Source organism: Marinomonas foliarum (genome assembly GCF_016906065.1).
Lineage (GTDB): Bacteria > Pseudomonadota > Gammaproteobacteria > Pseudomonadales > Marinomonadaceae > Marinomonas > Marinomonas foliarum.
Genome location: NZ_CP070273.1, coordinates 2,908,299 through 2,965,969 on the forward strand (window position 1 = coordinate 2,908,299; position 57,671 = coordinate 2,965,969).

54 protein-coding genes, 1 tRNA gene and 2 pseudogenes (2 of these 57 cut by a window edge) are annotated in these 57,671 nt (G+C 42.5%); 36 read left to right on the forward strand and 21 right to left on the reverse strand.

Features of this window, described 5'->3' with window-relative positions; translation table 11 throughout:
• The 3 genes in view from glk to JSY38_RS13485 are tightly spaced (at most 37 nt apart) and all read left to right on the forward strand, a layout consistent with a single transcriptional unit that may run on beyond the window.
• Positions 1–272, forward strand: partial view of a glucokinase gene (glk, locus tag JSY38_RS13475; protein WP_205113605.1) — the end only. Its footprint begins 703 nt before the window's first position; 272 of the gene's 975 nt are visible here — the last part of the coding sequence; its start codon lies beyond the left edge, outside the window; its stop codon occupies positions 270–272.
• 20 nt (positions 273–292) lie between these two features.
• The gene (gene zwf, locus JSY38_RS13480; protein ID WP_114410969.1) at positions 293–1,768 is read left to right on the forward strand and encodes a glucose-6-phosphate dehydrogenase; all 1,476 of its coding nucleotides are present in this window, start codon (positions 293–295) and stop codon (positions 1,766–1,768) included.
• Positions 1,769–1,805: 37 nt separating this feature from the next.
• A complete protein-coding gene (locus tag JSY38_RS13485) occupies positions 1,806–2,432 on the forward strand; it encodes a bifunctional 4-hydroxy-2-oxoglutarate aldolase/2-dehydro-3-deoxy-phosphogluconate aldolase (protein WP_205113606.1) in 627 nt (208 codons plus the stop codon).
• A gap of 94 nt (positions 2,433–2,526) precedes the next feature.
• On the opposite strand, the gene JSY38_RS13490 is transcribed toward JSY38_RS13485, so the two are convergent.
• The 5 genes from JSY38_RS13490 to rpsU form a co-directional block, all read right to left on the reverse strand.
• Positions 2,527–3,933 (reverse strand): PhoH family protein, encoded by a 1,407-nt coding sequence (locus JSY38_RS13490; RefSeq protein WP_205113607.1) that lies wholly within the window; start codon positions 3,931–3,933, stop codon positions 2,527–2,529.
• 348 nt (positions 3,934–4,281) lie between these two features.
• Positions 4,282–6,120 carry an RNA polymerase sigma factor RpoD gene (gene rpoD / locus JSY38_RS13495; protein ID WP_114410972.1) on the reverse strand — a complete coding sequence of 613 codons (1,839 nt, stop codon included), beginning with the start codon at positions 6,118–6,120 and terminating at the stop codon, positions 4,282–4,284.
• A gap of 115 nt (positions 6,121–6,235) precedes the next feature.
• Complete coding sequence (dnaG, locus tag JSY38_RS13500) at positions 6,236–8,239, reverse strand: DNA primase (RefSeq protein ID WP_205113608.1); 2,004 nt, start codon at positions 8,237–8,239, stop codon at positions 6,236–6,238.
• 4 nt (positions 8,240–8,243) lie between these two features.
• Complete coding sequence (locus JSY38_RS13505) at positions 8,244–8,690, reverse strand: GatB/YqeY domain-containing protein (RefSeq protein WP_114410974.1); 447 nt, start codon at positions 8,688–8,690, stop codon at positions 8,244–8,246.
• Positions 8,691–8,875: 185 nt separating this feature from the next.
• Complete coding sequence (gene rpsU / locus JSY38_RS13510; RefSeq protein WP_009835737.1) at positions 8,876–9,091, reverse strand: 30S ribosomal protein S21; 216 nt, start codon at positions 9,089–9,091, stop codon at positions 8,876–8,878.
• A 419-nt stretch (positions 9,092–9,510) separates the two neighbouring features.
• Here rpsU and tsaD point away from each other — a divergent pair, with 419 nt between their 5' ends.
• Both tsaD and folB read left to right on the forward strand, forming a co-directional pair.
• Entirely contained in the window at positions 9,511–10,545 is a 1,035-nt protein-coding gene (gene tsaD, locus JSY38_RS13515) for a tRNA (adenosine(37)-N6)-threonylcarbamoyltransferase complex transferase subunit TsaD (RefSeq protein WP_205113609.1), read from the forward strand.
• A gap of 4 nt (positions 10,546–10,549) precedes the next feature.
• Positions 10,550–10,915 carry a dihydroneopterin aldolase gene (gene folB / locus JSY38_RS13520; protein WP_205113610.1) on the forward strand — a complete coding sequence of 122 codons (366 nt, stop codon included), beginning with the start codon at positions 10,550–10,552 and terminating at the stop codon, positions 10,913–10,915.
• A gap of 14 nt (positions 10,916–10,929) precedes the next feature.
• Here the strand turns inward: folB and JSY38_RS13525 are convergent, their stop codons facing one another.
• From JSY38_RS13525 to JSY38_RS13560, 8 genes are read right to left on the reverse strand one after another with little or no spacing between them, the layout of a single operon-like run.
• Positions 10,930–12,027: a tRNA nucleotidyltransferase/poly(A) polymerase-related protein gene (locus JSY38_RS13525; RefSeq protein ID WP_205113611.1), complete on the reverse strand. Its 1,098-nt coding sequence runs from the start codon at positions 12,025–12,027 to the stop codon at positions 10,930–10,932.
• A 6-nt stretch (positions 12,028–12,033) separates the two neighbouring features.
• Positions 12,034–12,354 carry a thiosulfate sulfurtransferase GlpE gene (gene glpE / locus JSY38_RS13530; RefSeq protein WP_114410977.1) on the reverse strand — a complete coding sequence of 107 codons (321 nt, stop codon included), beginning with the start codon at positions 12,352–12,354 and terminating at the stop codon, positions 12,034–12,036.
• Positions 12,351–13,178: a symmetrical bis(5'-nucleosyl)-tetraphosphatase gene (locus JSY38_RS13535; RefSeq protein WP_114410978.1), complete on the reverse strand. Its 828-nt coding sequence runs from the start codon at positions 13,176–13,178 to the stop codon at positions 12,351–12,353. Before JSY38_RS13535 ends, glpE begins: the two co-directional genes overlap by 4 nt.
• 7 nt (positions 13,179–13,185) lie before the next feature.
• On the reverse strand, positions 13,186–13,560 hold the full coding sequence (gene apaG, locus JSY38_RS13540) for a Co2+/Mg2+ efflux protein ApaG (protein ID WP_114410979.1): 375 nt from the start codon (positions 13,558–13,560) through the stop codon (positions 13,186–13,188).
• A complete protein-coding gene (gene rsmA, locus JSY38_RS13545) occupies positions 13,561–14,361 on the reverse strand; it encodes a 16S rRNA (adenine(1518)-N(6)/adenine(1519)-N(6))-dimethyltransferase RsmA (RefSeq protein ID WP_114410980.1) in 801 nt (266 codons plus the stop codon). It abuts the gene before it with no gap.
• Positions 14,358–15,377 (reverse strand): 4-hydroxythreonine-4-phosphate dehydrogenase PdxA, encoded by a 1,020-nt coding sequence (gene pdxA / locus JSY38_RS13550; protein ID WP_205113612.1) that lies wholly within the window; start codon positions 15,375–15,377, stop codon positions 14,358–14,360. Before pdxA ends, rsmA begins: the two co-directional genes overlap by 4 nt.
• Positions 15,378–15,387: 10 nt before the next feature.
• Entirely contained in the window at positions 15,388–16,635 is a 1,248-nt protein-coding gene (locus tag JSY38_RS13555; RefSeq protein ID WP_205113613.1) for a peptidylprolyl isomerase, read from the reverse strand.
• Between the two features lie 2 nt (positions 16,636–16,637).
• Complete coding sequence (locus JSY38_RS13560; RefSeq protein ID WP_205113614.1) at positions 16,638–18,890, reverse strand: LPS-assembly protein LptD; 2,253 nt, start codon at positions 18,888–18,890, stop codon at positions 16,638–16,640.
• 127 nt (positions 18,891–19,017) lie between these two features.
• On the opposite strand from JSY38_RS13560, the gene djlA reads away from it, so the two are divergent.
• Positions 19,018–19,809 carry a co-chaperone DjlA gene (gene djlA, locus JSY38_RS13565; protein WP_114410984.1) on the forward strand — a complete coding sequence of 264 codons (792 nt, stop codon included), beginning with the start codon at positions 19,018–19,020 and terminating at the stop codon, positions 19,807–19,809.
• 20 nt (positions 19,810–19,829) lie between these two features.
• Here djlA and JSY38_RS13570 read toward each other — a convergent pair whose 3' ends face one another.
• Positions 19,830–20,804 (reverse strand): DUF3530 family protein, encoded by a 975-nt coding sequence (locus JSY38_RS13570; protein WP_205113615.1) that lies wholly within the window; start codon positions 20,802–20,804, stop codon positions 19,830–19,832.
• A 90-nt stretch (positions 20,805–20,894) separates the two neighbouring features.
• Here JSY38_RS13570 and rpe point away from each other — a divergent pair, with 90 nt between their 5' ends.
• Positions 20,895–21,566, forward strand: a complete 672-nt coding sequence (gene rpe, locus JSY38_RS13575; RefSeq protein WP_205113616.1) for a ribulose-phosphate 3-epimerase — start codon at positions 20,895–20,897, stop codon at positions 21,564–21,566.
• A complete protein-coding gene (locus tag JSY38_RS13580; protein ID WP_205113617.1) occupies positions 21,566–22,246 on the forward strand; it encodes a phosphoglycolate phosphatase in 681 nt (226 codons plus the stop codon). Before rpe ends, JSY38_RS13580 begins: the two co-directional genes overlap by 1 nt.
• 85 nt (positions 22,247–22,331) lie before the next feature.
• On the opposite strand, the gene JSY38_RS13585 is transcribed toward JSY38_RS13580, so the two are convergent.
• Positions 22,332–23,522 carry a mechanosensitive ion channel family protein gene (locus JSY38_RS13585; RefSeq protein WP_205113618.1) on the reverse strand — a complete coding sequence of 397 codons (1,191 nt, stop codon included), beginning with the start codon at positions 23,520–23,522 and terminating at the stop codon, positions 22,332–22,334.
• Positions 23,523–23,584: 62 nt separating this feature from the next.
• Positions 23,585–24,916, reverse strand: coding sequence for a magnesium transporter (locus JSY38_RS13590; RefSeq protein ID WP_205113619.1), 1,332 nt, complete (start codon positions 24,914–24,916; stop codon positions 23,585–23,587).
• 353 nt (positions 24,917–25,269) lie between these two features.
• Between JSY38_RS13590 and JSY38_RS13595 the strand changes: the two genes are divergently transcribed.
• From JSY38_RS13595 to JSY38_RS13610, 4 genes are read left to right on the forward strand one after another with little or no spacing between them, the layout of a single operon-like run.
• Positions 25,270–25,848, forward strand: a complete 579-nt coding sequence (locus JSY38_RS13595; protein ID WP_114410988.1) for an anthranilate synthase component II — start codon at positions 25,270–25,272, stop codon at positions 25,846–25,848.
• Between the two features lie 23 nt (positions 25,849–25,871).
• Positions 25,872–26,912, forward strand: a complete 1,041-nt coding sequence (gene trpD / locus JSY38_RS13600) for an anthranilate phosphoribosyltransferase (protein WP_114410989.1) — start codon at positions 25,872–25,874, stop codon at positions 26,910–26,912.
• Positions 26,913–26,932: 20 nt separating this feature from the next.
• On the forward strand, positions 26,933–27,748 hold the full coding sequence (trpC, locus tag JSY38_RS13605; RefSeq protein ID WP_205113620.1) for an indole-3-glycerol phosphate synthase TrpC: 816 nt from the start codon (positions 26,933–26,935) through the stop codon (positions 27,746–27,748).
• Positions 27,749–27,791: 43 nt separating this feature from the next.
• On the forward strand, positions 27,792–28,199 hold the full coding sequence (locus JSY38_RS13610; protein ID WP_110575287.1) for an OsmC family protein: 408 nt from the start codon (positions 27,792–27,794) through the stop codon (positions 28,197–28,199).
• A gap of 70 nt (positions 28,200–28,269) precedes the next feature.
• Here the strand turns inward: JSY38_RS13610 and JSY38_RS13615 are convergent.
• From JSY38_RS13615 to flgA, 4 genes are all read right to left on the reverse strand, one after another.
• Positions 28,270–28,345: transfer RNA gene (locus tag JSY38_RS13615), tRNA-Arg, on the reverse strand.
• 81 nt (positions 28,346–28,426) lie between these two features.
• On the reverse strand, positions 28,427–28,906 hold the full coding sequence (locus tag JSY38_RS13620) for a flagella synthesis protein FlgN (RefSeq protein ID WP_114410991.1): 480 nt from the start codon (positions 28,904–28,906) through the stop codon (positions 28,427–28,429).
• 37 nt (positions 28,907–28,943) lie between these two features.
• Positions 28,944–29,258: a flagellar biosynthesis anti-sigma factor FlgM gene (gene flgM / locus JSY38_RS13625; RefSeq protein WP_205113621.1), complete on the reverse strand. Its 315-nt coding sequence runs from the start codon at positions 29,256–29,258 to the stop codon at positions 28,944–28,946.
• Between the two features lie 116 nt (positions 29,259–29,374).
• Positions 29,375–30,067, reverse strand: a complete 693-nt coding sequence (flgA, locus tag JSY38_RS13630) for a flagellar basal body P-ring formation chaperone FlgA (RefSeq protein WP_114410993.1) — start codon at positions 30,065–30,067, stop codon at positions 29,375–29,377.
• Between the two features lie 139 nt (positions 30,068–30,206).
• On the opposite strand from flgA, the gene JSY38_RS13635 reads away from it, so the two are divergent.
• The 24 genes and pseudogenes from JSY38_RS13635 (at position 30,207) to pseG (ending at position 57,372) form a co-directional block, all read left to right on the forward strand.
• Positions 30,207–31,136, forward strand: a complete 930-nt coding sequence (locus tag JSY38_RS13635) for a chemotaxis protein CheV (RefSeq protein ID WP_114410994.1) — start codon at positions 30,207–30,209, stop codon at positions 31,134–31,136.
• 58 nt (positions 31,137–31,194) lie between these two features.
• On the forward strand, positions 31,195–32,031 hold the full coding sequence (locus JSY38_RS13640; protein ID WP_114410995.1) for a CheR family methyltransferase: 837 nt from the start codon (positions 31,195–31,197) through the stop codon (positions 32,029–32,031).
• Positions 32,032–32,239: 208 nt separating this feature from the next.
• On the forward strand, positions 32,240–32,632 hold the full coding sequence (gene flgB / locus JSY38_RS13645) for a flagellar basal body rod protein FlgB (RefSeq protein ID WP_114410996.1): 393 nt from the start codon (positions 32,240–32,242) through the stop codon (positions 32,630–32,632).
• 5 nt (positions 32,633–32,637) lie between these two features.
• Positions 32,638–33,087 carry a flagellar basal body rod protein FlgC gene (flgC, locus tag JSY38_RS13650; RefSeq protein ID WP_205113622.1) on the forward strand — a complete coding sequence of 150 codons (450 nt, stop codon included), beginning with the start codon at positions 32,638–32,640 and terminating at the stop codon, positions 33,085–33,087.
• A 10-nt stretch (positions 33,088–33,097) separates the two neighbouring features.
• The gene (locus JSY38_RS13655) at positions 33,098–33,802 is read left to right on the forward strand and encodes a flagellar hook assembly protein FlgD (RefSeq protein ID WP_114410998.1); all 705 of its coding nucleotides are present in this window, start codon (positions 33,098–33,100) and stop codon (positions 33,800–33,802) included.
• A 12-nt stretch (positions 33,803–33,814) separates the two neighbouring features.
• Entirely contained in the window at positions 33,815–35,512 is a 1,698-nt protein-coding gene (locus JSY38_RS13660) for a flagellar hook-basal body complex protein (protein WP_114410999.1), read from the forward strand.
• A gap of 152 nt (positions 35,513–35,664) precedes the next feature.
• Positions 35,665–36,408, forward strand: a complete 744-nt coding sequence (gene flgF, locus JSY38_RS13665) for a flagellar basal-body rod protein FlgF (RefSeq protein WP_114411000.1) — start codon at positions 35,665–35,667, stop codon at positions 36,406–36,408.
• 41 nt (positions 36,409–36,449) lie between these two features.
• Positions 36,450–37,235, forward strand: a complete 786-nt coding sequence (gene flgG, locus JSY38_RS13670) for a flagellar basal-body rod protein FlgG (RefSeq protein ID WP_114411001.1) — start codon at positions 36,450–36,452, stop codon at positions 37,233–37,235.
• Between the two features lie 13 nt (positions 37,236–37,248).
• The gene (locus JSY38_RS13675; RefSeq protein WP_114411002.1) at positions 37,249–38,094 is read left to right on the forward strand and encodes a flagellar basal body L-ring protein FlgH; all 846 of its coding nucleotides are present in this window, start codon (positions 37,249–37,251) and stop codon (positions 38,092–38,094) included.
• 49 nt (positions 38,095–38,143) lie between these two features.
• Positions 38,144–39,223 carry a flagellar basal body P-ring protein FlgI gene (locus JSY38_RS13680; protein ID WP_114411003.1) on the forward strand — a complete coding sequence of 360 codons (1,080 nt, stop codon included), beginning with the start codon at positions 38,144–38,146 and terminating at the stop codon, positions 39,221–39,223.
• Positions 39,224–39,231: 8 nt separating this feature from the next.
• Positions 39,232–40,212, forward strand: a complete 981-nt coding sequence (gene flgJ / locus JSY38_RS13685) for a flagellar assembly peptidoglycan hydrolase FlgJ (RefSeq protein ID WP_205116828.1) — start codon at positions 39,232–39,234, stop codon at positions 40,210–40,212.
• Positions 40,213–40,452: 240 nt separating this feature from the next.
• Positions 40,453–42,429, forward strand: a complete 1,977-nt coding sequence (flgK, locus tag JSY38_RS13690) for a flagellar hook-associated protein FlgK (protein ID WP_205113623.1) — start codon at positions 40,453–40,455, stop codon at positions 42,427–42,429.
• A gap of 4 nt (positions 42,430–42,433) precedes the next feature.
• A complete protein-coding gene (flgL, locus tag JSY38_RS13695) occupies positions 42,434–43,741 on the forward strand; it encodes a flagellar hook-associated protein FlgL (protein ID WP_114411005.1) in 1,308 nt (435 codons plus the stop codon).
• Between the two features lie 23 nt (positions 43,742–43,764).
• Entirely contained in the window at positions 43,765–45,303 is a 1,539-nt protein-coding gene (locus JSY38_RS13700) for an HD-GYP domain-containing protein (protein WP_205113624.1), read from the forward strand.
• Positions 45,304–45,646: 343 nt separating this feature from the next.
• Positions 45,647–46,127 (forward strand): annotated as a pseudogene (locus JSY38_RS13705) (flagellin N-terminal helical domain-containing protein); the annotation flags it as partial.
• A 581-nt stretch (positions 46,128–46,708) separates the two neighbouring features.
• A pseudogene (locus tag JSY38_RS18520) lies at positions 46,709–46,984 on the forward strand (flagellin); the annotation flags it as partial.
• A 2,513-nt stretch (positions 46,985–49,497) separates the two neighbouring features.
• Complete coding sequence (locus JSY38_RS18625; protein ID WP_205113626.1) at positions 49,498–50,598, forward strand: flagellin N-terminal helical domain-containing protein; 1,101 nt, start codon at positions 49,498–49,500, stop codon at positions 50,596–50,598.
• Positions 50,599–50,665: 67 nt separating this feature from the next.
• Positions 50,666–51,091, forward strand: coding sequence for a flagellar protein FlaG (locus JSY38_RS13720; protein WP_114411009.1), 426 nt, complete (start codon positions 50,666–50,668; stop codon positions 51,089–51,091).
• Between the two features lie 40 nt (positions 51,092–51,131).
• A complete protein-coding gene (gene fliD, locus JSY38_RS13725; RefSeq protein WP_114411010.1) occupies positions 51,132–52,487 on the forward strand; it encodes a flagellar filament capping protein FliD in 1,356 nt (451 codons plus the stop codon).
• Between the two features lie 40 nt (positions 52,488–52,527).
• Positions 52,528–52,968 (forward strand): flagellar export chaperone FliS, encoded by a 441-nt coding sequence (fliS, locus tag JSY38_RS13730; RefSeq protein WP_114411011.1) that lies wholly within the window; start codon positions 52,528–52,530, stop codon positions 52,966–52,968.
• Positions 52,961–53,257, forward strand: coding sequence for a hypothetical protein (locus JSY38_RS13735; RefSeq protein WP_114411012.1), 297 nt, complete (start codon positions 52,961–52,963; stop codon positions 53,255–53,257). The genes fliS and JSY38_RS13735 overlap by 8 nt, the downstream gene beginning before the upstream one ends.
• A complete protein-coding gene (locus tag JSY38_RS13740; protein WP_205113628.1) occupies positions 53,247–55,355 on the forward strand; it encodes a motility associated factor glycosyltransferase family protein in 2,109 nt (702 codons plus the stop codon). Before JSY38_RS13735 ends, JSY38_RS13740 begins: the two co-directional genes overlap by 11 nt.
• Positions 55,356–55,357: 2 nt before the next feature.
• A complete protein-coding gene (gene pseI, locus JSY38_RS13745; RefSeq protein ID WP_205113630.1) occupies positions 55,358–56,377 on the forward strand; it encodes a pseudaminic acid synthase in 1,020 nt (339 codons plus the stop codon).
• Positions 56,374–57,372, forward strand: coding sequence for a UDP-2,4-diacetamido-2,4,6-trideoxy-beta-L-altropyranose hydrolase (gene pseG, locus JSY38_RS13750; protein WP_205113632.1), 999 nt, complete (start codon positions 56,374–56,376; stop codon positions 57,370–57,372). The genes pseI and pseG overlap by 4 nt, the downstream gene beginning before the upstream one ends.
• Here the strand turns inward: pseG and pseF are convergent.
• Positions 57,347–57,671 carry the 3' end of a pseudaminic acid cytidylyltransferase gene (gene pseF / locus JSY38_RS13755; RefSeq protein WP_205113634.1) on the reverse strand. The gene runs 407 nt beyond the window's last position, so the window shows 325 of its 732 coding nt (coding positions 408–732); its start codon lies off the right edge, out of view; it ends in the stop codon at positions 57,347–57,349. The two genes, pseG and pseF, sit on opposite strands and share 26 nt — an antisense overlap.

The window sequence follows — 57,671 nt, forward strand, 5'->3', positions numbered from 1 at the left end:
CCGCTGCTTTAGAACAGTTTTTTGTGTTTTTAGGTCGAGTGATCGGTGACCTTGTGTTATCTGTTGAATCTCGCGGTGGTGTATATATTGCCGGTGGTATTGTGCCTCGCTATTTAAATTCGATTCTTAAAAGTGGTTTCCGTGATGCGATGCAAGATAAAGGTCGCATGAAAGATTTTGTTTCCCCTATTCCGACTTTTGTTGTGATGTCTGAATACCCAGGGCTGATGGGCTGTGCATGTTACGCGTCTCATCTTGTGTCGAAAGCCTAGATTTAGTTGGAGAGTAAAGAATGAAGGCCAGTTTGAAAGCCTGTGATGTTGTGATTTTTGGTGGTGGTGGCGATCTTGCAATGCGTAAGTTGTTACCAGCTTTATACCATTTAGATATGGATGGTTTGCTTGCTCCAACAACACGAATTATTGGTGCTTCTAGAAGAGAAGTAGCAACGGAAGATTATCAAGCCAAAATTCGTACGGCACTTGATGAATTTGTGCCTTCAAGTATAGGTGACAGCAAAACATGGGAGCGTTTTAAAAAGCGTTTGAGTTATGTTTCTGTTGATGCACAGCAAGAAGCTGACTTCGCTCGATTGAATGAGCACCAAGTAGGAGGTGATGATCGTGATGTTGTATTTTATCTTGCGACTTCTCCTGATCTATTTGGTTCTATTTGTTCTTCATTGGCGACGCATGGCTTAAACGCAGATCGTATGCGTGTGGTTCTAGAAAAACCACTTGGTCGTGATCTTGTTTCTTCTCGTGCCATTAATGATGAGGTGATGAAAAACTTTACGGAGCAGCAAGCGTTTCGTATCGATCACTATCTAGGCAAAGAAACGGTACAAAACCTGTTGGCGATCCGTTTTGGTAACACACTTTTCGAACCACTATGGGATAGTGCTCATATAGATAACGTACAGATTACTGTATCTGAAACGGTCGGAGTGGAAGGTCGCTGGGGGTACTATGATAATGCTGGCGCCATGCGTGATATGGTGCAAAATCATTTGATCCAGCTGTTATGTTTGGTGGCAATGGAGCCTCCAGGTCGAATGGATGCTGACTCCGTACGTGATGAAAAAATCAAAGTGTTAAAGGCGCTGCGTCCAATCGCGGGTGCAAATGCTTATACCAAGACTGTTCGTGGTCAATATGCCAAAGGCATGATTAAAGGTAAGGATGTTCAAGGTTACTTTGATGAAGAAGGTAGTAATCCGAATTCAAGAACGGAAACCTTTGTTGCTTTGCGTGCAGATATTGATAACTGGCGTTGGGCTGGTGTGCCATTTTACTTGAGAACGGGTAAGCGTCTTGGTCAGCGTTATTCTGAGATTGTTATCCAGTATAAAGCGGTGCCACATAGTATTTTTAGTGACGAGAGCAATCGTCAGCTCCAGCGCAATCAGTTGATTATTCGTCTTCAGCCAGAAGAAAAAATATCTTTGACTGTTATGAATAAAGTGCCTGGCGCTAGTGAAGGGATGAACCTTCAGCCTGTCGATTTAAACTTGAGTTTGACAGAAGCCTTTAATGATAAGCGAAGCCCAGAAGCGTATGAGCGTTTATTGTTGGATGTGATGCGCAATGATGCAACCTTGTTTATGCGCTACGATGAAGTAGAGGCTGCTTGGAAGTGGGTAGATGGTATTATGTCTGCTTGGAGCCAAACTAGTGAGCGTCCAAAAGAGTACGCTTCTGGTTCATGGGGGCCTGCAGCATCCATGGCTCTGCCTATAAAAGACGGCCGTAATTGGCACGACTATTAGTCCTTAAACAAAGAAGTCTTAAAAAAGGAAAATCTCAATGACCACTTCTTATACTGCTGAGCAGGTAATGACTGCTACTCCGGTTGTTCCTGTTATTGTTGTTGATGACGTAGAGCAAGCTGTTGCTTTAGGTAAGGCGCTTGTGGCTGGCGGAGTGCCTGTTTTAGAGGTTACTTTGCGCACGCCTGCTGCCTTGGAAGCGATTACAGCGCTTCGCAAGGAAGTGCCTGATGCGATTGTTGGAGCTGGAACGGTTTGTTCTCGTGCACAATATATTCAAGCAATTGAAGCTGGCTCACAATTTATTATCAGCCCAGGAATGACAGCTGACCTATTGGCTGTTGGTAAAGAGTACGATGTGCCTTACTTGCCTGCTGTTGCGACTATTTCTGATATTTTGCTGGGAATGGAGCACGGTTATGATCGCTTCAAGTTTTTCCCGGCAGAAGTGAATGGTGGTGTTAAAGCGCTGAAAGCATTTGGCGGTCCATTACCACAAATCAAATTCTGCCCAACAGGTGGGATTGGTGCTGATAACTTCCGTGAATATTTGGCTTTGCCTAACGTGCTTTGTGTGGGTGGTTCGTGGATTGTCCCAACAGATTTGGTTCGTGCGGGTAAGTGGGACGAAATTACTGAATTGGCAAAATCTGTAAGTCAGTAGTGGATATAATTTGCTCCCTTGATTGAGTAAATTAAAAAAGGGAAATAGCGTATATGCTATTTCCCTTTTTTGTGCCTGTTTCATTTTGTACTACTTAGAGATTTTCTTCTGCAAATTCTGCAAGTCGGCTACGTTCAATGCCATTGACATGCATTATGCTTGAGTATTTGAAAGATTTTGTTTTTTCAACCAAATAGGTTAACCCCGATGTGAGAGGGGTGATGTACTTGTTGTCTATCTGTGCCAAATTGCCTAAGACGATAATTTTTGAATTGCTGCCAACCCTTGTTACGATGGATTTAAGTTGAAATTGTGTTAACCCTTGAGCCTCATCGATAATAATAAGAGCGTTGTTGAAAGATCGGCCACGCATAAAATTCAATGATTTAAACTGAATGTTGGCTTTTTGTTTGACGTAGTCAATACTGCTAAAAGAGTGTTCGTCAGCACCGTGCAATATTTCTAGGTTATCATCAAATGCCGCTAACCAAGGTGCCATTTTTTCTTCTTCTGTGCCCGGCAAGAAACCAATGTCTTCAGCCATTGGTGGTGTTGATCTTGCTACAATGATCTTGTTAAAGCGTTTTTCTTCCATGGTAACTTGCAGGCCATAAGCTAGAGCCAGCAGGGTCTTACCAGAGCCTGCTGGGCCTGTCATTACCATTAAGTCTGAGTTGTCATGGCGTAGTAAGTAAAACGCCATAGCTTGCTCTAGATTGCGTGGGTGAATGCCCCAAAAGTTTTGATTCATCAAATGTTGCTTGTTTACATCAAGTAAATAGACAAACTCTTGATCAAGGTTTACCACAAAGCCAATGAAATCCTCATCATCAATGACGAACATATTGAAGTGTAGGTTGGGAAGTCGGCTTTTGTTAATGACATGCACGGTATGGCGACCGTGGGCTTCAGTTTTAACGCTATCGATGGTCGACCAAAAGCTTCCTGTAAATTGAATATAGCCTTTGGTCATTAGGTCTAAATCATCTAAAACCCGGTCTTTTCGGTAGTCCTCTACTCGCTCTAGGCCTGAGCCTTTTGCTTTGATTCTCATATTAATGTCTTTAGTTACTAAACAAACCGAAGAGCGTGGGTGCGTTGCTTGTAAGCTTAAGCCAACATTAATGATGCGATTGTCGTTTGCGTGGTCATGGTTTCCGTTTAGGAAAGGGATATTGTCAGTAAGTGTAATTTGTTGGTCTGGATAGATCGCTAGAGAGCCTTCGGAACGTTTGTTTTCATCTTTTGCTGTATCATTACTAACGACTCGGATTGGGACGCCTGCTTGTAACTCACGAGGGGAGGCGTCGCCTACTATTTTATCGATGGTGTTAATGGCCACTCGCGCCTCACGGCTGACGTCTTTGTCTCTTCTGTCTTTAATGACATCCAGTTCTTCAAGAACAGTCATTGGGATAACGACTTTGTGTTCAGCAAAAGCGTAAATTGCCAAGGGGTCGTGCAATAGCACGTTGGTGTCAAGAACGTATATTTTTTCCATAGAGTATTACTCCTGTAATGAACATGAAGTTTTCTTTTGAAAGTGTGTTTAAACGTACAAAACAATCGGTGCTTAGCGTTTTTTGTGATGCTGAACTTTTATAGGGGGTGGATATTGGAGTTGTGTGGGGTGTCTGACTAGAGTGGTGATCTGTCAGTGAGGTAGGGGGTGTTTTATGATCTGGATTATGGTTTTGTAGCAAGCTAAACCTCACTGTCTTTATCCATACTCTAATTAGAGTGTATGACAGTTTTGTTGCGTATGCTTGTTCTAATTGGTTTTTTTTACATTTTTTGGTTATAAAAAAACCGCTGTTTATGGCAGCGGTTTTTTTTATAGCCAATCGTATCATTCGTCCAAGAAGCTTCTTAGGTGCTCTGAACGGCTAGGGTGACGCAGTTTACGTAATGCTTTTGCTTCGATTTGACGAATACGTTCACGAGTAACGTCAAATTGCTTACCGACCTCTTCAAGGGTGTGGTCAGTGTTCATGTCAATTCCGAAGCGCATACGTAGAACTTTGGCTTCGCGGGCAGTTAAGCCAGCAAGTACCATTGTTGTGGATTCACGCAAGCCCTCGATAGTCGCTATATCAATAGGAGATTCAGCGCCATCGTCTTCAATGAAATCGCCTAGGTGAGAATCTTCATCATCACCAATTGGTGTTTCCATTGAGATTGGTTCTTTAGCAATCTTCAGTACTTTGCGAATTTTGTCTTCTGGCATATCCATGCGAGCAGCCAATTCTTCTGGCGTTGCTTCGCGTCCCATTTCCTGAAGCATCTGACGAGAGATACGATTAAGTTTATTAATCGTTTCAATCATATGCACAGGAATTCGGATGGTACGAGCCTGATCGGCAATCGAGCGAGTGATTGCCTGACGAATCCACCATGTAGCGTAAGTTGAGAACTTATAACCACGACGGTATTCAAATTTATCAACCGCTTTCATTAGGCCAATGTTACCTTCCTGGATCAAATCCAAGAATTGTAGGCCGCGGTTAGTGTATTTCTTCGCTATAGAGATAACCAAGCGTAAGTTGGCTTCAACCATTTCTTTTTTCGCACGACGAGCACGAGTCTCGCCAATAGAAATGCGACGGTTAATTTCTTTTAGCTCGGCAATAGTTAACCCTGTTTCTTTAGTCACTGCGCGAAGTTTGCGTTGGCTGCGCATAAACTCAGCTTCGTTTTCTTCTAGAGTGGCAGCGTAATCTGCACCCGTTGCAATTTGTTCTTTAAGCCAATCTGGATTGGTTTCATTGCTTGGGAAGCGTTTCAAGAATTCTGTTCTTGGCATACCTGCTTTACGGACACACACTTGCATGATTAAGCGTTCTTGGTCGCGTACTTTTTCCATACGCGAACGAACACGATCAATTAAATCATCAAACAGCTTAGGTACAAGCTTGATAGGAGCAAAGCTGATGCTTAATTCTTCTTGCTTGCTCTTTACCGCTGGATCTTGTCTATTGCTATTTTCTAGCAAGACTTTTAGCTCTTCGTAAATGCGTGAAATATCATTGAAGCGCAGTGCTGTTTCTTCAGGATCAGGACCGTTATCGGTTTCTTCTTCGCTGTCTTCGGAATCGTCATCATCGTCATCAGTGTCAACCGAATCCTCTTCGACCGCAGGTTCTTCCGTTACGACTTCCTCGAAAACAGGCTCTTCACCATCACCGTCAATAAAGCCGCTGAATATATCGCTTAGACGGCCTTCTTCTTCCTGTACTTTTGTGTAAGCATCTAGTAGTACGTCTACCGCACCAGGGAAGTAAGAGATAGCCGCCATGACTTCGCGGGTACCTTCTTCGATACGCTTTGCAATGGCTATTTCGCCTGCGCGTGTCAATAGCTCAACGGTGCCCATTTCACGCATATACATACGCACTGGGTCGGTTGTTCTGGTGATATCACCTTCTACTGCCGCTAACGCTGCCGCAGCTTCTTCAGCTGCTGCTTCGTCTGTAGCGTCACCTTCTTCCATAAGAAGGTTATCTTTATCGGGAGCAACTTCAGAAACCGTAATGCCCATGTCGTTGATCATGGCAATAATTTCTTCTACTTGCTCCGGGTCTGAAAGGTCATCAGGTAGGTGGTCGTTAACTTCTGAGAAAGTTAGGTAACCTTGTTCTTTACCCTTGGAGATCAGCTCTTTGAGACGTGACTGTTGAGTGTCTGGCATTCGACAACCTATCGTTAGAAATTCATTTGGGAGTTTAGCAAGCCGCGGATTATAACAAAATCAATCACTTTTATCCACCAAATCCTTCTTTTTTTGAATGAAAAGTAAGCAACCTTTAAGATTTTTTTTGCCTAATCAGATCCATCAAATTTCGCAGTTCTTGCTGACTGTTAATATCCTTTATGGATTCATTCCCCCTATTTTTCAACCGTGCAATGCTGCTATTTAATCCAAGATTTTTTTCCAGTGCAAGGATCATATCAAGCACTTCTTGCTTTGCGTTGGTTATTTTTTGCTTTGTAGTGGCGTCTTTGTGGTTTAATAGTGCGTAAATAGAAGAAATAGTGAATGAATCTGTCATTTCACCCAAAAGATTTCCGGTGTTTTTTGTTGGATGTTTAGTGAAAAAACGCCAAATTTTACAAAAAACTTGTAACTCTTCGTTTGCTTGGTTGATTAAGGGGTCTGGTACATCAATTTCTTTGGCAATGTGCGGGTGCAACAAAAGGCACAGAGTAGCTTGTTTAATTTGACTTAAACTAGGTGCTGCTGGCGGTAATGCGGGCTCATCATTATAAAACTTACCTTTGGAAAAAGGCTTTTTACTAAATGGTTTTTTGAACGAGCCTTTAGGATTTGATTGAGCTGGTGGCGTGGGGTGATCCATGTGGCGGTAGTCATCATACCCACTATGAGGTGGCTCATAGTCGTAATGGCTTAAATCAGGGAGATCTTCATTGTAGCTTTGAGTTGGCGGCGTATGACTCTGTTGCGTAGTCTCATGAGCTTCTGGTGCGGCGGTATACTGGCGTCGAGCTTTAAAAACAGTATTGCTCAATGTTTCGCTGTCGATGCCAGATTGATCACTTAATTGGCGAATCAATACTGAGCGAAAGGTTAGCTCTTTCGGGATATCTCTAATCATTTCCATGGCGTTGCGGGCAAATTGTGCTTCGCCTTCTTCGTCGCCAAGGGTTACCTGATTTCGGGCGTGATCAAATAGAACATGAGAAAGAGAGGATGCGTCTTCTAGGCGGTGGTTGAAGGCTTCTTTGCCCTCCTTTCTGACAAGCGAATCGGGATCTTCACCTTCAGGTAAGAATAAAAATCGTACTTGTTTTTCATCTTGCATCACTGGAAGGGAGGCTTCTAAACCGCGAATCGCTGCGGCACGACCCGCTTTATCGCCGTCAAAGCAAAGTACAACTTTGCTGACCAGTTTAAACAGTTTGCGTATGTGTTGGCTGTTGACAGATGTGCCTAGTGTGGCGACCGCATTGGTAATGCCGTGTTGGGCTAGAACGATGACATCCATATAGCCTTCGACCACAATAATTTGGTCTAGTACAGGTGTGTTTTGCTTTGCTTCAAACAAACCGTAAAGTTCTTGGCTTTTTTGAAAAACGGGTGTTTCTGGAGAGTTTAGGTATTTGGGTTTTTCGTCGCCAAATGCGCGTCCACCAAAAGCGATCACTCGACCTCGTGAGTCGCGTATAGGGAAAATGATGCGGTCCCGAAATCGATCATAGTAATGGCCAGGCTGATCCTTTTTCTCGATTAGCATGCCGCCCAAAAATAGTTGTTCTTGGCTTTCAGCGCGGGTGCCGACCTTTTTAAAGAGGTTGTCCCATCCCGGTGGTGCGTACCCTAATCCAAATACTTTGGCGATTTGGCCTGAGAGTCCTCGGTCTTTTGATAAATAGTCGGTGGCCTTTTTCTTGTCAGGGTGCTGAGTTAATTGTTGCTGATAAAACTGTGAGCTTTCAGAAAGGCGTTTAAGTAGCTCTGCGTTTTGCTCATATCTATCTGGTGCGCCTTGTTCTCTCGGAACTTCCATACCAGCGTCTTTGGCGAGGGTTTCTATCGCATCGACAAAGTCCACATGATCGTGTTCCATCACAAATGAAATGGCGTTACCGCCGGCGCCACAGCCAAAGCAGTAATAAAATTGCTTGTTGGGGTTTAAGCTAAAAGAAGGGCTTTTTTCATTATGAAAGGGGCAGAGGGCACTGTAATTTTGCCCAGTTTTTTTTAAGCTAATACGAGACGCAACCACGTCGGTTAAGTCGGTTCGAGCGAGTAGCTCATCTATAAACTGATCAGGAATGCGTCCCGCCATTATATTAGCCTAGTTGTGCTTTTACTTGTTTGCTGATCTGCGCCATGTCGGCACGGCCTTGTACTTGAGGTTTTACGATGGCCATAACCGCGCCCATTTGTTGCATGGAGCTGGCACCCGTTTCTGCGATTGCAGCTTTAACAATCTCACCGACTTCTTCATCAGTCAATGGCGTTGGTAAAAATTCGCTAATGATTTCCATCTCTTCTTTTTCGACTACAGCTAGATCTTCGCGACCACCGTCAATGAACTGTTGGTAGGAGTCTTTGCGCTGCTTGTTCATTTTATCTAATACGGCCAATACGCGCGCATCATCTAGCTCAATGCGTTCATCGACTTCAATTTTTTTACATTCAGCTAGGATGGTACGAATTACGGTTACACGCTGTTTTTCTTTGGCGCGCATCGCTGTTTTTAGGGTGTCTGAGATGTGTTTTTTTAATTCTGACATGGGATCCTCTTTAAATTCATGGTGCTTTAATTTATTGAGACGGTTGCTCGCGGTGTCATGCAAGGGTCTCTTTGGAAACAAAAAAAACGGCTAGTTGCATAACTAGCCGTTTTTTATAAGCCTAAATGTTAGAAACGTCTAGGCAAACCTTTGTTCTTTAGCAAATTGCCAAACGGCAGATTGGCCTAGTACAAACGTTGGAATTTCTTCTGCTCGCGAGAAACTTTCTTAGCGTGACGTTTAACAGCAGCGGCTGCAGCACGTTTGCGAAGAGTAGTTGGTTTTTCGTAGCATTCACGACGACGAACTTCAGCCAAAACACCTGCTTTTTCACAAGAGCGTTTGAAGCGACGTAGAGCGATATCAAATGGTTCGTTATCTTTTACTTTTACAGCTGGCATGTTATTACCTTCAATAATATTTTTTTAAAGTTTAAGTATTCACAAAAACGGCGTGAATCATACCCGTATTTATTGGGCTTTCAAAGCGCGCTTTTGTTGAACAGAGTGTGATCCGCTATGGATCGATTTTTCTAGGCTAAAAAAGCCCAACCCTGAACAGACTATTGTCGCGTCTGTAACTGTATTCATTCTTTAAGAGGGTGTTTGGATCGCCATTGCGCTTACATCAGAAGCTATGTGCCAAACTAGAAAAATCACCTGCCTTTTAATTTAAACATTTAAAACGCGCGCATTATAATGCTTTTACTTTGACATGTCTAATTTCATTTGGATAGTTTGCTAAGGAAGTCTCTCTTTGCTCTGCAATGGTCGAGATAGATAGGGTACAATGCGCTCAAATTATTGATGAGATTCTTTTGATGAAAGTATTGGGATTAGAAACCTCTTGTGACGAGACAGGTATTGCGATTTACGATACTGAAAATGGCTTATTGGCCCACAAGATTTATTCTCAAATAGCGCAGCATGCTGAGTATGGTGGTGTGGTGCCTGAATTAGCATCTCGTGATCATGTTCGTAAGACCTTGCCTCTTATTGATGAGGTGTTGCAAGAAGCGGGCATGAAAAAGTCAGAATTGGATGCGATAGCTTATACCAGTGGCCCTGGTTTAGTAGGTGCATTGATGGCTGGTGCAACGATTGGCCGTTCTCTGGCGTATGCTTTAGAGATTCCTGCTTTGGGTGTTCACCATATGGAAGGGCATCTTTTGGCTCCTATGTTAGAAGAGAACCAACCTGCAATGCCTTTTATTGCTCTGTTAGTCTCTGGTGGTCATACACAGTTGGTTCGAGTGGATGGTATTGGTGAATATCGCCTCTTAGGTCAATCGCTTGATGATGCCGCTGGAGAAGCATTTGATAAAGCAGCCAAAATGATTGGTTTGCCTTACCCTGGTGGGCCACAAATTGCAGCCTTAGCAAAACAAGGTAATCCTAAGTCTGGATTGAAATTTCCTCGCCCTATGACGGACCGCCCCGGTTTGGATTTCAGTTTTAGTGGCTTAAAAACCGCGTTTTTGACAGCGGTTCATGATGCGTTAGATAACGACCGTTGTGATGAGCAGTTTAAAGCGGATGCTGCTTTGGCATTTGAAACAGCGGTAGTGGATACCTTGGTGATTAAGTGTCGCCGGGCGCTGGAAGCAGAAGGGCTGAAGCAACTAATTATTGCCGGTGGCGTGAGTGCGAACCAGCGTTTGCGAGAGCAGCTTGAAAGTCAGCTTAAAAAGATCAGGGCGAATGTGTTTTATGCACGGCCCGAGTTTTGTACGGATAATGGTGCCATGATTGCCTATGCTGGTGCTCAGCGCTTGGTGAACGGCCAATCTTCTGAGTTAAGTTTGTCGATACGTGCTCGCTGGCCTCTGTCCGAATTGCCACCTTTAAAGGGATGAGAATATGCAAGATTTAGTGTTTATTGAAGGCCTTAAAGCTCAGGCTGTCATAGGTGTTTATGATTGGGAAAAAAAGATTCAACAAGATTTGGTGTTTGATTTGGAAATGGAGCATGACAATCGTGTTCCTGCCGAAACGGACGATTTGGCTAAGACGTTAGATTACGAGGCCATTTCTAATTACATTTTAACTTTCTGTGCAGAGCGTCAATTTGAATTGATTGAAACCTTGGCAGAGCATTTGGTAGGTGAACTGATCGGGCAGTTCAAGTTAAATGCTGTCACGTTAACTTTGCGTAAGCCTGGTGCCGTCCCAGCAGCACAGGCCGTTGGTGTGAAGGTTCACCGGAAGTCCGCTGTAACTTATTAGTTAGTTGTTAAGTTTTAGCTGATAAATGGTGATAGGGTTTTATCGAGCGCATCAGCACGTATTTTTTTAAGTGCTTGTCCAAGCTCGGCACCAACTAGGCCTTGCTTAATTAGACCCGCTGCATTAATTGCAGCAATAGTGTTGCGTAGCAATTGCCAGTCTTCTAGCTTGCTATTGGTTAATAGGCTCAGAACCTCAATCAGTAAGACAAATGGTTGAGGTTTTTTTATTGCGTTAACCGAAATTAACCAGTTTTCCCATGCGACAGAGTCCATAGGTATACGTTGATTTTCTAAAAAAGAACGAGTTTGCTCTGCGAGTACCTTAAACTGGTTAGGGCAGCGAATATGCTGATGCAGTTGAGCTAACTCTGCCAAAGGTGTGTCTTTGCAAAGAATGGCCCAGCGCTGAGCGGGAGTAAGCTCTATTTTGCTTAATATATCGACAAGAGATTGACTGTCTTCCCAAATGAACTCAGGAAAAAGCTTTTCAAGTGCGTTTGCTTCTTTTAATACTGAAAAAAAGGCATTAGAGTGCTGAGTATTTAGCGCTTTTTCCAGTTCTTTCCAAATGCGTTCAGCACTTAAAGAGGAAAGCTCCCCAGATGCGCTTATAGCTTGCATTAACCGCATGGTTTCTGGGGCGATAGAAAAGCCAAAGTGATGAAAGCGAGCGGCAAATCGAGCGACTCTTAATACTCTTAGCGGGTCCTCGATGAAGGCATTTGATACATGACGAAATACTCTATCATGTAAGTCTTTTTGCCCATTAAATGGATCTATTAGTGTGCCGTTTTTATCTTGTGCAATGGCGTTGATAGTCAGATCTCGGCGCTCTAAATCTTCTTCTAGGCTGATGTCAGGCGAAAAATCACAGATGAATCCTGTATAGCCTTCACCTTGTTTTTTTTCTTTGCGGGCAAGGGCATACTCTTCTTTATTCTTTGGGTGTAGAAAAACAGGAAACTGTTTGCCAACTTGCTGGAAACCTTGTTGTTCAAGTTGCTCTGGAATGGCACCTGTGACGACCCAATCGTGGTCGGTTACGGATAATTCTAATAAGGCGTCGCGAACGGCGCCACCAACGAGATAAACTTGATAGGGTTGTGGCATTATCGGTTAATTGCCTGATTCACATTGATCTGGAAACATGGCGCTCCATTGACTAAAGCCACCATTCAATGAGTAAACTTCTTTAAATCCCTGAGACGCTAGGTATTCCGCTGCACCTTTACTGCTGTTGCCATGGTAGCAGCACACAATAACGGGTTGTGTTTTGTCCGTATTGTCGATGAAGTCTTGTACGTTGTCATTGCTTAGACTTTTTGCATTTGCGATACGGCTTGTTTGGAAGCTAGCCGTATCACGGATATCTACGATAGCTGCATTGTTTTCAATTATTGGGAGGGCGTCTGAAATATCGATACAAGTGTAAGTCATGATTTCTTCCGGTTGATGGTACAAGGTGTGCTAAAGCGTTGCATATCTTCAAGACGTAAAGCTGTTAAACTTCCGCCCCAGACGCAGCCAGTGTCTAAAGCATGGATATGGCTTTTCTGGGTTTCCCCTTCTATTGCAGCCCAATGCCCAAATACAATATGACAACCTTCAGGTAATTTTGTTGGGTAGTTGAACCATGGGGCATAGCCTTTGGAGGCAGTGTCTACGCCTTCTTTAGATTTTAAGTCGAGCTTGCTATTTTCGTCGCAAAAGCGCATCCGAGTGAGATAGTTGGTAATAGCTCGAAGACGATCTAATCCAGTTAATTTATCGTCCCATAAATCAGGTGTATTACCATACATGGTCGCAAAATATTCATCAACACTGTCTGACTGGAGCTTGTTTTCAACTTCTTTGGCTAATGTAAGTGTTTCTGACAAATCCCAGCAAGGGGGGATACCTGCGTGGGTCATAATAGTGTTGAGTTTTGCGTCGTAATGGCATAAAGGTTGGCTGCGTAGCCAATCTATTAATTCATCTCTATCCCTAGCTGTTAGTATTTCCATTAGTGTGTCGCCACGCTTTAATTTGCCATGACCAAACGAAATGGCAAGCAAATGTAAATCATGATTGCCTAAAACAACAGTGGCGTTATCGCCTAATGATTTAATAAACCGTAGTGTTTCAAGTGATTCGTGTCCACGGTTAATTAAGTCTCCCGCAAACCACAGTTTGTCTTGCTCAGGGGAGTAACCAATTTGTTCTAATAACTGCACTAATGGGGTCAGACAACCTTGCAAGTCCCCAATTACATACGTTGCCATAGGGGCCTCAGTGAATTTGGTTAGGAACAGACAGGGTGAACGGGCGAACTGGGGCACGAAATTCTGTGCCATCATCTGCAAGAAATTGGTAGCTGCCATGCATACTACCAACCACTGTGTCCATCACTGTGCCGCTTGTGTAATGGAAAGATTCCCCAGGCTGTAAATAGGGGTATTCGCCTATGACACCGCTGCCTTTAACCTCTTGAACTTGTTCGTTGCCATTGGTGATGACCCAGTGGCGAGTCTGAAGTTTTGCAGACTCGGTTCCACAGTTAGTAATGGATATATGGTAAGCAAATACATAGCGTGACTCAGCTGGTGTAGATTGGCTTGCTATATATTCTGTTCGAACAGAAACTACGACGTCATATTTTTCCATTCAGCCTTCCTTGTTAAGGACGTAGTTTGTAATTCTAACAAAATCTTCTACATCCAATCGTTCTGGGCGCAGTGTTGGATCGATGTTTACTGCCGCAAAATCATCATTGTCCAGTACCCCTTTATAGTTGTTTCGAAGGGTCTTACGTCGTTGTTGGAAGCCAATTCGAACCATGTCTTCTAGCTTCTTAATATCGTTGACAGGGTGAGGTGGTGTTTTGTAAGGCGTCATTCTAACAATGGCTGAATCGACTTTAGGTGCAGGGTCGAAAGACTCGGGTCCAACAATAAAAAGTGATTCAACAGCGCAGTAATATTGCGCCATGACACTGAGTCGTCCATATAAGCTGTCACCTGGACGTGCGGCCAATCGGTCTACTACTTCTTTTTGTAGCATGAAGTGCATGTCTTCAATAGCGCTAGCTTGGCTTAGTAAATGGAATATTAGAGGCGTTGAAATATTGTAAGGCAAATTACCAACAACTCGAATGGCTTGTTCTTCTGTTCTTAGGGAGGTGAAGTCAAACTTCATCGCATCGGCTTCATGTACCGTAAGGTCAGGGTAGCGGAACAGGTTTACTCTTAGTATAGGAATAAGATCACGGTCAAGCTCAACCACGTCCATGCGCTCAGTGACGCTGATAATTCCTTCCGTTAGGGCCCCTTTACCGGGTCCTATCTCTACGATGCGCTGTCCTTTTTTAGGGCCTATACAGGCGACAATTTTTCGGATGACACCATGATCGTGAAGAAAATTTTGGCCGAATCTTTTTCTGGCTTTATGGGGTTGTGGTTTGCTCATTTAGAAAACTTTTTCGCGTTATTTGCCATGTTAATAGCATGTTGAATGGCCACTTTTAGGCTGCCGTTGCTTGCTTTGCCTGTGCCGGCTAAATCAATCGCCGTGCCGTGGTCTACAGATGTCCGAATAATAGGTAAGCCTAATGTAATATTGACGGCATTACCAAAACCTGAATATTTTAACACAGGTAAGCCTTGATCGTGATACATGGCCAAAGCACAGTCGGCATCATTTAGGTATTTTGGGGTGAAAAGTGTGTCTGCTGGCAAAGGACCAATGAGATTGAGTCCTTCTAGGCGGAGTTTATTGAGTGTTGGGATAATGACGTCGATTTCTTCTCTGCCCAAATGACCGTCTTCGCCAGCATGTGGGTTTAGCCCGCAAACGAGTATCTTGGGTTTTTTGATGCCAAACTTTTCTATTAAATCTTGATTAAGTGCTCTGGTAACAAGGCTAATACTGTCTTTTGTGATCGCAGCTGGTATATCTTTCAGCGGTAAATGAGTGGTAACTAAAGCCACTTTCATCGCTTCGGTTGCTAGCATCATAACAACATGAGGGGACTGGCACTGGGCTTGAAAAAACTCAGTATGTCCAGAGAAGTGTATCCCAGTCTCACATAAAACACCCTTGTGAACAGGTGGCGTGACAATGGCATCGAATTCTTTTCGTATGCAACCTTCACCAGCTTGCTTAAGTGTTTCTAACACATAGGGCGAGTTGTCGACGTCTAATATGCCCGCTGTAGTGGGCTTTGCTTGCTTTATTGGCAGTACGCTAATAAGGCCTTGCCGATGAGGTGGGGTGTCTTTAGGGTTGCTTAAAGTTTGGATTTCCACACAGATCCCAAGTTTTTGGGCTCTGTCTTTAAGCAATTCTGGATCGGCAAGAATCACTAAGCGCGCAGGGAATGCCTGTTCGCTTAGTGCACTAAGGATAATATCCGGACCAATGCCTGCAGGCTCCCCTGACGTGATGGCAATAACAGGCAATGACTCAAGCAGATCGTTAGGCATTAGGTGACCCTTAATCTTTAATATCTATAAAGGCATCGGCGCGTAATTCATCAAGCCAATTGCCTAACACAATATCTTGCTTTTGTGCTGTTAGGGCGCGTTCTGCATTGCTGCGTTTAACTTTATCGCTAATATCTGCTTCACGGCGACCTTCAACTTGAAGGATATGCCAACCGAATTGTGTTCTAAAAGGCTTGCTCACATCTCCGATGGCTGTTTGGTCCATCATCTCTTCGAATTCTGCGACCATAGTGCCTGGTGTGACCCAGCCTAGGTCTCCACCTTGTAAGGTCGAGCCTTGGTCTTCACTGTATTCCTTGGCGAGTTCAGAGAAATCAGCGCCATTTTGTAGCTTGGTGTAAATTTCTTCAGCGACCGTTTTAGTTTGTGCCATGTTTCTGATTTCATTAGCTCTAATAAGAATATGTCGAGTTTTTGTTTGTTGTTGCAATGTCACATCAGGAGAGCGCTTTTCAATTACCCACAAGAGGTGAAAGCCTGCGTTGCTTTGTAACGGGCCAACAAGTCGACCACTTTGTGAGTCAAGGGCTCGTACGAACAGCGGTGGAAGCTGATTTAATGGTCTCCAGCCTAAATCACCGCCTTCAATAGCGAATTGCCCATCTGAGTTTTCAATCGCTTGTTGAATAAAGTCATCCTCAGTTTGAATCTTTTGTGCGATGGCTTCTACTTTGCTTTTCGCTTGCTCAGAGTTGGTCGCTCGAATCAGTAAGTGGCGCAAATGAACTTGGTCTTTTTCTTTAGTAATACTGGTGTCAGAGCTTAAGTAATCGTTGATCTCTTGGTCTGAAATCACAATGCGCTTTTTGATTATTTCTCTTTTGATGTTGTTGATCAGAATCTCTTGCTCAATTTGTTCTCGGTAGCGTGCGTAGTTAATTCCTTTGCTAGCAAGTACATTTTTCAGCCCTTGAAGGTCCTGATTCATGTTTTTGGCAACACCAAGAATGGCATTGTCGACATCGGAGCTGGAGGCTCTCATACCGACTTTGCGTGCATAGTTTACCTGCAGTGCTTCGTCGATCATTTGGTTTTGAATTTGACGATGAATGTTGTCTGTCATAATGCCGCCAGGAACGCGTTCTTTCACGATTTGGAAGCGGCTTTGGATATCACTCTCTAAAATAGGGCTCGAGTCCACAATGGCAGAAATACCATCGATTTTTGTTGGTGCTGCGTGTAGTGATTGCAAGGGTAATAATGCAAACAGAATAAAAGATAAAAAAGACAACTTCATGATTAATATCCAACGTTTCCTTGGTTCCAATAGTTATCAGCAATATTGGCTTCGCTGTTTGCTCGGCCGGCAGTGCTTAAACCACGTAAAATAAATTGTAAAAAGACACCTCTATCAAATACATTGTCATCATTTAGCCAATCTTGATAGCTAAGCGATACTTTGATACAGCAGTTTTCATAGCCTAAACCTACGATTTCCTTAGTTGAGTCTTCTCGGGTGAAATCATAGGTGTATTGAGTGTACATAGACCAGTTTTGGTTAAGTGGAAATATCGTTCCAATACTGGCTTGTTTGGCGTCATCATCTGGGTCTGTGTTATTAATTGAATACAAATAACTTAGATTAATTTTGACGTCATCTACAGGTTCGACCGAAGCAACAAGTTGAGCCAAATTAACGTTTTGGTCATCTAGGTTGTAGTTTAAATTTGCCGTTAGACTATAGCGATTGCCGTAGTAATCTGCAGAGGTTAATAAGTCGCTACGCTTAGAGTCATCAACAGCGGTGTTTTTAATTGTATTGCCATCAATACCAACATAACGATCTTCCAAATAAAAGACTTGCCCTGCCTTAAAGGCCCATTTTTCATTATTGTTTGCATCATATAGACGACTTTCTAGGCCGAAGGTTACCTGCTCTGTATCACCAATGCGATCACTACCGTTAAAGCGAGTGTGGCTGAAGGCTTGAGAGTAAGTCATAGTTGGCTCGCTGGTATCAAAGTTAGGGACCTGATTTTGATACTCAAACGGTGAATATAGGTAACTTAAGCGTGGCTCAAGAGTCTGTCGTCTTACTGTTTCACCGTCCAATATTTGACGCTCAAATAATAATGAAGAATCAATATAGCTAGATAGGTGGCCGACAGTATTTGAGCTCTCGGTGTTGGTTGTATAGTTGTGTAGATTATAATCACGGTACTGAGTTAGTAATCCGGGGCTAATTGACCCCCATTCGTTACTAAAATTCAGTGCCAAGTTTTGGTTAAGTACGACACGCTCGCCATCAAAATTATCTTCAGCGGGATCGTAAAAATCTGTGTACTGAACATCTACTTTGTAGTCCATATAGTACGAAGACATTTGATAAGAGCTGTCTATTCGAGGGCGCCACTCAAAAGGTTGATCATCTGAATTGTCTGGTGTCTGGTAAGTTAGGTAAGTGACTTTATTGAAGAAATTGCCATTATTGAAAGCAAAGTACATGCTTCGTTGATAATGATCTTTTTCACCAATAGTGGTGCTGTTGGCTTCTGGGAATTTATTGTCTGTTGGGTTTGCCTCTAATAAAAAGCCAGCATTGAAGTGGTCGTTAAATTTTTGTTTAGAGGTTAATTTCAATAGTGTCTGCTCGCCTTCATCATTATCAGAGAAAGTAGACTGTTCATATGTCGTTTGTCCGTAAGGACTTAGATGACGAAACTCTAAGTCTATGCCTTCCCCTTTTTTCTGAATGAACTGAGGTGTAATGGTAGCGTCGTAGTTTGGTGCAATATTCCAGTAGAATGGTGCTGAGAAACTTAGACCGTCTGATCCAGAATAGCCAAATTCAGGAAATAGAAGGCCAGTTTGACGGGTGTCATCTAGTGGAAAGCGTAACCATGGAAAGTAAAAGACCGGTATGCCAGCGATGCGTATTTGCACATGCTTTGCCGTTCCGAATCCACTTTTGGTGTCTAACTCAATTGAGCTTCCATAAAGTTTCCAGCTCTCTTGGGTTGGCTCGCAAGTAGTAAAGAAGCCCTCTTCAATGAAGACTACTCCATCTTGGTCGTTCGACAGCGATTTGGCTGCAACACGAGTACCTGACTGGTGGTTAAGCAGGGTCGCATCATTAAATTCGGTTGTTCCATTGCCGTTATTTGAAATGTAAGCGTTGGAGCTGCGTATTAATTGATTGTTGCCACGTAAGGTGACATTGCCATCGGCGCGATAGTAGTCATCTGGGATGCCTTCAATCGTATCGGCCGATAATGTCGAATTGGGTTGGACGATCTCTGCCGCCCCTTTAAGGTGAATTACCCCATTCTTGTCTCGAACAATCAGATCACCACTTAAGTTTGTTGTTTCGCTATTAGTGGCTTGCCAGCTGTTAACGTAGCTTCCCTGACAATATTGATTGAGCTGAGTTTGTTGCTCGGCAGTTAGGGATTCTCTGGGTGTCCAGTCCCATTGATCTACTTGCGCATGCGCAATAGGCAATATGAAAAGACTTTGAAAAAATAAGGTGTAGGTGCGTAAATGCTTAAACATGCAGGGTATACTTGTACCAATAGTTATTGTCCGAAATCGGATACTGCCCATAAGCGGGTCCACGTGTTGAGACAAATGATAATCTAAGCAGGCCTATAGGGGCTACCGATTCTGGAGAAATATCTTTATGTGGAAAATTGTTTGTGCAATTTTGGGTTATATATTAGCAGGCTTTTTAGGTGGGTTGCTTGGTTTTATTGTCGGCGGAGTTATTGATAAATCGCAGGCTGGAGGCACTTTCGGTGCGATTCGTAATGGCGCGAATGTTCGCCTTCAGCAAGAAACTTTTTTTCGAACATTATTTCTTTTGATGGGGCGACTGGCCAAATCAGATGGTCAGGTATCTGAAGCTGAGATTCAGTTGGCGCAGTCTGTGATGCAGCGTTTACGATTATCGCCTGCTGCTCAAGAGCAAGCTAGGCAGCTGTTTAACGAAGGTAAATCGGCTAATTTTGATTTGACCGTTGTTTTAGATACGTTTAAGCAAGTGGTTGGTCCAGGAGACTTGACGCGAACATTGTTAGAAGTGCTGTTAGTCTCTGCTTACGCTGATGGGCATTTTAGTGTCGAAGAAAAATCGTTTGTGTCTCAGGTTTGTGCTCATCTTGGTGTAACGGCTGCGGAATTTGAAGCTTTGCATATTCAGGTTAAGCAACAAGCTCATTTTCGACAAGGTTATCAATCTTCTGCGGATAGTGCAGGGTCAAAAGATTTGCTTAAGGCTGCCTATGAAGCTCTTGGTGTGACCGCAGATATGAGTGATGCTGATATTAAAAAGGCTTATCGTCGTTTAATGAGCAAGAATCATCCAGACAAGTTAAGTGCTAAAGGTCTTCCTGATGAAATGATAGAGTTAGCAAAGGAGCGGACTCAGGAAATTCAATCGGCCTATGAAATGGTCAAAAATGCTCGTAAATAGCAAGTAAGGCGAATCTAATATCAATCAACAGGGCTTTTATAAAAAAGCCCTTTTTTTATGTTGGGAAGTTGCTTTTGCTGCGTTATTTGGGTGGTATTTTGTTTTAGAAAACCACGTACGCGCTGAATGAGTAATTGTTTGCTGTTTTTGCCAGTGACTCTGTCTGGTATTGCGTCTAGTTGAATATAATCAATATCGCCTTCTGTCCTTTGGTTTGCAGCTTGTTTTCGCCAAGTAGCAAACCGCTCACTGCCATTGTTGTTTATGTAATAGTCCAGCGTTGGTTTAGCTATCTGGCGAATTTGCTGGGCGTTAGCGTAATCTGACATTGTGGTAGGCGATTCAATATCGACTAGTACTAACGCTTCGCCTGACTCTGGGTTGTTAGCTAAAAATGCAAGGGCGTAACTAGCACCAGTTTTGTAGCCAAGTAATACAAATTGCTCGATACCATCTGCCCTAGCCATATTCATAGCTGCTTCAATTCTTGCAAAGGTATTGGCTTGGTCTGGTAGCTCTAATGAGTCTTGATTATTTATATTGTCTGTTGAGATGGTCTGTACAGGCGCTGCACGTTTTATGATATCCGGCACTTCTATGGCCAGCGTGCACCAACTATATTCTGGCAGCGCATTGCGCAATGGGGCAATAGCATCTGGCCAGTCAGGGTGTTCATTGTCCGAATGCAGTAAAATGACGCAGCCTTGTGTAGAGGGGGTCAGCGATGGATTGTATAGAGTTAAAAAAGACTCACCATTTGCTTCCAAGGTTTGTATTTGGTGGTCTAACTGTCTTAAAGCCAAAGAGCTTTTTAAATGCTCTATTCGCGATGCTTGTGGTTTAGGAAGGATGTATTCTTGGTCTGCCGCTTGTGGGGATGCGGGTTCAGGATTAGCATTATCGCCTGAAGCTTGTGGCTCTTCCGCCAATAGGGCAGGCGTGTTCAAGGAAAGAAGTGCAATGATAACGTAGAGTATGGCATTAATTTTCTTCATTGTTTTTCAATACTTCTTATAAAGGCCTTGTTAAAATGCGGTCTACATTTTCATTATGAGACCTTTATTGTGTCACTGCTGGAGTCAGATATGAATGATTTTATCATCGCCCCTTCTATCCTTTCTGCCGATTTCGCTCGATTAGGCGAAGAGGTCGACAATGTATTGAAGGCCGGAGCCGATATCATACACTTTGATGTGATGGATAATCATTATGTTCCTAATTTAACGATTGGTCCTATGGTCTGTAAAGCTCTGAGAAAACATGGTGTGACCGCAGAAATTGATGTGCATTTGATGGTGAAGCCTGTTGATCGAATGATCGGTGATTTTATTGAAGCTGGTGCTTCTATCATTACTTTTCATCCAGAAGCCAGTGAGCACATTGATCGCTCATTGCAGATGATTAAAGATGGTGGCTGCAAAGCCGGTCTAGTTTTTAATCCAGCAACCCCTCTACATTATTTAAAGCATGTGTTAGATAAGGTCGATATGGTTTTATTAATGTCAGTTAACCCAGGGTTTGGGGGGCAGTCTTTTATTCCAGGTACGTTGGATAAGCTGCGTGAAGCTCGTGCTTTGATCGACGCCAGTGGCTACGACATTCGTCTTGAAGTAGATGGTGGCGTTAGTGAGAAGAATATTGCAGAGATAGCCCGAGCCGGTGCGGACACTTTTGTTGCGGGCTCGGCTATTTTTGGCAAAGAGGATTACAAGGATGTTATTGATACCATGCGCAAAGAATTAGCGAGTGTACGTTAATGAAAACACCTAGCTATTTTTCAAAATGGTTTGAAGGTTGGCCTGAGCTGGTTTGTCTAGATCTTGATGGAACCTTGGTTGATAGCGTTCCTGATATTGCTGGCGCGGTAGATGCTTTTTTGGCTGAGTTTGGAGCTCCGCTTGCAGGTGAAGAGCGAGTTCGAGGTTGGGTTGGCTTTGGTTCGGTCAAATTGATTGAGCAGGCTCTTGAGTGGGCACAAGTTGATCCTGCTAAGCGGGAAGAGGCGTATCGTATTTTTCTAACGCACTATCATGCCCATTTGATAGATGGGACGAAGCTGTATCCAAACGTTAAAGCCTTGCTAAAGGCTCTTAAACATAATGGTGTGCCAGTGGCTTTAATTACTAATAAGCCCAGTGCTTTTGTGAAGCCTATGTTGGATCATTTCGAACTCAATGAGCAATTTGGTTGGCTGTTGGGGGGCGACACCTTAGAAGAGAAAAAGCCATCCGCTATGCCTTTACTGCATTGCAGTGAGTCTATTGAGGCTTTGCCTGAAAACTGCCTAATGATCGGGGATTCCATTACAGATTTTAAGGCCGCAAATAATGCTGGCTTTAAGTGCGCCTTGGTGACCTATGGTTATCATCAAGGTGTTGATCTTGCTGGATTAGGAGCTGATGCGATCATTGATGATTTAGCCGAGTTGTTGGTCTGATTTAATCTTTGGTGAGAAAAATAAAGGGGCCACACTGTTTTAAGTTTGGCCCTTTTTTTTGTGCTTAAGTTTGTATCTTGATGGATTATTTTGAGTTCTGCTTGTTCGCAGACTGTTTTGTTGATTCTTGTTCTCTCTGTGACTGCTTTGCTGAATTTTGCTCAGGTGAGTTTGTTTGCTCTGACAACAGTGTCATTTGACTATCATTCGCCATATGAACCGTATGGGTCGGAAACGCAACTTCAGCGTCATGTGATTCAATAATCTGCATGGCTTTGAAAAGTACATCCTGTTTAACGTCATGAAAAGTTCGCCAATCTACGGTTTTTGTGTAAGCGTAAATGAAGAAGTCTAGAGATGATGGGCCGAATTGGTTGAAATTCACCATATAGATTTCGTTGGTGTCTAGATCTTCATGGTTGGAAATCATCTCTTTTATCTCAGATAGGATAGTTGAAAGAAGGCTAAAATCACAATAGCGGACACCGATCGTCTCGTTAATACGTCGATGAGACATACGAGATGGGTTTTCGACTGAAATTAACGAAAAAGTCGAATTAGGAACATATAAAGGGCGTTTATCAAAGGTGCGAATACGGGTTTGGCGCCAGCCTATGTGCTCTACGGTTCCTTCAATGTTTTTGTCAGGGGAGCGAACCCAGTCGCCAATAGCAAAGGGGCGATCTAAGTAAACCATTAACCCGCCAAAGAAGTTGGCCAGTAAATCTTTTGCGGCAAAGCCTACGGCAATACCACCAACACCGCCAAATGCTAATACCCCAGAAATGCTGTAACCCAGAGTCTGTAGCGCTACTAACACGGCAGTAATAATGATGGTTGCGCGTAAGAGCTTGCTGATTGCGCTAGCGGTTGTGTAATCAACCTTGTTAGCGATTTTATTCGAGCTTGTTAAGGTGCGCTCGCTTTCGGAGATGCAGCGTAAAATGAACCAAGTTAGTAGGGCAATAATGCCGACTTCACGGGTCGCCTTAATGAAAGATATGAAGTTAGGGTCTAGCTCTTTACCAGATATCTCTGCCGCGACACTTAACCCTGCTAACCATATGAATACACCGATTGGCTTTTGTGCTGCGTGAATTAAAACGTTGTCCCAAGGTGTTTTGGTCTTTTCTAGCTCTTTATCTATGCGCATTAAAATGCGAGTGGCAATAAAGTTGATGGTGAGAGTGATTAGTACCACTAAAAAGACTCGAACGATCCAGTGCATCTTAGTATCACCAAGACCTAAATATACTTGCATTGTTTCCCAGTTCATTTTTATTACTCTATATCTTTTATGTTCGTGAATGGCTTGGATTAAATGTTAGGCCTGTTGCGTTAAATAAGTAATAAGGTTCCTAGCCCTAAGAAGGCAACAAACCCCGCGATGTCTGTTACTGTAGTTAAAATAACGGAGCCAGAAAGAGCGGGATCAATACGTAGTTTGTCCAGTAGTACTGGGATTAAAACGCCTGATAAGGCAGCCATGATTATATTGACGATAATGGCTAAGCCGATCACCATGCCAAGCATTGGGCTTTCGAACCACCATAAGGTGACTACGCCAATGACAATGGCCCACAATATACCGTTTAGACTGCCGACTTTTAACTCTTTGGATAATAGTGACTTTAAATTGCTGCGAGTAATCTGTCCAAGTGCTAAGCCTCGGACAATTAGCGTGAGAGTCTGGCTACCAGCGATACCGCCCATAGAGGCAACAACAGGCATTAATACCGCCAGTGCAACAACTTGTTGCAGGGTGGCTTCAAACAGCCCGATAAAAGCCGAAGCTAGGAATGCGGTTAGCAAATTGATGCCAAGCCAGATTCCACGGGTTGCGGCGCTGCGTTTTACTGGTGCAAATAGGTCAGATTCTTCGTTCAGACCTGCGGTCGACATCTGCTGTGCTTCATGCTCTAAACGCCAAGTTTCCATGGCGAGCCCTGCGTGAAAGCGACCTAATAAAATTTGGTTGTCATCCACAACGGGTAGAGCAGAAAGTGATGAGCGTTCAAGTTGCTCCGAGGCTTTTGTAAGTTCGGTGCTAGCGTTGATGAATGAGCATTCTTCATCAATTAGACTAGAGATAGCTTCATGGCCTTGAGCTTTAAATAGTTGGTCGAATTTTACGCAACCAACCCAGCGCCCTGTTCTATTCACCAGATAAATCATGTCTGTGTAATTTGGTGTGCTTTTTTTTAGGAGCCTCATTACTTCAGAAGTCCGAATGGACTGAGATGCAATCAATAACTCGTGATCGATCCAACGACCAACAACGTCATCATCGTAAACGATACCTTGTTGGTAATATTCACGTTGCTTGGTGTCCATTTGCTTCAGCGCAATGTCTACGAGTCGATCTGGTAGAGAATCGGTTATTTCAAGTAAATCTTCCGCATCAACATCTGTGAACAGTGTTTCTATCTCTGAATCATCAAGCTCCTTGAGCAATAGTTGACGAGATTCGCCACGCATCTCAACTAGGATGTCCAGTCGATTGGCTTGTTTGATGTTTGCCCATGCTTGTCGTCGTTGCACAAGTGGTATGGATTCAAGTGCTAGCGCTACATCGTCTGGCGTTAGCTCTGAAATAGCCTTGTTAACGGACTCGGGAGAGTGTTCGTCATGAATGAGGGTTTCTATGAGGGCGGCGACTTGGCTATGCACAGAGCATCCTTAAAACACTGAAAAATGATATTTACAATAACATGCTTTTTAGTGTCTGACATAGCTGAGCGTAGATCAAGCAAGACTTTGTTTTTACAAGATTTTATTGAAAACCTTTCATATTTTTGAATAACTTTGTCAAATTGTGATGATTAATTCCTCGGCTGGGGTGCTGTTTGGGTGACTTTGAGAGTACGCTCTGGCGAGACAGGATCTTTCTGACAGTGTAGAATTTAGCGCACTTAAAATGCAGGTTCGTGTTACTTGTAAATGTGTTTTGTTTTTTGTGCCAGTTTCTGCGGATTATGGCATTGGTATAGGTCAGCATTATTTTATAGGCGCGTCCCTTCTTTATGTTATTGATGATCGATAATTATGATTCTTTTACTTACAACCTTGTGCAGTATTTTCGTGAGTTGGGTGCGGATGTGCGAGTGTTTCGTAATGACGAAATTAGTGTTGAGGAAATTGAGCGCCTTGCGCCTTCTCATTTGGTGATCTCTCCGGGCCCTTGTACGCCAAATGAAGCGGGGGTTTCTATGCCTGCAATAGCGGCATTTGCAGGAAAAATTCCTATATTGGGCATTTGCTTAGGCCATCAAAGTATTGGTCAGGTCTTTGGTGGGGAGGTGATTCGTGCTAAAAATGTCATGCATGGCAAAACATCCTTGATTTACCATCAAAATACCTCGGTATTTTCTGGATTGCCAAACCCTCAAACCGCAACACGTTATCATTCTTTAGTGGTGTCTGCTGACTCTTTGCCGGACTGCCTTGAAGTGACGGCGTGGAGTCAAAATGCGGCTGGTGAACGAGATGAAATTATGGGGATTCGACACAAAACGCTTGCCGTTGAAGGGGTGCAGTTTCATCCTGAGTCGATTCTGACAGAGTCAGGTCATGCTTTGTTGGCCAATTTCTTAACGCGATAGTTTTAACAAGATAGGAGAGGCTGGTGGATATTCAAAGAGCAATTGCTGCAGTTGTTGAGCGCCATGATTTGAGCGGCGACGAGATGCGAATAGTGATGAATGACATCATGACGGGAAAGGCCACTCCAGCACAAATAGGCGGTTTTTTAATTGGCCTTAGAATGAAAGGTGAGACTGTCGAAGAGATTACGGCAGCAGCGCAGGTGATGCGAGAATTATCCAGCAAGGTAAACTTGAACCTTGAGCATGTTGTTGACACTTGTGGTACGGGTGGCGACGGTGGGAATTTGTTTAATGTGTCTACCGCGTCTGCTTTTGTTGTTGCTGCGGCTGGCGGTAAAGTGGCAAAGCATGGTGGCCGCTCTGTTTCTTCTAAGTCTGGTAGTGCTGATGTGCTTGAGCAGGCTGGTATTTACCTTGGACTCAATGCGGAGCAAGTTTGCCGTTGTGTTGAAGAAATTGGTTTGGGCTTTATGTTTGCCCCTAATCATCACTCTGCGATGAAGTACGCAGTGGGGCCTCGAAAAGAGATGGCGGCACGTACTATTTTTAATTTGCTTGGCCCTCTAACAAATCCTGCAAATGCAAAGTGCCAGGTAATGGGAGTGTTTCACCAAAAATGGGTTCGTCCTATTGCTGAGGTGTTAAAGGCTTTGGGTAGTGAGCATGTTATGGTTGTGCATTCAGAAGATGGTTTGGATGAGATTAGTATTGCTGCCCCAACCTATGTAGCAGAGCTAAAAAATGGGGAAATTCTAGAATATAAGATCTCTCCTGAAGATTTTGGTATCCCTTTACAATCAATTGATTCGATTCAGGCTGTAGATGCGACGGAAAGCCTAGCTTTAGTGAAAATGGCATTGGATGGCAAAGGGAAAATTAATCCCGCTAGAGATATTGTGGCTCTTAATGCTGGTGCGGCAATTTATGTCTCTGGTATTGCAGACACGTTAGCTGAAGGTGTGAATATTGCGGAAGATGTGATTGGTGGTGGTACGGCCAAAGTTAAAATGTCTGAGCTTGCTAGTTTCACGCGTTGTTTTATGAGTTCTGACTCACTGTAGAAAATAGGAGCAGTAGCCTAATGCAAATAGAAACACCGACAATTCTTAAGAAAATTGTGGAGCGAAAGTATGAGGAGATTGCTGAGCGTAAATCTCATACACCGTATGGAAACTTAGAGGTCGCGGCCTCAGTAGCAAATGTTCATAACGCGCCACGTGGCTTTGCTCAAGCTTTAAGGCATAAAGTTGCCATAGGAAAAGCGGGTGTCATTGCTGAAATTAAGCAAGCCTCGCCTAGCAAGGGAATTATACGAGATCCCTTTATACCAGCCGATATTGCTCGTTCCTATGAGCGATCTGGAGCAGCTTGTTTATCTGTTTTGACAGACAGTGACTTTTTTAAAGGGCATGAAGATTACCTAGTGGAAGCTCGTGCAGCTTGTAAGCTGCCAGTGATTAGAAAAGACTTTATTGTCGACGAATATCAGGTGTTAGAAGCGAGGGCGATAGGTGCTGACTGCATTCTTTTAATTGCAGCTTGCCTTGATGGTGAGAAATTGCGTGAGCTGGATCGAATGGCGCGAGATCTTGGAATGGATGTGCTTGTTGAAGTACACAATCGCCCTGAATTGGAATTGGCTCTGGAGTACACTGAGACAGAGTTGTTTGGTATTAATAACCGTGATTTACATACGTTTGAGCTTAGTTTGAATCACACGTTTGAATTGATGGGTAGTGTGCCTTCCGATCGTCTTATTGTTACGGAAAGTGGAATCCATACTCGAGATGATGTTGCGATCATGCGTGAAAAAGGCATTCATGCCTTTTTGGTTGGTGAGGCCTTTATGCGTGCTGATGATCCAGGTGAAAAATTGGCAGAACTGTTTCAGTCTTAGTGGCGATGGTTTTAGTCTTGGCAAATTGAAGTAGGGTTGAATAATGAAGACAAATGTAAGTTGGCAAGAAGATGTGCATTTTACCGCTGAAACTGGCTCTGGTTTTAAAATAGAGATTGATGGTAATCAGACTGCTGGGCCAAGACCAATGGAGCTTTTGCTTGCAGGTTTGGGTGGCTGTACTTCTTATGATGTAGTTGGGATTCTTAAAAAAGCCCGTCAAGATGTGACGTCATGTGTGGCTCAAATTGATGCGGATCGAGCGGATGCAGTTCCGGCTGTATTCACAGAGATTCGAGTGCATTTTGTTGTGACAGGTCGCAACTTAAAAGAAAGCGTGGTTGCGCGTGCAGTGAAATTATCGGCTGAGGAATATTGCTCTGCTTCTTTGATGTTAGAAAAAGGCGGAGTGAAGATAGTTCATAGTTTTGAAGTGGTTGAAGCTGAGTAAGACGACAAACTAAAAGCGTGGATTTAGAAAGAGCCGTAAGGCTCTTTTTTTGTGTCAGTTTCTAGATGTTTGGTGTCCCCACCAGGACTCGAACCTGGAATAGCTGCTTAGGAGGCGGCCGGTATATCCTGTTTACCTATGAGGACGTATTTGAAGAAGTGTTTTATACATTATTTGGGTTTGGAATACAAATGTATGGTCAATACGATGTTGATTTGTATGGTTTTTTACGCTCTACCAAGTGTGTGTTTGCTACTTATTGGGTGTGTCGAGCCTCTGGAGGTATAGACTTTATTTTTAGTGCTGTGGCCCTGTAGTAATTCAAAAAGATGCTTATTACGCTTTTGAAGTGTGTTGAGTACGCGTGCGTTAGTGTTGTTCTTGGTTTTGCACTTGTTGAGGAGTTCTTCGCACTCTTGCATGAGTAGGCGTACATTATCTAATGAACTGTCTTGAAGGTTAAGCCAGCTTTTAAATTCTTCTTCGGTTGGTTTTTTTCGGTCTACGATGTCAAATTTAATGAGAATGTTGACTCTTGTCTCATTAAGTTGATTCATTTCATCAAGGAGGGTTTGTTTCTGTTCCGCTATGCTAATGATGGTATCGCTGTCTAATTCGCCATAAGCAGAGCGTTCTTCATCAAGAAGCGCAGATAGTTTTTCTAATACCTCTTTGCTTCTGATGAATATTGGGGCGATAGGAATCATAAGGCAAACCGTTTGCTCGATGCATTGAGTTCATAGCTTAGAATAATGAATCCATAGAAGCCATGTTATTTGCTAGCTTTTGCGTGTCGATTTTGTACTCGCCAGAAGCTATTGCGTTTTTAATTTGCTCTACTTTATCCATATCAACATCTGGTAAGTTGTTGATTTTAGATTGCTGGCTCTGTAGCGTTTGAGCTGTACCGCTTAATTTCACGGTATCTTCAGCAAGTGTGCCACCGCTTTGTACTGGGGTGTTTTTTGCTGTTACATTGCCCGCTACATCGTCTTTCTGCGATCGCTCACTTTTGTTTATCGTGTTCTGATTTGATAGACCTGTAAAATGTATTGCCATTGGGTTTTCCGCCCTTAAATAATTTGCCTGTCTATATTGTCGGCAGAGTCTAGAAGAACTTTAGTAAAAACTTTGGTGTAAAGAGTTTATAAGTTAAGCTGCCGAATAATCCTTATTCAATAGTTTACAAGAACTTCACTGTTAGTTACAACTTTGCCGTATATAATTCGTTCAGAACTTGTATTTTTAACTCGAATTTGTTGGCCTTTTACACCATTTTCTAAAGCAACGCCGTTCATCCTTACTATAATAGTGCCACTGCTTGCGGTAATGAGTACAAGGTCTCCTTTTTTTACCAGGGTTGGCAGGCTAGTTAGGTCATCTGTAATAAAGGTGTTGATCCGTAGGTTTCGAGAGGCAATGAGGCCGTAAGGTGGCTTTTTTAGTGTGAAGACATCGCCTCTTAGGGTGGATATGTCGACCTCGCCAACATCTGTGTTGGATTGGCTGATAACTTGTCCGCGGTTTATTGGTGTGGTGGTCTTGATCGCGGGGATCGAGATACTTTGTGTAACTGGTATGTAGGATTTCCAAGTTGGTGATTGGCAACTTATTTCATAGTTTGTACGTTTGATAGCGTCTGGTCGTTGATTATTTATTTGAATTGATCCACTTTCGCAGTCCGGCAGATAGTTTAAAGCGGCGAGGTTGTTTAGTGAAATACTGATGGCTGCATCAGGGTATATTTCTGACAATCGAGGAATCTCTACTTGGTTGATATAGAGGTTAATTTGCTCTTCTATGGAGGCTGCAAAAGTTAAACCTGCTTGGAAACAAATGAAGGCTATACTTAGCCTTATGATTCGCATGATTCGCTCTCTTTGTTTATTATTGCGTGATTAGTAAGATAGTTAGTAAAAAAATCGAATTCACTTTATCATCGGACGATGCATTTTAACAATTTTGAGGTAATACCTCAGTATATGTTTATACATTTTGGAGGCGTTTATGGCTGGAGTTTTGGATACTGTTAACCAACGTACACAGCTTGTAGGGGAAAACCGACTTGAATTGCTGTTGTTTCGCTTAAATGGTAAGCAGATTTACGGTATTAACGTCTTTAAGGTAAAAGAAGTACTGCAGTGCCCTAAATTGACCACTATGCCTCATAGCTCACCAGTCGTTAGAGGGGTGGCTCATATTCGTGGTGGCACGATTCCTATTTTAGATTTGGGCCTGGCTACAGGTGCAAGTCCTATTGAGAATATTAGTCAGTGCTTTGTTATTATTACTGAGTATAACCGCCGAATTCAGGGGTTCTTGGTGCGAGGTGTTGAACGCATTGTGAATATGAATTGGAGTGATATTCAGCCACCTCCAAAAGGCCTATCAAATGACAACTACTTGACGGCAGTTTGTCAGGTAGATAAAGAGATGGTTGAGATTATTGATGTAGAGCAAATTCTTTCTGAGGTTGCACCGACACGCCAAGATATTTCAGATGGCATTGTTAATAATGGCGTCACTGAAAATGCCCAGAAGCATCATATTCTTATCGTAGATGATTCCTCTGTTGCCCGTAAGCAGATTAAGCGTTGTATGGAGCAAGTTGGCTTTGCAACAACCGTATTGTGTGATGGACGAGAGGCGCTGGATTATCTTCAGGCTTTGGTGGCAGATGGAAAAGATGTAACGAAAGAGTTTTCAATGGTCATTTCTGATATTGAAATGCCAGTGATGGATGGTTATACATTAACGACCGCTATTCGTAATGATAGCCGCTTACAAGATCTCTTTATTCTTCTTCACACTTCTTTAAGTGGTGTCTTTAATGAGGCAATGGTTAAGAAAGTTGGTGCTGACGGATTTTTAGCGAAATTTCAACCTGATGAGCTTGCCCGATTGGCAATAGAAACTGTTCAGGTGCAATCGGAATAACATTTAGTCTCTCTTTAGATAGGCTTTATTTATTGAATCTGGAACGTATGGAGTTTTAATGCTCAGTAGTACAAATACAATTACGCCGAATGGTTATATCAGGTTCAGGGACTATCTGCAGAAAGTTTGCGGAATTTCGTTGAGTGATAATAAGCAGTACTTGGTTGCCAGTCGTTTGGGGAAAATCTTAGAAAGAGAGGGTTTTTCTAAAATAGAGCAGCTTGTAGATGCATTGGAAAAATTTGGTGGCTCCAAATTGAAAGAAGAAGTCATTAATGCAATGACGACAAATGAAACCTTATGGTTTAGGGATACTCACCCGTTCACTATTTTGAAAGAGAAGGTGTTGCCAGAAATGACGGCATCCCCTTTGAGAATATGGTCGGCCGCATCCTCAACTGGTCAAGAGCCTTACTCAATTAGTATGGTGATTGAAGAGTTTAAATCTTCTCGACCAGGTGTTTTAAAGGCAGGTGAAAAAATAGTTGCCACAGATATTTGTACTAATATTTTGAAGCATGCCAAGCAAGGTGAATACGATAGTTTGGCAATTGCTCGAGGTCTCGGTGCAGATCTACAAAAGCGTTACTTTGACAAGATAAATGATGCTACTTGGAAAATTAAGTCGAATTTAGGCGCACGCGTTGAGTTTAAGTATTTGAATCTAATTGAGTCTTTCTCAATGTTAGGCAAATTTGATGTGATTTTTTGTCGAAACGTACTGATTTATTTTACCGTCGATCTTAAGTTAGATATTTTGAAAAGAATGCATGCCTCTTTAAAGCCGGGAGGGTATTTGTTTCTTGGTGGCTCAGAGGCGCTAAGTGGTCTTTCTGACTATTTCGAAATTGTGCAATGTCACCCAGGGATTGTTTACAAAGCTAAGGCTTTATAAGTTACCTTAATTTTTTGCTTTTCAAATAGCCTGTCCTGTTTATGGATGGGCTTTTTTGTATCTTTTGTCCTACCTTTAAGTTTGCCGCTTTTTGCCGTTTAGCAGTATTTTTTATGTAAATCATTGAAAAACATAAGCTTTATTTTTTGGCATCATAATTGCTTTATATGTTTTGTATTGATTAAAACTCGTTTTTATTGAGGGTTAAATGGCTATTTCTTTTTCAAACGCATTTGCAGGACATGACAAAACGCTTGAGTTCCGAAGCGCGAGAGCTGCCGTGCTTGCAAATAATATTGCGAATGCGGATACGCCAAACTACAAGGCGAGAGATATCTCGTTTGATTCTCTTTTAAGCGATGAAAGTAATAAGTTGAAGCTTGCAGGTACTAATTCTCGCCACATGGCTGGAGAAGGGGTTGCGGGTGAGCCTGAGGGGTTGCTTTATAGAAACGCTAACCAACCTTCTTTAGATGGTAATACAGTGGATATGCAAAGAGAGCAAGCTGAATACGCACAGAACTCTATGCAGTTTGACACTAGCTTTATGTTTTTAGACCGAAAAATTAGCGGCATGAAAAAAGCACTTATTGGGAACTAATAGCGATGTCTTTGAGTAATATTTTTACAATTTCTGGATCTGCAATGAGTGCTCAAACTGTACGTTTGAACACAATAGCGAGCAATATGGCTAACGTCGACAGCGCGGCAAGCTCAGCAGATCAGACATATCGTGCCCGTAAGCCGGTTTTTTCACAGATGATGAATGACAGCATGCGTGAGCGTGGCTGGGGAAATGTTAAAGCAGATAATAGCGGTGCAGGTGTTGGTGTGAAAATTGATGGTATTGTGGAGTCTGATGCGCCTTTACAGCCGCGATATGAACCAGATCATCCAATGGCCAATGACGACGGTTATGTGTTTTATCCGAATGTAAATCCGATGGAAGAGATGGCTGATATGATGTCGGCTTCTAGATCTTTCCAAACGAATGTAGAAATTATGAACACCGCAAAAAGCATGATGCAGAAAATGCTAACGCTTGGGCAGTCATAGGAGCTGATATATGGCAAATATCTCTGATACAAAAGGTCTTGGTGGTCTGATCTCTCAATATGGGACGGATGCCGCTAAGTCAAAAGCTGGTATTGAGAAGCCTGAAGTAACAAAGGAAGAGGCTGCATTAGCAGATCAAAATGTCTTCTTGAAATTATATATAGAGCAATTAAAAGGTCAGGATCCAACGGCGCCACAGGATACCAATGACATGGTGGCCCAAATGTCTCAATTTAGCTCTCTAGAAAGGCTAACGAGTATATCTGATCAGCTGGAAAATATGGCGACTTCATTGACCTCCAATCAAGCATTGAGTGCTTCGACGCTGGTTGGTAAGTCGGTTTTAATGGAAGGTAGTAAGGCGAAAGTAACGGAAGGCTTGGAAGAGGTGCCGCTAAGGGTTGTCATACCTGAAAACTCTCAGACTGCAACGTTGAAGATCTTTGATGCAGATAGCCGTCTTGTGCGTACAGCAACACTTAATGGTGCCGACTATAAGTGGGATAAAAAAGATGATGACGGAAATGTTTTGCCGCCTGGGGAATACCGTTTCTCAGCTTCCTCTACAAATGATAAAGGGGAGGTCTCTGCGATGAATACTCGTTTGCCTGCTCGTATTCAGGGGGTCACCATTAATGGTGAGAATGGGACAGCTTTGAATGTAGAAAACCACGGCAAAATTAAACTCACAACTGAATTAGAAATATTAGGGTGATTGGAGAGCATTATGGGATTCAATACTGCACTATCTGGCATTAAAGCGTCTGCCGATTATTTAAGTGTTACGGGTAATAACATTGCTAACGCCGATACGACGGGCTTTAAAAAATCGCGTATTGAGTTTGATGACCTCTACAATACAAGTGTTCTTGGTGCTGGTAGCGGTAACAGTATTGGTTCTGGTGTCAGTGTGAGTAAGGTTTCTCAAGAGTTTGCTCCTGGTAACTTGTCCTATACAGACAATAACCTTGATCTGGCTGTTGATGGTACTGGGTTCTTTGTTTTGGATGCGGGTGTGGCTCAGTCTTACACACGAGCGGGTAACTTCAAACTGGACGAGAATGGCTTTCTGGTGACAAATACAGGAAGTAATGTTCAGGGTTATAACGCTGTAGATGATGTTGTTGGTGGGAATTTGGAAGACTTGAAAATTCCTACGGACCGAATCGCTCCAGAAGCGACATCCGCAATGGAATTAAAAGTGAATTTGAATTCAGACAGCAAGGATGTGCCGCCATTTATTAGTGCCGACTTCGATCCAATGAATCCGGATTCCTATAATTATACCCAGACACAAGGTGTTGTTGATGCTAACGGTCAAACGCACGTTGTTACCTATTACTATTCTAAGAGTGAGTTGCCTAATACTTACAAAGTTAATGCGACAGTAGACGGTAATATGACTGATGACGCTGGTGTTCCTTTCTTGGCAGAGACTTTTGCTACGTTTAATACAGCAGAAGGTGGTGTCGATTATAATGGCGACGGTACTCCAGAGCAGCCAAATCAGCTTCTATATATTGGTGCGACTGAGCCTGGGGCTGGAGATATCGCGGCTCTAACTCAAAACCCTGTGACGGTTAATGGTACCTTAGGTGGGGTTGCGATTACGGCCACGCTTGCTCCTGGGGATGTGCGTAATAATAGCTCTGTTGCCCGTGAGGCATTCGATCCTTTAAGCGTTGAATCGTATACCTATGGCAATACAAGGACGGTATACGACTCTTTGGGTGGTGCTCATACAATGGGGTATTACTTCATCAAACAGGGCGAGGACAATAATTACGAACTTCGCGTCACTTTGGATGGTGAAGAGAGTTATACCGATCCGCTTACTGGTAATGACACTCGTTTTTTGAAAGAAAATACAACTGTTAGTTTTGATGCTGCAGGTAATTTGATGGGCACATATCGTGGTATCGCTCCTTATGATATTGCGCAACCTATTGCTTTAGAAATTACAGGGTTGGACCCATCTAATCGCGGTAAGGTTGTTGAGTTGGATATGTTTGGATCAACTCAATTTGCGCTGGAGAACACAGATACGTTTGAACAAGATGGATTCTCGGCAGGTGAGTTGCAGGGAGTTTCATTCGATGATGACGGCATGCTAACGGCAACTTATACCAACCAACAAACGGCAACACTTGGCCAAGTTGCTCTGGCAACATTTGATAGTACGGATGGACTTGTCCCTAACGGCCATTCTGCATGGCTTGCAAGTAAAGGTTCTGGGCCAGCTGACATTGGCCGTCCTAATAGCGGTACGCTAGGACGAATTCAAGGTGGCGCGTTAGAGGAATCTAACGTTGACCTTACGTCTGAATTGGTTGCGCTCATTGAGGCGCAGCGTAATTACCAAGCAAACAGTAAGACATTAGAAACAGAAAATACTGTGACTCAGACGATAATAAACCTTCGTTAATTTTCTGGAGAGAGAAGATTTAGGCCGGATCAGCAATGCTGTTCTGGCCTTTTTTTTGCCTTTTATAAAGGGATTTTTTATGGTTTTGATAAGTTGGTATGCTTTTTGAAGGGTGTATTGTCTAGTGGTTATTTTTTTCTGGGAGAATCGTAGTGGATAAGGCTTTATATTTGGCAATGAGTGGCGGTGTTCAAACGATGAATGCGCAAACTATTCACGCTAACAATCTTGCAAATGTCAGTACGACTGGCTTTCGCTCAGATTTTGAACAAGCCCGCTCCATGCAGGTCTATGGGGATTACTATCCTAGCCGTGTTTACGCGATGACAGAAAACCCAGCTACACGCTATACGCAAGGCGATATGATACAAACTGGCCGAAATCTAGATGTTGCTGTATCCGGTGATGGTTTTATTGCTGTCTATGACGATAGTGGTCAAGAAGCATATACCCGTGCAGGAGACTTTCAGATTAATGCGACAGGCCAGTTGGTAACCGGACGAGGTTTGCCTGTTGCTGGGGTGGGAGGGCCTATTTTTTTGCCGCCTGCGAACAGCATTAATATTACCGCGGATGGTTCAATTTCTATTGTTCCGCAAGGTGGCGCTGATAATGAAGTGGCAGTGCTGAACCAGATTAAGTTGGTCAATCCAGATAGACAGAATTTACGCAAAGAAGAAGATGGTTTGCTCCACACCAGAGATGGTCAGGAATATGAGGCAGACCCTAATGTTCAGTTGGTTAGCGGTTTCATTGAAGGCAGTAATGTTAATGCTGTGGAAGAAATGACGCACATCATGAATTTATCTCGTCGTTTTGAGATGAATGTCAAAATGATGGATACCATTCGAAATAATGCAGACTCTTCGGCAAGAATATTACAGCGTACATCATAAGTATGATGGCTAAACACATATCAATGAATTAAGAGGTTTTTATGAATTCGGCATTATGGGTTAGTAAAACGGGTTTGAGTGCAATGGATAAGCAGTTGAACGTTGTGGCCAACAACTTGGCGAACGTTTCAACCACAGCTTTTAAGAAAGATAGAGCAGTATTTGAGGATCTAATGTATAAAACTGTTCGAGCACCTGGTGGGTTAAGTGCTCAAAACGCCGAATTGCCTTCAGGCTTGCAATTGGGTACGGGTGTGAAAGTTGGCGCTTCCCAAAAAGATTTTTCTAATGGCGACTATAATATGACCGATCGTCAGCTTGATGTTGCTATTCAGGGTAAGGGCTTTTTACAAGTGCTACAGCCTGATGGCACGATTGCTTATACTCGCGATGGCAGTCTTCAGTTGAACAGTCAAGGTCAGCTATCAACATCAGGTGGTTTGGTTGTGGAGCCTGGTATTCAAATTGATCCAGATACCATCGAGATCATGATCGCAGAAGATGGAATAGTTTCTGTACGTAAGAATGGTGATACAGATGCGCAGCAAGTGGGTGCTATCAATATTGCAGGGTTTATTAACCCTACAGGATTAAATGCTGCGGGACAGAATATATTTACTGAAACCAATGCGAGTGGGCCGCCGTTAGTTGGTGTACCTGGAACAGATTCATTGGGAACGATTGCTCAAGGTATGCTTGAGGCTTCTAATGTTAACTCGATCGAAGAGCTTGTTAATATGATTACGACACAACGAGCTTATGAAATGAACTCAAAAGTCATTGCCTCTGCAGACGGCATGATGAGCTTCGCAATACAGCAGTTATAGTAATATGTGGAAAATGATGAAGATTAAATTTGCCTTATTAATTTTATTTAGTGTTAGTTTGTCTGGTTGTCTCACTTGGGATGTCAATCAGCAAGCGGTAGCTAATGCGGCGGCAGCTGGAGCGGCGGCTGCCGTAACGGAAGCTGTCATTGATGCTGTAGCTGATGAAAATGATGAGGATGAATCTTCATCGGAAGAGGCTCGAGCTGGCTATGTGCCTGATCCGAATGACCCTTTAAATGGTCCTAATATTAGCCAATCGATTCAATCTGATGATCCATATTATACTCCAGTTTATCCCAGTGGTATGACGCCTTCTCAAGCCCCAACGGGTGGTATTTATCAGGCGAGCATGGGGGATGTATTTTTTGGGGATCAAAAAGCGAGTAAGGTTGGTGATATTTTGACCATCAATCTAAACGAGACAACAACATCTACAAAGGCTAATGCGGCCACGGTTTCAAAATCTTCATCAGCGACAATAGAAAACCCAACGGTTCTTGGTCAGGAGTTGAGAGTGGATACAACGCTGCCTCAGCAGGGAACTGATTTTAGTGGTAATGCTTCTGCAAACCAAAATAATAGCTTGAGTGGTACGATTTCAGTGACTGTATATCAGGCATATCCTAATGGTTTGTTGGCGGTTCGTGGTGAAAAATGGCTGCGCTTGAACCAAGGTGATGAATATATTCGTTTCTCAGGTATGGTTAGAAAACAGGATATTTCCCCTGAAAACACGGTTGAATCTGAACGTGTGGCGGATGCAAGAATTACCTATTCTGGTACAGGTGATGTTGCGGCTGGAAGTGAACAAGGTTGGGTGAGTCGTTTGCTTAATACTAGCAACATGCCATATTAATTTAATGAGCTAACTGCAGGGGACTGGTTCCTCGTAAATAGGTGATGTGATGAAGCACATAGCGCTAATTGTCTTATATTGTTTATCGTTTTCTGTTCAGGCTGAGCGCCTGAAAGACATTGCTAGTGTTCAGGGGGTTCGAGAAAACCAATTGTTTGGTTATGGTTTGGTAATCGGCCTTAATGGAACGGGTGATAGTACGGCTTTTACCAATCAGAGCTTTGCGAGTATGTTGTCTCGGTTTGGTGTGACCTTGCCGGATGGTGTGAATGCTACGTCTAAGAATGTTGCCGCGGTTTCTTTGACGGCCACTTTGCCAGCTTTTTCTAAACCGGGTCAAAAAATCGATGTGACAGCTTCATCGATTGGTAATGCGAGTGCATTGCGTGGTGGTACACTTTTACTTTCTACATTGAAGGGGGCAGATGGTGCTGTTTATGCTATTGCACAAGGTAACCTTGTTGTTGGTGGATTAGGCGCTGATGGCTCAAGGAACTCTGTCAACGTGCCTACTGTTGGGCGCATTCCTAATGGTGCTAGTGTTGAGCGCGTCGTGCCTAGTAGTTTTAATACTGGTGACACCTTAACGTTTAATTTGAATCGCCCAGATTTTACAACGGCTAAACAAGTATCAGATAAGATTAATGATCTCCTTGGACCTGGTGTGGCAACAACTTTAGACGCAACGTCTATTCGTGTGTCGGCGCCGAGAGATCCAAGTCAGCGTGTGACCTATTTATCTATTCTTGAAAACCTAGATGTCGAAGTAGCTGAAGAGCGAGCTCGTATTGTGGTGAATTCGCGTACTGGAACCATTATTATTGGTCAGCATGTTAAGGTCTCACCAGCAGCCATTACTCATGGTAGTTTAACTGTGACTATTCAAGAAGTGCCTCCAGTGGTTGGTCAAGATGGCACGGTAACGGGTGGAGAGACGATACTATCACCACGCGAGGGTATTGAAATAGCGCCTGATAGTGGGCGAATGTTTGTTTTTGATCCGGGTGCGTCATTGAATGATATTGTGCGTGCTGTTAATCAGGTTGGCGCAGCGCCTGGTGATGTTATGGCAATATTGGAAGGCTTAAAGCAGGCCGGTGCGATTAATGCTGATTTAGTGGTGATATAGCTTTGGTTATGAATTCGGTGCCGCCTAAACAAGACTTTTTCGCCGATTTTTCGACGTTAACTGATTTGAAGACTAAGGCGCAAAAAGACCCTGATGGCGCGTTAAAAGACGTAGCTCAGCAGTTTGAATCTATTTTCATTAATATGCTACTAAAGAATATGCGTAGTACTAATGAAGCAATCGGTGGTAGTTTGTTTTCCAGTGCGCAGACGAAGCAGTATCAGGAGATGATGGACTCTCAGATGTCGCAGAGCATGGCTAAGTCCGGCGGTATTGGTTTATCCGATGCGCTTATTCGTCAGTATCAAACTCAGCAGCAGGCTCGCATCAGTTCGCCTGAAGCAAAGCGGCGTGGTGATACGGACTTCCTGAATCAAGTGGCAAAACAGGACTTAGTTCGAATTCAAGCGTTAGCACACCGCGCTTCGACGGAATTTATTGAGTCTGTACAGCAAGAAGTCAAACAAAAGAATCTGAGTGAGTCGGTAGGAGAGTCTTCTGTTTCCGCTCTTTCTGTGGTGTTTGGTTCTCCGCAGGAATTTGTTGATAATCTTTGGCCGCATGCCCAACGTGCAGCCGAAAAACTAGGCGTGAACCCTAAGGCAATATTAGCGCAAGCAGCGTTGGAAACAGGTTGGGGTAAATACCCAATTGCTAAAGAAGACGGCGCTGCCAGTTTTAATTTATTTGGCATCAAAGCTGATAATCGTTGGCAGGGTGATAGAGCTGTGGTTAGTACATTAGAGTTTCGTGATGGTGTTGCTAAACGTGAAAGAGCAGCGTTTCGTGCCTACGACTCTTTTTCGCAAAGCTTTGAAGATTATACGAATTTTTTATCCTCTAGTGAGCGGTATAAAGATGCCATTGAGGCTGGGGATGACGCGTCAATGTTTGCCGCTTCTTTGCAAAAAGGCGGCTATGCTACTGACCCTAAATACGCTGAAAAAATTGATAGTATCCTTTCTAGTGAATGGTTTAAGCGACTTTAGGGCGCTTTTTAGTATGCACTCGATGGTTTTTAATTTCGCCTAAAATCATCTAAAAGTTAGGTTTTTGTCGTTAAAATCTGTTTCTTTAATGTTTTTTGTTATTTGAACTTCCCTCCATAAAAAATATTTCGAAATTAAATCCCTTTAAATCTCAGTGTTGGTAAAATTCTTGCATCTATAGTTGTTAGAGCTAGGTTAGAAATATAGCTATTTTTGAAAAACGTACTAGAGGTGTGAGCAATGGGCTCAAATTTATATTCAATTGGTTTGTCTGGACTTCAGTCTAGTAATGCCCGTATTAATACGACAGGGCAGAACACATCCAATGTGGATACTGAGGGCTATAGCCGTCAAAGAACCGACACCACTAGTTCGCCTGTAGGAGGCGTAGTTCTTCGTGACACCTCGCGTCTTGTCGATAATTTTGTTAGTAAGCAAGTTCGTACGGATACTTCGACGCATTCTTACTACGATGCTTATCATTCGATGATATCGACTTCCGACAATTTGTTGGCCGAAGATAGCATTTCTTTAAACACATACCTCAATAAATCCTTTGATGCATTACAGACGGTTAATAATGACCCTACTTCATCATCGTTGCGTCAGCTAGCACACTCAAGTCTTGCGAATCTAGTTCAGCAATACCATGTATTGTCTGGTGTTGTGAGTGATCAAGAAGGGTTGGTTGATGCACAGCTTTCATCTTCTTTGAAGGATGTGAATGCTATCACGTCAAAAATTTCAAATTTGAATAAGCAGATCCTAAAGCAAGAAGGCCTTTCAATTTCGCCAGCTAATGAACTCCGAGATCAACAAGAATTATTGGCGAAGGATCTTTCCAAATACCTAGATGTTAACGCTCAATTTAATGATAAAGGATTGATGACAATTCAGTTGGCGAATGGGCAGCCGTTGGTTATGGACAAGAATCCGACTGAAATCAAAGTTAGGCCTAATCAATTGGAGCCAAAGAAAATTGATTTGGTTGTTAGTTTTGGTGACTACGAAGTTGCTTTAAAAACACAAGGTCTAGGTGGAAGTGTCGGTGGTCTTGTAGATTATAGATCTGAATTTAGTGTGTATGCAGATAGAACCTTAGGTCAGCATGCTATTGCTTTAGCGGATGCCATGAATACCCAGAATAAAAAAGGGATTGATGGCGATGGTCTAGTAGGTAAAAATCTATTTTCTTTAGGAGAGATAGAGGTTTACTCATCATTGGAAAATATCCACAAGACTAAGGATATTTCTATCAAGGTATCGGATGGTGAAGCCGCTAAGATCACGAAAGAGACCTTTGAGTTAAGCAGAACGGATGATAATAGGTTTTCTATCAAAAGAATCGATGAAAAGGGCAATGCAACAGAACAGAATATTATTTTTGATCCGTTGTCCTTAGCAAAGGACAGTGGTGGTTATGTTAAAATAGACGAACTGGGTATTGATATTCGTCTTGATAACCTTAGTGCAATTGATGATAACGATGTATTTCGATTTACACCCACGGAAGGTGCTGCTGCTGGTTTGTCGCTATTTGCAAAAAATGGTGAGTCGCTTGCTTTGAGTGCTCCTTTGAGTGTGAATACAGGCTCTGGTAATTTATCTGATGCTCGAATTTCATTGACGTCTATAATGAATACAAACCCTGAAACATCGGCCTTTTCATCTGATGGGCCTCTTTATCCAAGCGCGCCGCACCAAATTTACTTTACTTCTCCAAGCTCGTACGTTGTGCGTGATGCATCTGGAGTAGAGATTGCTTCAGTGAGTAATGTGACTCAGTATACTAAATTGCTTGAGCAAGCTGGGCTTTCTGATGAAGCGGGGTTTGATGTATCAGTTTCATCGAAACCTCAAAAAGGTGATGAGTTTTCTATTGGTACCGATAACATAGGTGTATCTGATAACTTTAATGGTCTTGCTTTGGCTGATTTGCAAAATAAATCCCTAGTGGCTGGTGAAGATACTTTGATGAAGTCATTTTCTGGCTTCATTTCATACGTTGGTAGTAAAACAGCAGAAATAGAAGGGCACGCGGACGCGAGTGAGATAGTGTTAAATGAAAGTCTTGCTCGTCGTGATCGATTGTCCGCGGTAAGTCTTGATGAGGAGGCAGTGAATCTTTTGAAATATCAACAATCTTATTCCGCTTCTGCTCAAGTGGTGACTGCCGCTCGTACAACGTTTGAAACTTTGCTTGGGATCATGAGGTAAGATTATGCGTGTAACGAATAATTTAATTTACGGTCAAGCAAACCGATCTATTAGCCAAGCGAATGAAAAAATCCTAGATGTTCAGGGTAAAATATCTTCGCAGACTAATATCTTAAAGCCAAGTGATGACCCTGTTGGAGCTAGCCAGATTTTGCTCTATGACGGCAATAATCGAACGCTAAAGCAATATGACGAAGCGATGAAAATGGCCAAGGGAAACTTGGAATATCAAGAAGTTGCTTTAGACAGTATGAATGACTTTTTAGATACGGCTAGAACTCTGTTTATACAGGCTCAGAACGATATTAATACTCAAGCTGATATAAATGCTATTGCCCAAGAGATTGCTTTGATAACGGAATCAATGGCAGATCTTATGAATTCTAAGAGTGCAGATGGCAGTTATATTTTTGCAGGTACGGACTCTCAAAGTCCTGCCTTCACTCTAGGGAGTGATGGGCGTTATCATTGGTCTGGTAATGAGGGGCAGAAATTTGCCCAGATTTCAGAGGACATCAGAATTCCTGTTACTAATTCAGGTAAAGTGCTTTTTCAAGATATTTGGACGAATAGATCTTTTAACGCCAAAATTGCAGAAGGTAATGTGCTATTAAAATCCAAAGTGCAGGATCAGGCTGATCTTGATACTTTTATGGCTAAAAATTATGATCCTGAAAACCCTAAAGCAAATCGCTATTATTTGACGACTTCCTATTCTGAGGATCAAAAGCCTGTTGACGCAGAAAGACCAAATGGGAAAGGTAGTAAGTCGAAAGAAGAGTTAGATAATTATCACCTATTTACAGGAATGCCTGCCCAGTATGCTGTTACAAATAGTGATGGTGAGATAGTTGAATCTGGTGAGTATAGTGTGGGTAAGCCGATTGCGTTTGCTGGAATGTCTTTTATTGTAGAGGGGGAGCCAGGTGCTTCTATTGATATTTCACTTAAAAAGCCAGAAAAAGATAACGTGCTTAACCAGATAAAAAGCTCCTTAGCTGTGTTGACTGACAAAAACAGCACCTATAGTGACCGAGAGGCTGCATTTTTTAGTGCTACCTACAGTATTAATAATGCTCAGCAGCGAATTGGCGAAGGGCGGTCTGAAATCGGCGCAAGGCTAAATATGATTGAGGACAGAGAGGATTATAGTTCTGCCAACCAGCTGTCTAATACGATTGCTCAAAGTAGGGAAGGGGAGTTGGATATGGGGGCGGCTGCAACCGAGCTATCAATGAAAGAGTCTGCGCTAACTGCATCGCAGAAGGTCTTTTCTCGTATGAGTAATTTGTCTCTATTTAACCAAATGTAATTTTTTAAGGTATAAGGTAAAAAATGTCAGCATTTAAAATGGAGTCCTGTTTTGGGGCTGATATTAATGTCGGGTACTTTAATATACTTGAAATACTCACTATCCTAGAAATTAAAAGCAAGGTTGTTGAGAGCAAACGGGTAAAGAGTCTGATCGGGATGCATGGTAAAAAAGACCGTATTGTCGGTGTGGCCATGCGCCAAATTGCATTTGATGTATTGCGCTCGACCTTAGACTCTGAATTTTTGCCTTACGATCCGTACTTCTCTGATGACAAACTCTTGAATACTCGACGTGAGCGTTTATATGATGCACAAGAGAGGTTTCTCATCTTGTGCATGTCTATCGCTAGTGGGCGCTCTGTTGTAAGTCTTAGAAAGCTCAACCCTGATTTAAATACCAAAGAGCTACGAAGTAAGCATACTCGTGGTAAAAGCCTTTTTCGCTATTTCAGGCAAGAGCTAAATGACAATACAAGAGACTATATTCTTAGCTATAAGTCGTCCCAAGATAAAAAAGGGACGAATGACGACAATATTACTGATACTTCTGTAGAGTCTGATCAGCAAGTTAAAAAAGTGGAAGTAGCTAAAAAAGACGTGGTTGATCATAAATTAATCCCGACTTCGTTTGACACTGAAACTGTTACTGCACTAAAGATATTTCAAGATGGCCACAATTTATTGTCTTCTCAAGTGGAGCGCTTTAAGCGTGGTGAGCAGCTTGAAATGCTTGAGTTGATGAAGCTTTGTCGTCGACTGATAGAGTCCCATACTCGTAATAATTTTTCCCTAATGGCAATACGCCATATAAAAGACCCCTCAACATATTTAGAGCAGCATGCTATGGGTATGGCTGTTTTGGCCATTCATTTTGCGAAAGCGTTACAGTTATCATCTGCATACATTGAAGTGATTTCTCTTGGCGCTTTATTGTTTGATTTGGGGCGCTTTAAATTGCCGATGGCGATGGTAACAAAAAGTACAAAAATGACGGAAGGAGAGTTTGATTTATTCCGTAAGCATATACAGTTCGGGGAGCAGATTTTACAGAAGTGTGCAGGTGTGCCGAAGGCTGTGTTTCAAATGTTGTCCGATCACCATGAAAAAATAGATGGCTCTGGTTATCCTGAAGGTAAACAGGGTCAGGAGATTTCTGTTTATGGGAAAATTGCTGCGATAATCGATGCTTATGATGCAATGACCTCTGAACAACCGCATAAGCATTCTATGGGACCAATTAAAGCGTATCGGCAAATGCAAAAAGAATCTGGTTTGGCATTTGATCAAAAATTATTGTCTGTGTTTTTAAATAGTATAGGCTCAATCCCTGTTGGTTCCTGTGTTTCCCTTTCTAATGGAAGAGTTGGGTTTGTTTTGACACTGAATAAATCTTTTCAACCTTCCTTGGTTCGTCAGGTTTACAGTGTAACGAACAAGGCGTTTGTAGAGGCTTCAGATATTGAGCTGAATAAATCTGCAAACCTAAGAACAGAAGTGACGATTGAAAAAGATGTTGACCCACAATCATTCGGACTTCAATTTATCAATCACCTTTCATAAATCATAGTAACAAGTTACCCCTTCTTCTAGTTTTCCCCCTCATACACCTTTCCTCGTGGTTTACAGAGTAAGTGATCTGTAAGCCGTTACGTAGTTTTTCCTCTTAAATTCCCTGTTTTCCTCGTTATTTTTACCTTTATTCTAAAGTTCTCAGAGCTTTGTTCGATAACCGTTCTAGCACTTAATTTGTCAGAACAAAAAATAAAAAAAGTCTAAAAAAAGTGCAAAAACAATTAAAGGTTATCTTATTAGTGTCGATAACTTTATTAAGAGACAAAAACCCCAAAAAACTAATTAAATCAGAGGGTTGTCTTGATTTTCAAAATTCTTAGGAGAGAAGAAAATGGCTTTATATGTAAACACAAATGTGTCATCGCTGAACGCCCAGCGTCAGCTTACGAGTAGCGGTAAAGTGCTGGATACAGCGTTCCAAAGATTGTCATCAGGCCTTCGTATTAACAGTGCGGGTGATGATGCTGCGGGTCTTCAAATATCCAACCGTTTGACGTCGCAAATTAATGGTTTGAACCAGTCTGTTCGAAATGCTAACGATGGTATTTCATTGGCTCAAACTGCTGAAGGTGCCTTGGAAGAAACAACAAGCATGCTTCAACGTATGCGTACTTTATCTATTCAGTCCGCTAACGGCTCGAATGCTGACGAAGACCGTATTGCCTTGCAACAAGAGATGGGGCAATTGGCGTCAGAGATTAACCGAATTGCTGATATCACAACTTTTGGTGGTCGAAACCTTCTTGATGGGTCATACCAAGGTATTTTCCAGGTAGGTGCTGATGCCAATCAGACGATTAGCTTTTCAATGGAGTTTGGTGGAATCAATAATTCCATCAACTTGGCAGGTAATGGTGGCTTTACTATTTCTGGCCTGACTTCAGGTGTTGCTTATGTTGAGCCAGAAGAAGAGCCGATACAGGTTATTGCTACTGAAGAAGGCGGCTTTGTTAACCAATATGGTGATGCTGTTAACGATCAAGGGCACCTAATTAATGAAGAAGGTGAGTTGATCAATGAAGACGGGCTGCGAGTTAATGAGAACGATGTTCTTATTGACGAAGAAGACCGTCCGATCAATGAAAATGGAGTGTTGATTGATGAAAATGGCACGCCTATTAATGAAGATGGCTCCATTAGAGAAGATGTTGTTAACGAAGACGGCACAATTTTAAATGCTGATGGAACTACGACAGGCTTAGATGGCAGTATCTCGTATCCTGATGGACGAGTTATGCAGCCGGACGGTTCTATGGTTCACCCAGATGGGACAATTAATCACCCAGATGGAGCAGTAACTCAGCCTGATGGTACCTATATCGAGGCAGAGAAAAAATACGGTCAGCCGTTAATTACTGCAGAATCAGTGTCTATTACAGATATTAAGAACTCGCAAAGTATGATCGCTATGTTGGATACCATGATTCAAGCGGTTGACTCCAAACGAGCGGAGCTAGGTGCAGTACAGAACCGTTTTAGTTCTACTGTGAATAACTTGTCTAGCATCTCTGAAAACGTTGCGGCAGCCCGATCTCGTGTAAGAGATGCTGATTATGCAGCTGAAACAGCTTCATTGACAAGCTCTCAAATTATTCAGCAAGCGAGTTCTACTATCCTTGCTCAAGCAAATCAAAGACCACAGGCTGCATTGCAGTTACTAGGATCGTAAGTGGTTGAACGCGGCTGAAGCTCGTATAAAAAAGCGACTTCGGTTAGAAAAAATTCGAGATCTTCTCGGAATATAGGCTACTTCTCTCTCCTAGAGGTGCCTTTTCAGCCGGGTGAATTTTCACCCGGCTTTTTTTTGCCTAAATAATGCTGATTGATAGTGTTTTTTCGGCTTTTGGAGAGGGTTCTAGGCTTATGCCGTAGGTGTTTTCTTGCAAATTAGAGGGGCTTGTTTTGGTTTCTTCTTGGTAGAGAGCAGCTGTGAGATGGGCTTCTAGTGGGTGGTGGATTTTGACTACTGCTTTATGAGTTGTTGAGAGGCTGTTTGATTTTGATGTTTTTGGAAAATGAACGCTACCAAGTGAGCGATGAGGTCATTAATTAAATGATGATGGCTTCCTTCTGAAGCTTGCTTTGCTAGTGACACAGTGAGAGCGATGCCCTGGTGTGAGAGGTATTCGATTTTTAAAAGTAAGGTGCTGCTCTGATGAGTTTGGTTTTGCTGAAGATATTGGCGCTTTTAAATGGTGAGTTGTGCCTTTTGGGGCTGTTTCAAAAGCCTAATTTTCTTACGGCATCTCTGTGTACAAGTAAAAAAGAATGTAGGGCAACTCAATCTTCAAGAGCAGGGCTCGATTCTCATGTGTATAGCTATGTCTTCATCTTGTTCGTTAGGTAGAAGTACTACATGAGAGTGATGAAGTCGTTTGGTGAGTGAAATTTATAGATTTGTGGTGCCAGTAATGCACAGCGATAAAAGTGAGGTAGTTGGTTGGTTTTAATTTGTTGAAAGCGTTGGTCGTTTTATTTGATCCGCAGAGGTGTTGATTATCGGATAGTTAGCTCTGTCATATAGGGCTTGCCTGTGAGGATGTAATTTGAAGCGTCATTTTATACGACACAGTTGTGTCTTTATTTTAAGTGCCGAGGGGATAAGAGTAGCGGTTAGCTCCGTATTACTCTGGCTGATGAGCTGTGTCCTTTGAAAAAAGACTTCTTAAATTGAAAGTGGCCGGGTGGAGTTATTGCTGCGAGGCTTGGTTGTGTCGAATTGATTTCTTAGGAAGTCGTATGTGTGCTGAGAGCTGCTTTTGATCGCAATCGTTTCGAGTTGATGTTTATTCGCTTCGCTTCGCTTGCGCGTAGCTGAAAATTTTTTGGGTTATTTAGTGGCACAGTTGCGTCTTTATTTTGATTGCAGAAGAAGCTTGCAGCGCTTGGTGACGTGGAGTGTGTCAGTTAAAAGGTGCTTTAGTTAGTTGAAAATGGCTGATGCAAAAAGAAGCATTGCTGGGATTTCTCTGTATCGAAGCGGTTGTTGAGGTGAGTCTATTTGAATTTATTGCTGTTCTTGGTGATTAACGTTTGGGGTTGTATTGCTACTAAATTTGTTTCTCTTTGCGAACGCCTGTTTGAAAAGAAATCCCGTTTTCTAGTGGCACAGTTGCGTCTTTATTTTGACTGCAGAAGAAGCTTGCAGCGCTTTAGTTAGTTGAAAATGGCTGATGCAAAAAGAAGCATTGCTGGGATTTCTCTGTATCGAAGCGGTTGTTGAGGTGAGTCTATTTGAATTTGTTGCTGTTCTTAGATATTAACGTTTGGGGTTGTATTGCTACTAAATTTGTTTCTCTTTGCGTACGCCTGTTTGAAAAGAAATCCCGTTTTCTAGTGGCACAGTTGCGTCTTTATTTTGGGTGTGGCGAGCGGGTTTGTGTTGCACCTAAGAATAGCTTGCATCGAACGAAAGAGAGGGGGGGAGACTGCAATAAAAACACATTGCTGGGGTTTTGCTGTGTCGAATTGATTTTCGAGGAGGGTGCTTGTGCCTAGAGTAAATATGACAGTTAGCGTTTTAAATTATTTGGCCACTGGCCTTGTTTGTTTGTGCTTACGCATGCTCGAAAAAAGATTGGATTGTTTATTGGCACAACTGCGTCTTTATTTTGAGTCAGTCTTTGAGAGCTAGAAACGCTTTATTAGTGATGTGTGTCGGCCTCTTTGTTTGGAGGCGTTTAAGTGAGTCATGTGTTCACTTGCAGATGCAGTTTGGTTTTATGTTTTTGATAACTGTCTTGTTGCTACTTGTTTGTGGAGGCAATGTGGCTCCGACTGCGGCTGTGGTCAGCCGATTTGTGGCAACGCAGCGTCTGTTTTTTAAGTGTTTGTTGCCTTAGTGGCAACGCATTGTATTGGTGCTATTTGGGTGTTGTTGGGGGAATGGGTGTATTGAATGTCAGTATTCTGCCAAGACTCAGCATTATAAGGCGCTTGGAGTGGTTTTTTTAGACTTTTTGTTCATAAAACACACACTTTAGAAGGAAAGCGCAAAAAAATTTAATTGTTTTTTAATTCAGTTAAAACAATTAGTTAGGCATTAATTTGCCGCTTCATGGGATGTTTTTTTCCACTTCGAGGAAAAAATATTCCGAAATTGACTAAAGGTTTTCAATTAATTGTCGAAAACCTTATACGATCTGCTTTTTTGCGGAGTTTAATGAAACCTAGGAGGCTATAATGGCTCTATACGTTAATACGAATACTTCATCTTTAAGCGCACAGCGTCAGTTGATGAACTCAGGCAAAACTTTAGATACGTCCTTTCAGCGTCTATCTTCTGGTTTGCGTATCAATAGTGCAGCAGATGATGCCGCAGGTTTGCAGGTTTCTAACCGATTAACTTCTCAGGTTAATGGTTTGAATCAGGCGGTCCGTAACGCCAACGATGGTATCTCTGTAGCTCAAACTGCTGAGGGTGCGTTGGACGAAACAACAAACATGTTGCAACGTATGCGTACACTGTCTATTCAGTCTGCCAACGGCTCTAACTCTGACGCAGACCGTAAAGCACTACAGCAAGAGATTACGGCGCTATCTACAGAGATTGACCGTATCGCTTCTGATACTACTTTCGGTGGTCGTAGCTTACTTGACGGTTCTTATGATGGTGTTTACCAAGTTGGTGCAGATGCGAACCAAACAATTAGTTTTGATTTGAGTGCAGGTGAAAATCAGGATTACGCAAGTAACGGCGGTTTCACTATGGCTGGTCTGTCTTCTAATGCGGCTGAAGAAGCTAAATACCAAGAAGAAGTTGCTGCTTATAATGATTACTTCGTACAGAAAGATGCGGCAAAAGCACAAGCAAGAGCTGAAGCTGAAGCTAACGGCGATGATTATGAAGACCCAGAATTAGAAGCGATTGCTGCTGCTGAAGAGCGTGGTGAAGTTTATGTGGACCCAAATGCGCCAGCAATGCCACAGCCACCAGCGAGCCGTTCAAGTAGCTTTGGTGACACTGAGCAAGGTTTTGGTTCTCCATCGGTTACATCTATTCAAAATGCGCAAAGCATGATCTCTATTTTGGATAATATGATTTCTGCTGTAGGTTCTAAGCGTGCTGAGTTGGGTGCGATTCAAAACCGTCTAGGTTCTAGTATCAGTAACTTGAGTAATATCTCTGAAAACGTATCTGCTGCACGTTCTCGTGTACGTGATGCTGACTTCGCTGAAGAAACTGCTAAACTAACAAGTTCTCAGATTCTACAGCAAGCAAGTTCATCTATATTGGCTCAAGCGAACCAACGTCCACAAACTGCTTTGTCTCTTTTGGGCTAAAATTATTAGTGTTAACGAAAAGCTGGGACTTTGTTCCAGCTTTTGTTTCATTTAGAGGGTTAATGATATGTCAATTAATTCCAGTGATTTTTCAAAACAGTCTATGGGAGTGGTGACAACTAGGCAGGATCAGCGAGCGGATGAACAATTTAGAGCATTGCGTGAAGCAAATGCTAAAGTAATACAGAATTCAGCCGATAGTAACAGAGCGGATGCTAATAGTAGCAATAGTCAGGGGTCTTCAAACTCTCCTAGCGTAGATCCTAAACAGATTGAGAATGCGAATATTAAAATGTCTCAATTGAATGTTCATTTATCGTTTGAAATGACTGAAGATCGCAAGAATAATATTGTTAAAGTGTTAGACCAAACGACAGGGGACGTGGTGCGTCAAATGCCCACAGAAGAGTTCCTGAAGATGTCAGAAAGAATTGATGCTATCATGAATCAGCTAAGTGACGTAAAAGGTACATTAGTGAATAGTGAAGTGTGATTTTGTTATAAATGTTATGTTGTAAACTTGGGGAGTTGCTATGGCTATTGGCTCATTAGGTGCTGGGTCTGGACTAGATCTTGAATCCCTAGTAAGTGATATGGTGAGCGCAAGAAGAGATACAAAAGTAAAGTTGTATCAAGACAAACTCGCTGGATATGAGGCGGAACTTTCTGCTCTCGGTTCAGTTGGCTCCGCAATTGATAACTTCAAAACATTTGTAAGCACTTTGAATAATGCCGACCTTTTTTCTGGTCGTAATGCTTCCATAGAAGACACGGATGGCAAACAGTCATTTTCTGTTGTCGCAGACAAAACCGCTTCCACCGATAAATATTCTATTCAGGTTGATCAGCTAGCTAAAGGCAGTCGTCTTGTTTCTGATATCACATCCTTTACCTCTAGAGATGAAAAAGTAACCTCTTCAGGCGGCGAGCTTAGATTAACTGCGGGTGATCAAAAACTTGTTTTAGATGTAAAGCCAGACACTACTTTGTCACAGCTTCGTGAACAGATAAATGCCGAAGGAAAAGACTTTGGTGTATCTGCTAATTTAGTTGATGATGGTGATGGGCATATGTTTTTCACTATTACTTCAACCAAAACCGGCGCTGGAAATACCTTAAAAATTGATAGTAGTAACTTAACATTAGACAGTGTAGGCATTGGTGGTTTTTTCCCAGGCTTAAGTGTTCCTGTTGGTGGTGAGGCGCAAGACGCCATGATAACGGTTGATGGTATTAAAGTACGCAGCGACTCTAATGATTTTGATAGTGCGATTGCCGGCTTAAATATCAAAGCGTTGGATGTCTCTGCAGAACCTGAAAAGGTTGAAGTTAGCTATAATAAAGAAGAAGTAGAGAATACTATTCAAGGCTTTGTTAGTTCTTATAATGAGCTGATCGCAGTATTTAAGCAAAGTACAGCTAAGGGTGCCGTATTAAACGGTAATAGCATGATACGTAACTTGAGCTCATCTTTAGCGAGTAATTTAATGTCCAATTACGCTGAAGTAGGTAGCCCTTTTACTTCCATTTTTGACGTAGGGGTAGAGTTCCAAGACAACGGAACATTATCTTATGATAGTGATAAGTTTAATAAAGCCGCCGAAACAAACTTTGATGCCGTAGCGTCACTGTTTACTGGTAAAAATGGCTTAGCAACCTCACTTGATTCATTGTTAGAAAGTTATGCAGGTCCAAGGGGGATGAATAGCACTCTTAAGGATTCTGTATCAAAATCAATTGGCAGCACTGAAGAGTCACTTACTGACTATGAAGATCGGATGGCCAAATATGAGGCGTCTTTACGCAGCAAATTCACGAATTTAGATACACAGCTTGCTAATATGAATGCTCAAGGTAACTATCTGAATTCGATGTTAAACCAGCTATAATTTTAGCTTGAAAAATTAGTAAATTTATTGAGGTTGCTTTATGTACGGGAAAAAAGGGATTCAGGCCTATAAAAAGGACTCGATTAAATCCGATTTAGCCTCGGCAGATCCTCATCGAGTTATTCAGCTTCTACTGCAAGGTGCAATCGAAAGATTGGCCCTTGGTAAGGGTTGTATTGAACGAGCTGACTGGGCAGGCAAAGCGGCAGCTTTTACTCGAGCAATAGAAATCATTAACGCTTTGAGAGATTCGTTAGATAGAGATGCAAACCCTGAATTAGTGGATAATTTGGAAGGGTTGTATGACTACATGACGGTGCGTATAAATGAAGCGAGTGTGTCTAAAGATTGCGCTATCATAGACCAAGTTATTGCTCTTCTTTTGCAGATCAAAGGTGCTTGGGATCAAATATCTGAAGCGGATAAGCAAGATGCATATAACCGTGAAAGTGAGATTCGAGCTGGGGCTGTGAATGCTTGATCTGGTGCGGCTGACCAAGTTAACTGAAGACTTAAAACAAGCTGTATTGTCGGAAAATGTTGATGAAATTCAACGATTGTGTTCGGAAAACAATGATTTTATTTTTTCTATCCAACCTGAAAAAAAAAACTCTACAGCCAATCAGCAATTAAAATCCTTCATTGATATCCATCAATCAGCAACTCTTTTGGTAAAAAACACTCATCAAACTGTACAAGGCCAACTCTATCAATCGATAAAAGTTCGTAAGAGTGTTAGTAAATACAAAGGCGTAAAGCATGCAGAATAAAGACCCTTTTTCTAACCTTGAGCATGCGGAAGCATTTCTTGATTCTTTCAAAATGGGCGCTGAAAGGCTAAAAGAAAGAGATCAAGAATTGACAGAGCGTTATGTAAAAAACATGACCGTTTTTTCTCAGGTTATGCCCCATATATATGAAGAGTTACAAGGCTATGTACCAAAGAAACGCTTTATCTATATGGAAGAGTCAGGTGACCTAAATATTTTTAGGGAAGATATTGGTTGTCCTTTGTTTTCAACAGACCCGCGAACCCAAGCCCAAGAAAAAATCCATCATGCTCTTTCTCACCCCACAAAAACACTTCTCAATTTAGAGCGTTCTACTAACAACGACAGTCGTCATGTGTTCTACAGTAACAAAATTCTTGACGAAATTGAGAATCAATCAGAAGGTCTGAAGGAACAAAAAGAGTGGCCTCAGTTTGTGGGGGCTGCCATTGTGTTTGGGTTGGAGTTTGGTTATCAGCTTGAGCTATTGTTACAGCAAAGAGAAATTAAACACCTTTACCTCTATGAAAGTGACTTGGATTTTTTCCACTATTCTTTATTTGCCATAGATTGGGAAAACATCTTAGATACCTTTAACAAAGATGGCCGTACTGTGCATTTCTTTTTAGGGATACAGCCGGACGAATTTACTGATACTTACCTTGTACAGTTACAAGAGAATGGCTACTTCTTGGCTCCTGAAACCTACCTTTATATGGGCTATTCTAGTCCTGAAAACAACAAAGTATTTGATTATTTCAAAAAGCACTATGCGCGCCAAGTTATGGGGTGGGGGTTCTTCGATGATGCCCTGATTGGTATCGCACAGGGGCTCAGGTCACTGCCAAAAACCAAAGTAGCACACTTTCAAGGGCGTGATGTATTGCCTAAATGGGTTACTAATGTCCCTGTGTTTATTCTTGGTAACGGCCCATCGTTAGATCAAGGGGTTGAGCTGATCAAAGAAATTCGTGATCAAGTATTATTGATCTCATGTGGCTCTACTATTAATACCTTAAGTAAACTGGGTATTACCCCTGATATTCACGTCGACATTGAAAGAATGAAACAGACCGTCGATAAGTTTTTGTTTTTAGATAAAGAGTACCTAAAAGGAATTTGGGGACTCAGTGTTAATGTTATGCATCCAGAGTATTTTGATTATTTTGATCGTTCTGGAATGGGTATGAAGCCGGGTGAGGCAATCACGTCACTTATTCTTTCTCATGCTCGTGCCAATGGTGATGATAAGAACTATGTGCAACTGAATTACTGTAATCCCATTGTTGCCAATTTGGCTTTATCTTACGTCCACTTATTTGGCTTTAATAATGTGTATTTTATGGGGGTCGATAATGGCTTCAAAGACAAAGGAACTCACCATTCAGTACACAGTGGTTACTATAAAGATGGCAAAGAAACCGGCTTTCAAACGTTTCAGGAAGCTAAATTGGTTGAGCGTGAGGGGAACTTCGGTGGGAAAATTTATGCAACTGGCATAATGGATACATCGAGAGTTCAGCTTGAATCTCTGATACGTTCTTTAAATAAACGTAGAAATTTTGAAAGTTTCAATTTATCTGATGGCGCTAAAATAGAAGGTGTGACTCCACTTTCTATTGATGATGTTCTGATTACCGACCCTGTTATCGAGCAGCAACGAGTGATCGATTTACTAGAAGAGGCCTTCTTTACAGAATCTCCCGAAGCTGTTTTGCATCAAACACCAGACCAACTTCTTTCTGTAGTGGATTTTCAAAAAATAAGCCGGACTCTCCAGCAGGGTTGGGATGAAAGTATCAAAACGCGAGAAGACGTCTGTAACTTACTTTGGTCATATCATCGAGAAATTTATTTCTTGAGAGGCAGTGTTTATCGACATATTCACGACCTTTTGATTGGATCTTTTACCTATTCAGCTTTCTTGATTGTACAGTTCCTATTTAAGTTTGAAGACGAAGCTGAAACTGTCGCTCGTGCCCGTCATTTATTTACGCCTTGGTGTGAGTTCCTGGATGAAATGCCAAGCATGCTCCAGCAAGCATCAGAGTATGTGGATCAAGGCAACGATCACCTAATTACTTTTTATAATGGTTAATTATGTTCGAACAAACGCCTTTTATTATCGCTGAGTTATCGGGCAACCATGACCAAGACTTTGAGCTTGCTAAAGCAATGATTCATGCAGCGGCTGACGCTGGTGTGGACGCCATTAAATTACAAACTTATACGCCAGATACCATGACGCTAGATGTTCGTCATGGTGAGTTTATGGTGTCTGAAAGTGACAGTTTATGGCGCGGGTCTAATCTTTATGATCTATACCAAAAGGCCTCAACACCTTGGGAATGGCATAAACCTTTGTTTGAGCTAGCTGAGTCTTTAGGCTTAGTGGCGTTTAGTTCACCTTTTGATTTGAGTGCCGTGGCGTTTTTAGCATCCATTGACGTGCCATTATATAAAATCGCCTCTTTTGAGATGACTGATATTCCGCTGATTCAAGCTGTCGCACGAACGGGTAAACCAATTATTATGTCTACAGGCATGGCAAGCGAAGAAGAGATCGCGGAAGCGGTAGCAACCATTCGAGCCATTGGAGATAACCCGTTAACCTTGCTTAAATGCACCAGTACATATCCTTCTAAAATAGAAGACTCTAACTTAGTTACCATGGCGGATTTGGCTGAAAAAACAGGTTGTCCTGTTGGTTTGTCCGATCATACTCAAGGCCTAGGCGCGGCGGTTGCAGCAACGGCGCTGGGTGCCACAGTGATTGAAAAACACTTTGTTTTGGATCGTAGTGCTGGCGGTGTGGATGCTGAGTTCTCTATGGAGCCTGCGGAAATGAAAGCGCTGGTGGTTGCTTGTCGTGCGGCAAAGGCCGCGCTTGGTAAGGTGACTTATGGTGGTTCGGATGCCGAGCAAGCAGCCAAGAAATATCGTCGTTCTATTTATGTGGCTGTAGATTTGCCAGCTGGCACCATATTGACCGAAGAGCATCTGAAGATCATTCGTCCTTCATTTGGCCTTGCCCCTAAACATTGGCCAGACGTATTAGGCAAGACATTAGTGACTGATGCGCAAAAAGGTCAGCCTCTTGCTTGGGAAATGATGGCGTGAAACTCTTGGTGCGAGCCGATGCCTCTGTCGAGATTGGCATGGGTCATAGGGTTCGTTGCCAAGCCTTGATTCATGCCTTTAACGAATTAGGCTGGCAATGTCAGTTTGTGGTTGATCAGCGTTACCAAGCCTTTGCTTCTCAGCAAGATTGCTTGATTGGCGGCGAGTCAGAAGAAGAGTGCAAGTCTGAATTTTTAGCTTTGGCGAGACAATCTGATCTAGTGGTATTAGATCATTATGGCTACAGTGCCGATGATATTGCTCAGCTTTATCAGTATCAAACAAACCTTCTTGTATTGGATGACATGAATGACAGGGGCGAGTTTCCCGCCAAATGGCTGCTCAATCCGCTTCAGCAAGACTATTCCAAGCACATTGAGTTTCCATTAGTAGGAAGTCGTTATGCGTTGTTAAGGCCGGCTTTTCAACAGCTGGACGAAAGCCAAAGCTCGCCAGAACAACTGCTTATTACCCTTGGTGGAACCGACCCGCTTGCTTTAACCTTGCCTATACTCAATGCCTTATTGGTGTCCAATTTTCCTACAAAGTACATTCAGGTGTTATTGGGTGCGAATGCCAAGAATGCAGATCAAGTGATCCACTTTTGTCGAGTTAATAATATCGCTTTTGAGCAAGGTTTGGCGGATGTTACGCCGTTAATGAAGCAAGCCAAGATGGCGATCTCTGCCGCGGGTGGCACCTTGTTTGAGCTGGCTTGCATGGGCGTTCCAACGATTTTTGCTCAAGTGGCGGACAATCAAACTCGTTCTCTTCAGCAGCATGTTCCACTGAATTGGTGTCGTTCGGTTCGGTTTGATAACGTTGTGGAAGACGTTCGACAACAAGGTGTTGAGCAATTGGTAGAAGAGGTGAATCGTCGTTGGTTAGATCATCAATGGCAACAAAATGCTAGTAGAATTGCTCGCAGCTTAGTGGATGGAAACGGAGCAAAGCGTGTGGCTGAAAAGGTTAACTCTTATTTTTTAATGCCATGATTTGCGTTAAGCGCAACCAATCTTCTTCGGTATCTAAATCCTGAATTCTATGTCTTGGCAGCATAAGTGGTTTGGACCTAGGCCCAAAAATTTCCTGCTCAAACCAATCTTTCGTGCTCGCCCAATAGAATTGTCCCGCATCATGAATTGCTTCGGCTAAATCTTGTGAGCGTTTGCCAATGTGTTCAGGGAACATAGGCGCTAGTTCGCCATTTTTTTGAATATGAAGCGCACGCTGAATAGGGAAAGCAAACGTCGTGGCGGAAAAACAAAAGGCTGTGGATTCGTCAAGCTGTGCC

What these genes read in the sequence shown, in the direction of transcription:
- zwf (WP_114410969.1), top strand. Translation starts at nt 293, where the DNA reads ATGAAGGCCAGTTTGAAAGCCTGTGATGTTGTGATTTTTGGTGGTGGT.
- JSY38_RS13485 (WP_205113606.1), top strand. Translation starts at nt 1,806, where the DNA reads ATGACCACTTCTTATACTGCTGAGCAGGTAATGACTGCTACTCCGGTT.
- JSY38_RS13490 (WP_205113607.1), bottom strand. Translation starts at nt 3,933, where the DNA reads ATGGAAAAAATATACGTTCTTGACACCAACGTGCTATTGCACGACCCC.
- rpoD (WP_114410972.1), bottom strand. Translation starts at nt 6,120, where the DNA reads ATGCCAGACACTCAACAGTCACGTCTCAAAGAGCTGATCTCCAAGGGT.
- dnaG (WP_205113608.1), bottom strand. Translation starts at nt 8,239, where the DNA reads ATGGCGGGACGCATTCCTGATCAGTTTATAGATGAGCTACTCGCTCGA.
- JSY38_RS13505 (WP_114410974.1), bottom strand. Translation starts at nt 8,690, where the DNA reads ATGTCAGAATTAAAAAAACACATCTCAGACACCCTAAAAACAGCGATG.
- rpsU (WP_009835737.1), bottom strand. Translation starts at nt 9,091, where the DNA reads ATGCCAGCTGTAAAAGTAAAAGATAACGAACCATTTGATATCGCTCTA.
- tsaD (WP_205113609.1), top strand. Translation starts at nt 9,511, where the DNA reads ATGAAAGTATTGGGATTAGAAACCTCTTGTGACGAGACAGGTATTGCG.
- folB (WP_205113610.1), top strand. Translation starts at nt 10,550, where the DNA reads ATGCAAGATTTAGTGTTTATTGAAGGCCTTAAAGCTCAGGCTGTCATA.
- JSY38_RS13525 (WP_205113611.1), bottom strand. Translation starts at nt 12,027, where the DNA reads ATGCCACAACCCTATCAAGTTTATCTCGTTGGTGGCGCCGTTCGCGAC.
- glpE (WP_114410977.1), bottom strand. Translation starts at nt 12,354, where the DNA reads ATGACTTACACTTGTATCGATATTTCAGACGCCCTCCCAATAATTGAA.
- JSY38_RS13535 (WP_114410978.1), bottom strand. Translation starts at nt 13,178, where the DNA reads ATGGCAACGTATGTAATTGGGGACTTGCAAGGTTGTCTGACCCCATTA.
- apaG (WP_114410979.1), bottom strand. Translation starts at nt 13,560, where the DNA reads ATGGAAAAATATGACGTCGTAGTTTCTGTTCGAACAGAATATATAGCA.
- rsmA (WP_114410980.1), bottom strand. Translation starts at nt 14,361, where the DNA reads ATGAGCAAACCACAACCCCATAAAGCCAGAAAAAGATTCGGCCAAAAT.
- pdxA (WP_205113612.1), bottom strand. Translation starts at nt 15,377, where the DNA reads ATGCCTAACGATCTGCTTGAGTCATTGCCTGTTATTGCCATCACGTCA.
- JSY38_RS13555 (WP_205113613.1), bottom strand. Translation starts at nt 16,635, where the DNA reads ATGAAGTTGTCTTTTTTATCTTTTATTCTGTTTGCATTATTACCCTTG.
- JSY38_RS13560 (WP_205113614.1), bottom strand. Translation starts at nt 18,890, where the DNA reads ATGTTTAAGCATTTACGCACCTACACCTTATTTTTTCAAAGTCTTTTC.
- djlA (WP_114410984.1), top strand. Translation starts at nt 19,018, where the DNA reads ATGTGGAAAATTGTTTGTGCAATTTTGGGTTATATATTAGCAGGCTTT.
- JSY38_RS13570 (WP_205113615.1), bottom strand. Translation starts at nt 20,804, where the DNA reads ATGAAGAAAATTAATGCCATACTCTACGTTATCATTGCACTTCTTTCC.
- rpe (WP_205113616.1), top strand. Translation starts at nt 20,895, where the DNA reads ATGAATGATTTTATCATCGCCCCTTCTATCCTTTCTGCCGATTTCGCT.
- JSY38_RS13580 (WP_205113617.1), top strand. Translation starts at nt 21,566, where the DNA reads ATGAAAACACCTAGCTATTTTTCAAAATGGTTTGAAGGTTGGCCTGAG.
- JSY38_RS13585 (WP_205113618.1), bottom strand. Translation starts at nt 23,522, where the DNA reads ATGAACTGGGAAACAATGCAAGTATATTTAGGTCTTGGTGATACTAAG.
- JSY38_RS13595 (WP_114410988.1), top strand. Translation starts at nt 25,270, where the DNA reads ATGTTATTGATGATCGATAATTATGATTCTTTTACTTACAACCTTGTG.
- trpC (WP_205113620.1), top strand. Translation starts at nt 26,933, where the DNA reads ATGCAAATAGAAACACCGACAATTCTTAAGAAAATTGTGGAGCGAAAG.
- JSY38_RS13610 (WP_110575287.1), top strand. Translation starts at nt 27,792, where the DNA reads ATGAAGACAAATGTAAGTTGGCAAGAAGATGTGCATTTTACCGCTGAA.
- JSY38_RS13620 (WP_114410991.1), bottom strand. Translation starts at nt 28,906, where the DNA reads ATGATTCCTATCGCCCCAATATTCATCAGAAGCAAAGAGGTATTAGAA.
- flgM (WP_205113621.1), bottom strand. Translation starts at nt 29,258, where the DNA reads ATGGCAATACATTTTACAGGTCTATCAAATCAGAACACGATAAACAAA.
- flgA (WP_114410993.1), bottom strand. Translation starts at nt 30,067, where the DNA reads ATGCGAATCATAAGGCTAAGTATAGCCTTCATTTGTTTCCAAGCAGGT.
- JSY38_RS13635 (WP_114410994.1), top strand. Translation starts at nt 30,207, where the DNA reads ATGGCTGGAGTTTTGGATACTGTTAACCAACGTACACAGCTTGTAGGG.
- JSY38_RS13640 (WP_114410995.1), top strand. Translation starts at nt 31,195, where the DNA reads ATGCTCAGTAGTACAAATACAATTACGCCGAATGGTTATATCAGGTTC.
- flgB (WP_114410996.1), top strand. Translation starts at nt 32,240, where the DNA reads ATGGCTATTTCTTTTTCAAACGCATTTGCAGGACATGACAAAACGCTT.
- flgC (WP_205113622.1), top strand. Translation starts at nt 32,638, where the DNA reads ATGTCTTTGAGTAATATTTTTACAATTTCTGGATCTGCAATGAGTGCT.
- JSY38_RS13655 (WP_114410998.1), top strand. Translation starts at nt 33,098, where the DNA reads ATGGCAAATATCTCTGATACAAAAGGTCTTGGTGGTCTGATCTCTCAA.
- JSY38_RS13660 (WP_114410999.1), top strand. Translation starts at nt 33,815, where the DNA reads ATGGGATTCAATACTGCACTATCTGGCATTAAAGCGTCTGCCGATTAT.
- flgG (WP_114411001.1), top strand. Translation starts at nt 36,450, where the DNA reads ATGAATTCGGCATTATGGGTTAGTAAAACGGGTTTGAGTGCAATGGAT.
- JSY38_RS13675 (WP_114411002.1), top strand. Translation starts at nt 37,249, where the DNA reads ATGATGAAGATTAAATTTGCCTTATTAATTTTATTTAGTGTTAGTTTG.
- JSY38_RS13680 (WP_114411003.1), top strand. Translation starts at nt 38,144, where the DNA reads ATGAAGCACATAGCGCTAATTGTCTTATATTGTTTATCGTTTTCTGTT.
- flgJ (WP_205116828.1), top strand. Translation starts at nt 39,232, where the DNA reads ATGAATTCGGTGCCGCCTAAACAAGACTTTTTCGCCGATTTTTCGACG.
- flgK (WP_205113623.1), top strand. Translation starts at nt 40,453, where the DNA reads ATGGGCTCAAATTTATATTCAATTGGTTTGTCTGGACTTCAGTCTAGT.
- flgL (WP_114411005.1), top strand. Translation starts at nt 42,434, where the DNA reads ATGCGTGTAACGAATAATTTAATTTACGGTCAAGCAAACCGATCTATT.
- JSY38_RS13700 (WP_205113624.1), top strand. Translation starts at nt 43,765, where the DNA reads ATGTCAGCATTTAAAATGGAGTCCTGTTTTGGGGCTGATATTAATGTC.
- JSY38_RS18625 (WP_205113626.1), top strand. Translation starts at nt 49,498, where the DNA reads ATGGCTCTATACGTTAATACGAATACTTCATCTTTAAGCGCACAGCGT.
- JSY38_RS13720 (WP_114411009.1), top strand. Translation starts at nt 50,666, where the DNA reads ATGTCAATTAATTCCAGTGATTTTTCAAAACAGTCTATGGGAGTGGTG.
- fliD (WP_114411010.1), top strand. Translation starts at nt 51,132, where the DNA reads ATGGCTATTGGCTCATTAGGTGCTGGGTCTGGACTAGATCTTGAATCC.
- fliS (WP_114411011.1), top strand. Translation starts at nt 52,528, where the DNA reads ATGTACGGGAAAAAAGGGATTCAGGCCTATAAAAAGGACTCGATTAAA.
- JSY38_RS13735 (WP_114411012.1), top strand. Translation starts at nt 52,961, where the DNA reads ATGCTTGATCTGGTGCGGCTGACCAAGTTAACTGAAGACTTAAAACAA.
- JSY38_RS13740 (WP_205113628.1), top strand. Translation starts at nt 53,247, where the DNA reads ATGCAGAATAAAGACCCTTTTTCTAACCTTGAGCATGCGGAAGCATTT.
- pseI (WP_205113630.1), top strand. Translation starts at nt 55,358, where the DNA reads ATGTTCGAACAAACGCCTTTTATTATCGCTGAGTTATCGGGCAACCAT.